This is a genomic window from Paenibacillus sp. OK003, assembly GCF_900109515.1.
GTDB lineage: Bacteria > Bacillota > Bacilli > Paenibacillales > Paenibacillaceae > Paenibacillus > Paenibacillus marchantiae.
This window is the reverse complement of record NZ_FOBD01000008.1, coordinates 115,344-173,014: the sequence shown is the minus strand read 5'-3', so window position 1 is coordinate 173,014 and position 57,671 is coordinate 115,344. Positions and strand designations below refer to the sequence as shown.

The 57,671-nt window shown below is 48.9% G+C and carries 54 protein-coding genes and 1 riboswitch (2 of these 55 cut by a window edge); of the genes, 44 read left to right on the top strand and 10 right to left on the bottom strand.

Annotated elements, in window-relative coordinates; genetic code table 11:
• A protein-coding gene (locus BMW94_RS14370; RefSeq protein ID WP_090999340.1) for a cache domain-containing sensor histidine kinase crosses the window boundary here: on the bottom strand, window positions 1–1,694 show its 5' portion. It extends 133 nt beyond the left edge of the window; only the first 1,694 of its 1,827 coding nucleotides appear in the window; the start codon lies at window positions 1,692–1,694; the stop codon falls past the left edge of the window.
• 143 nt (window positions 1,695–1,837) lie between these two features.
• Here BMW94_RS14370 and BMW94_RS14365 point away from each other — a divergent pair, with 143 nt between their 5' ends.
• The 20 genes from BMW94_RS14365 (at window position 1,838) to BMW94_RS14270 (ending at window position 26,867) form a co-directional block, all read left to right on the top strand.
• Window positions 1,838–2,719: a carbohydrate ABC transporter permease gene (locus BMW94_RS14365; protein ID WP_063567994.1), complete on the top strand. Its 882-nt coding sequence runs from the start codon at window positions 1,838–1,840 to the stop codon at window positions 2,717–2,719.
• Window positions 2,720–3,556: a carbohydrate ABC transporter permease gene (locus BMW94_RS14360; protein ID WP_053779743.1), complete on the top strand. Its 837-nt coding sequence runs from the start codon at window positions 2,720–2,722 to the stop codon at window positions 3,554–3,556. It abuts the gene before it with no gap.
• A 733-nt stretch (window positions 3,557–4,289) separates the two neighbouring features.
• Window positions 4,290–5,588 carry an ABC transporter substrate-binding protein gene (locus BMW94_RS14355; protein ID WP_090999338.1) on the top strand — a complete coding sequence of 433 codons (1,299 nt, stop codon included), beginning with the start codon at window positions 4,290–4,292 and terminating at the stop codon, window positions 5,586–5,588.
• A 466-nt stretch (window positions 5,589–6,054) separates the two neighbouring features.
• Entirely contained in the window at window positions 6,055–6,417 is a 363-nt protein-coding gene (locus BMW94_RS14350) for a hypothetical protein (protein WP_175480695.1), read from the top strand.
• Window positions 6,418–6,657: 240 nt separating this feature from the next.
• Complete coding sequence (locus BMW94_RS14345; protein WP_090999335.1) at window positions 6,658–7,608, top strand: DUF1177 domain-containing protein; 951 nt, start codon at window positions 6,658–6,660, stop codon at window positions 7,606–7,608.
• Window positions 7,609–7,704: 96 nt separating this feature from the next.
• The gene (locus BMW94_RS14340) at window positions 7,705–8,376 is read left to right on the top strand and encodes an AroM family protein (protein ID WP_090999333.1); all 672 of its coding nucleotides are present in this window, start codon (window positions 7,705–7,707) and stop codon (window positions 8,374–8,376) included.
• Window positions 8,377–8,395: 19 nt separating this feature from the next.
• Entirely contained in the window at window positions 8,396–9,346 is a 951-nt protein-coding gene (locus BMW94_RS14335) for an aminopeptidase (protein WP_090999331.1), read from the top strand.
• Between the two features lie 229 nt (window positions 9,347–9,575).
• A complete protein-coding gene (locus BMW94_RS14330) occupies window positions 9,576–10,208 on the top strand; it encodes an aspartate/glutamate racemase family protein (protein ID WP_090904204.1) in 633 nt (210 codons plus the stop codon).
• A 400-nt stretch (window positions 10,209–10,608) separates the two neighbouring features.
• Window positions 10,609–12,141: a PucR family transcriptional regulator gene (locus BMW94_RS14325; protein ID WP_090999329.1), complete on the top strand. Its 1,533-nt coding sequence runs from the start codon at window positions 10,609–10,611 to the stop codon at window positions 12,139–12,141.
• A 312-nt stretch (window positions 12,142–12,453) separates the two neighbouring features.
• Window positions 12,454–13,464 (top strand): ABC transporter permease, encoded by a 1,011-nt coding sequence (locus tag BMW94_RS14320; protein ID WP_175480694.1) that lies wholly within the window; start codon window positions 12,454–12,456, stop codon window positions 13,462–13,464.
• Window positions 13,465–13,515: 51 nt separating this feature from the next.
• Window positions 13,516–14,391 (top strand): ABC transporter permease, encoded by an 876-nt coding sequence (locus tag BMW94_RS14315; protein ID WP_064642935.1) that lies wholly within the window; start codon window positions 13,516–13,518, stop codon window positions 14,389–14,391.
• A 263-nt stretch (window positions 14,392–14,654) separates the two neighbouring features.
• Entirely contained in the window at window positions 14,655–16,238 is a 1,584-nt protein-coding gene (locus tag BMW94_RS14310; protein ID WP_090999327.1) for an ABC transporter substrate-binding protein, read from the top strand.
• Window positions 16,239–16,333: 95 nt separating this feature from the next.
• Window positions 16,334–17,671: a M20 family metallopeptidase gene (locus tag BMW94_RS14305; protein WP_254790238.1), complete on the top strand. Its 1,338-nt coding sequence runs from the start codon at window positions 16,334–16,336 to the stop codon at window positions 17,669–17,671.
• 60 nt (window positions 17,672–17,731) lie between these two features.
• Window positions 17,732–18,709 carry an ABC transporter ATP-binding protein gene (locus tag BMW94_RS14300; protein WP_072734891.1) on the top strand — a complete coding sequence of 326 codons (978 nt, stop codon included), beginning with the start codon at window positions 17,732–17,734 and terminating at the stop codon, window positions 18,707–18,709.
• Complete coding sequence (locus tag BMW94_RS14295) at window positions 18,706–19,668, top strand: ABC transporter ATP-binding protein (RefSeq protein WP_090999325.1); 963 nt, start codon at window positions 18,706–18,708, stop codon at window positions 19,666–19,668. The genes BMW94_RS14300 and BMW94_RS14295 overlap by 4 nt, the downstream gene beginning before the upstream one ends.
• A gap of 256 nt (window positions 19,669–19,924) precedes the next feature.
• Window positions 19,925–20,377, top strand: a complete 453-nt coding sequence (locus BMW94_RS14290) for a chemotaxis protein CheW (protein ID WP_090999323.1) — start codon at window positions 19,925–19,927, stop codon at window positions 20,375–20,377.
• 284 nt (window positions 20,378–20,661) lie between these two features.
• Complete coding sequence (locus BMW94_RS14285) at window positions 20,662–23,865, top strand: DEAD/DEAH box helicase (RefSeq protein WP_090999321.1); 3,204 nt, start codon at window positions 20,662–20,664, stop codon at window positions 23,863–23,865.
• 246 nt (window positions 23,866–24,111) lie between these two features.
• Window positions 24,112–24,933, top strand: a complete 822-nt coding sequence (locus BMW94_RS14280) for a hypothetical protein (RefSeq protein ID WP_090999320.1) — start codon at window positions 24,112–24,114, stop codon at window positions 24,931–24,933.
• A 317-nt stretch (window positions 24,934–25,250) separates the two neighbouring features.
• The gene (locus BMW94_RS14275; RefSeq protein ID WP_090999317.1) at window positions 25,251–26,222 is read left to right on the top strand and encodes a M15 family metallopeptidase; all 972 of its coding nucleotides are present in this window, start codon (window positions 25,251–25,253) and stop codon (window positions 26,220–26,222) included.
• 222 nt (window positions 26,223–26,444) lie between these two features.
• Complete coding sequence (locus tag BMW94_RS14270; protein WP_090999316.1) at window positions 26,445–26,867, top strand: RidA family protein; 423 nt, start codon at window positions 26,445–26,447, stop codon at window positions 26,865–26,867.
• A gap of 163 nt (window positions 26,868–27,030) precedes the next feature.
• Here BMW94_RS14270 and BMW94_RS14265 read toward each other — a convergent pair whose 3' ends face one another.
• The gene (locus tag BMW94_RS14265; RefSeq protein ID WP_175480693.1) at window positions 27,031–28,104 is read right to left on the bottom strand and encodes a copper amine oxidase N-terminal domain-containing protein; all 1,074 of its coding nucleotides are present in this window, start codon (window positions 28,102–28,104) and stop codon (window positions 27,031–27,033) included.
• A gap of 283 nt (window positions 28,105–28,387) precedes the next feature.
• Between BMW94_RS14265 and BMW94_RS14260 the strand changes: the two genes are divergently transcribed.
• Window positions 28,388–28,864 (top strand): GNAT family N-acetyltransferase, encoded by a 477-nt coding sequence (locus BMW94_RS14260; protein ID WP_090999312.1) that lies wholly within the window; start codon window positions 28,388–28,390, stop codon window positions 28,862–28,864.
• A 38-nt stretch (window positions 28,865–28,902) separates the two neighbouring features.
• On the top strand, window positions 28,903–29,973 hold the full coding sequence (locus BMW94_RS14255) for a Gfo/Idh/MocA family protein (protein ID WP_090999310.1): 1,071 nt from the start codon (window positions 28,903–28,905) through the stop codon (window positions 29,971–29,973).
• Between the two features lie 115 nt (window positions 29,974–30,088).
• Here the strand turns inward: BMW94_RS14255 and BMW94_RS14250 are convergent, their stop codons facing one another.
• From BMW94_RS14250 to BMW94_RS14240, 3 genes are all read right to left on the bottom strand, one after another.
• Window positions 30,089–31,129 carry a zinc-binding alcohol dehydrogenase family protein gene (locus BMW94_RS14250; RefSeq protein ID WP_254790237.1) on the bottom strand — a complete coding sequence of 347 codons (1,041 nt, stop codon included), beginning with the start codon at window positions 31,127–31,129 and terminating at the stop codon, window positions 30,089–30,091.
• 216 nt (window positions 31,130–31,345) lie between these two features.
• Window positions 31,346–31,714 carry a hypothetical protein gene (locus BMW94_RS14245; RefSeq protein WP_090999309.1) on the bottom strand — a complete coding sequence of 123 codons (369 nt, stop codon included), beginning with the start codon at window positions 31,712–31,714 and terminating at the stop codon, window positions 31,346–31,348.
• A 116-nt stretch (window positions 31,715–31,830) separates the two neighbouring features.
• Window positions 31,831–34,509, bottom strand: coding sequence for a UvrD-helicase domain-containing protein (locus tag BMW94_RS14240; RefSeq protein ID WP_090999307.1), 2,679 nt, complete (start codon window positions 34,507–34,509; stop codon window positions 31,831–31,833).
• 346 nt (window positions 34,510–34,855) lie between these two features.
• Between BMW94_RS14240 and BMW94_RS14235 the strand changes: the two genes are divergently transcribed.
• Both BMW94_RS14235 and BMW94_RS14230 read left to right on the top strand, forming a co-directional pair.
• Window positions 34,856–35,647, top strand: coding sequence for a zinc ribbon domain-containing protein (locus tag BMW94_RS14235; protein WP_090999305.1), 792 nt, complete (start codon window positions 34,856–34,858; stop codon window positions 35,645–35,647).
• Between the two features lie 73 nt (window positions 35,648–35,720).
• Window positions 35,721–36,512, top strand: coding sequence for a TrmB family transcriptional regulator (locus tag BMW94_RS14230; RefSeq protein ID WP_090999303.1), 792 nt, complete (start codon window positions 35,721–35,723; stop codon window positions 36,510–36,512).
• A 170-nt stretch (window positions 36,513–36,682) separates the two neighbouring features.
• On the opposite strand, the gene BMW94_RS14225 is transcribed toward BMW94_RS14230, so the two are convergent.
• Window positions 36,683–37,390 (bottom strand): NUDIX hydrolase, encoded by a 708-nt coding sequence (locus BMW94_RS14225; protein WP_090999301.1) that lies wholly within the window; start codon window positions 37,388–37,390, stop codon window positions 36,683–36,685.
• A gap of 79 nt (window positions 37,391–37,469) precedes the next feature.
• On the opposite strand from BMW94_RS14225, the gene BMW94_RS14220 reads away from it, so the two are divergent.
• Window positions 37,470–37,772, top strand: a complete 303-nt coding sequence (locus tag BMW94_RS14220; RefSeq protein WP_063567890.1) for a hypothetical protein — start codon at window positions 37,470–37,472, stop codon at window positions 37,770–37,772.
• 289 nt (window positions 37,773–38,061) lie between these two features.
• Here BMW94_RS14220 and mscL read toward each other — a convergent pair whose 3' ends face one another.
• Window positions 38,062–38,556 carry a large conductance mechanosensitive channel protein MscL gene (gene mscL, locus BMW94_RS14215; protein ID WP_090999299.1) on the bottom strand — a complete coding sequence of 165 codons (495 nt, stop codon included), beginning with the start codon at window positions 38,554–38,556 and terminating at the stop codon, window positions 38,062–38,064.
• 269 nt (window positions 38,557–38,825) lie between these two features.
• A riboswitch (purine riboswitch) is annotated at window positions 38,826–38,925 on the top strand.
• Between the two features lie 298 nt (window positions 38,926–39,223).
• Here mscL and BMW94_RS14210 point away from each other — a divergent pair.
• Together BMW94_RS14210 and BMW94_RS14205 are read left to right on the top strand one after the other, a co-directional pair.
• The gene (locus BMW94_RS14210; RefSeq protein WP_090999297.1) at window positions 39,224–39,811 is read left to right on the top strand and encodes a xanthine phosphoribosyltransferase; all 588 of its coding nucleotides are present in this window, start codon (window positions 39,224–39,226) and stop codon (window positions 39,809–39,811) included.
• Window position 39,812: 1 nt separating this feature from the next.
• The gene (locus BMW94_RS14205; protein WP_090999296.1) at window positions 39,813–41,174 is read left to right on the top strand and encodes a nucleobase:cation symporter-2 family protein; all 1,362 of its coding nucleotides are present in this window, start codon (window positions 39,813–39,815) and stop codon (window positions 41,172–41,174) included.
• A 304-nt stretch (window positions 41,175–41,478) separates the two neighbouring features.
• On the opposite strand, the gene BMW94_RS14200 is transcribed toward BMW94_RS14205, so the two are convergent.
• Window positions 41,479–41,817, bottom strand: a complete 339-nt coding sequence (locus BMW94_RS14200) for a DUF4870 domain-containing protein (protein WP_090999294.1) — start codon at window positions 41,815–41,817, stop codon at window positions 41,479–41,481.
• Window positions 41,818–41,971: 154 nt separating this feature from the next.
• Window positions 41,972–42,253, bottom strand: coding sequence for a transposase (locus tag BMW94_RS14195; protein WP_090999292.1), 282 nt, complete (start codon window positions 42,251–42,253; stop codon window positions 41,972–41,974).
• A 398-nt stretch (window positions 42,254–42,651) separates the two neighbouring features.
• Between BMW94_RS14195 and BMW94_RS14190 the strand changes: the two genes are divergently transcribed.
• The 9 genes from BMW94_RS14190 (at window position 42,652) to BMW94_RS14150 (ending at window position 50,353) form a co-directional block, all read left to right on the top strand.
• Window positions 42,652–42,840: a hypothetical protein gene (locus BMW94_RS14190; protein ID WP_017690840.1), complete on the top strand. Its 189-nt coding sequence runs from the start codon at window positions 42,652–42,654 to the stop codon at window positions 42,838–42,840.
• Window positions 42,841–43,074: 234 nt separating this feature from the next.
• Window positions 43,075–43,836 carry a type I methionyl aminopeptidase gene (gene map / locus BMW94_RS14185; RefSeq protein ID WP_090999290.1) on the top strand — a complete coding sequence of 254 codons (762 nt, stop codon included), beginning with the start codon at window positions 43,075–43,077 and terminating at the stop codon, window positions 43,834–43,836.
• A gap of 582 nt (window positions 43,837–44,418) precedes the next feature.
• The gene (gene coxB / locus BMW94_RS14180) at window positions 44,419–45,471 is read left to right on the top strand and encodes a cytochrome c oxidase subunit II (protein WP_090999288.1); all 1,053 of its coding nucleotides are present in this window, start codon (window positions 44,419–44,421) and stop codon (window positions 45,469–45,471) included.
• Between the two features lie 32 nt (window positions 45,472–45,503).
• Window positions 45,504–47,393 (top strand): cytochrome c oxidase subunit I, encoded by a 1,890-nt coding sequence (ctaD, locus tag BMW94_RS14175; protein WP_090999286.1) that lies wholly within the window; start codon window positions 45,504–45,506, stop codon window positions 47,391–47,393.
• Window positions 47,390–48,016: a cytochrome (ubi)quinol oxidase subunit III gene (locus BMW94_RS14170; RefSeq protein ID WP_090999284.1), complete on the top strand. Its 627-nt coding sequence runs from the start codon at window positions 47,390–47,392 to the stop codon at window positions 48,014–48,016. The genes ctaD and BMW94_RS14170 overlap by 4 nt, the downstream gene beginning before the upstream one ends.
• 3 nt (window positions 48,017–48,019) lie before the next feature.
• Window positions 48,020–48,340, top strand: coding sequence for a cytochrome C oxidase subunit IV family protein (locus BMW94_RS14165; protein WP_076290536.1), 321 nt, complete (start codon window positions 48,020–48,022; stop codon window positions 48,338–48,340).
• Between the two features lie 105 nt (window positions 48,341–48,445).
• Window positions 48,446–49,369 (top strand): cytochrome c oxidase assembly factor CtaG, encoded by a 924-nt coding sequence (gene ctaG / locus BMW94_RS14160; RefSeq protein ID WP_090999282.1) that lies wholly within the window; start codon window positions 48,446–48,448, stop codon window positions 49,367–49,369.
• Window positions 49,370–49,405: 36 nt separating this feature from the next.
• Complete coding sequence (locus tag BMW94_RS14155) at window positions 49,406–49,870, top strand: DUF420 domain-containing protein (RefSeq protein WP_090999280.1); 465 nt, start codon at window positions 49,406–49,408, stop codon at window positions 49,868–49,870.
• 111 nt (window positions 49,871–49,981) lie between these two features.
• Window positions 49,982–50,353 carry a hypothetical protein gene (locus BMW94_RS14150; RefSeq protein WP_090999278.1) on the top strand — a complete coding sequence of 124 codons (372 nt, stop codon included), beginning with the start codon at window positions 49,982–49,984 and terminating at the stop codon, window positions 50,351–50,353.
• A gap of 108 nt (window positions 50,354–50,461) precedes the next feature.
• On the opposite strand, the gene BMW94_RS14145 is transcribed toward BMW94_RS14150, so the two are convergent.
• Window positions 50,462–50,773 (bottom strand): hypothetical protein, encoded by a 312-nt coding sequence (locus tag BMW94_RS14145; RefSeq protein ID WP_090999276.1) that lies wholly within the window; start codon window positions 50,771–50,773, stop codon window positions 50,462–50,464.
• A 239-nt stretch (window positions 50,774–51,012) separates the two neighbouring features.
• Here BMW94_RS14145 and BMW94_RS14140 point away from each other — a divergent pair, with 239 nt between their 5' ends.
• The 8 genes from BMW94_RS14140 to BMW94_RS14105 all read left to right on the top strand — a co-directional run.
• Window positions 51,013–51,726 carry a hypothetical protein gene (locus tag BMW94_RS14140; RefSeq protein ID WP_175480692.1) on the top strand — a complete coding sequence of 238 codons (714 nt, stop codon included), beginning with the start codon at window positions 51,013–51,015 and terminating at the stop codon, window positions 51,724–51,726.
• A 92-nt stretch (window positions 51,727–51,818) separates the two neighbouring features.
• Window positions 51,819–52,208 carry a GntR family transcriptional regulator gene (locus BMW94_RS14135; protein ID WP_090999610.1) on the top strand — a complete coding sequence of 130 codons (390 nt, stop codon included), beginning with the start codon at window positions 51,819–51,821 and terminating at the stop codon, window positions 52,206–52,208.
• Between the two features lie 15 nt (window positions 52,209–52,223).
• Window positions 52,224–53,120, top strand: coding sequence for an ATP-binding cassette domain-containing protein (locus tag BMW94_RS14130; RefSeq protein WP_090999272.1), 897 nt, complete (start codon window positions 52,224–52,226; stop codon window positions 53,118–53,120).
• 20 nt (window positions 53,121–53,140) lie between these two features.
• Window positions 53,141–54,043: an ABC transporter ATP-binding protein gene (locus BMW94_RS14125; RefSeq protein WP_090999608.1), complete on the top strand. Its 903-nt coding sequence runs from the start codon at window positions 53,141–53,143 to the stop codon at window positions 54,041–54,043.
• On the top strand, window positions 54,036–55,334 hold the full coding sequence (locus BMW94_RS14120; protein WP_090999270.1) for an ABC transporter permease: 1,299 nt from the start codon (window positions 54,036–54,038) through the stop codon (window positions 55,332–55,334). The genes BMW94_RS14125 and BMW94_RS14120 overlap by 8 nt, the downstream gene beginning before the upstream one ends.
• A 169-nt stretch (window positions 55,335–55,503) precedes the next feature.
• Window positions 55,504–56,709: a TraB/GumN family protein gene (locus tag BMW94_RS14115; protein ID WP_090999268.1), complete on the top strand. Its 1,206-nt coding sequence runs from the start codon at window positions 55,504–55,506 to the stop codon at window positions 56,707–56,709.
• A 160-nt stretch (window positions 56,710–56,869) separates the two neighbouring features.
• Window positions 56,870–57,226, top strand: a complete 357-nt coding sequence (locus tag BMW94_RS14110) for a FlxA-like family protein (protein WP_090953963.1) — start codon at window positions 56,870–56,872, stop codon at window positions 57,224–57,226.
• 234 nt (window positions 57,227–57,460) lie between these two features.
• Window positions 57,461–57,671 carry the beginning of a class I SAM-dependent methyltransferase gene (locus tag BMW94_RS14105; protein ID WP_090999266.1) on the top strand. It continues 524 nt past the right edge of the window, so only the first 211 of its 735 coding nucleotides appear in the window; it begins with the start codon at window positions 57,461–57,463; its stop codon lies off the right edge, out of view.

Here is a 57,671-nt window from a genome sequence, read left to right as displayed (position 1 = left end):
TCAGTCTCGTCCGGTTCCTGAGAGGAATCGGAAGATATGGATGCCGGACGCAACCAACGCTGAATCTCGGACAACTTGTCTTCCAGAATGCACGGTCCGTTATTTTCCAACCGAATCTGAATCCAATCGTCAGGCGTTCGCTGACTGGATATGCGTATCCTGCCTTTGCCAGGCTGAACATCCGCTCCATGCTTGAAGTAATTCTCAATTAAAGGCTGCAAGGTCATCCTCGGCATTTCGGCGCGCAGGGTATCTTCCGCAAAATCCAGTTCAACCTCCAGGCGGTCACCAAACCGCTCTTTTTGCAGTTCCAGATAGAGCCGTGCATGCTCGGCTTCTTCTTGCAAAGTGACTCGGGTCTGGTCACGCATGCTGTAGCGCAGCATTTTGGATAGGGAAGAGAGCAGCACATACACCCGTTGTCCCTGCTGTTGAAGCGCCAGTGTACCGATGGATTGCAACGTATTATACAGAAAATGGGGATGAATCTGGGCTTGCAGCGCTTTAAGCTGATTTGTTTTATTCGCAATTTCAAGGCGATATTCCCGCAAAATCAAGTTGTTCACCGTATCCATCATATCCCGGAAATGACGGGCCAGCACACCGATCTCATCCTGACTCGTTAACCGGATATCCACATGCAGGCGTCCTGCCTGAATCTGGTTCATATAACGCATTAATTGCTTGAGTGGTCCGGTGATCCGGATCGAGATGAACAAGGTTGCCACAATGACCAATAACAGCGCAGCAATAGCAATCATGGCATTATTCCACGTTAGAGTGGTGGCACTCGCGTACAGCGTTTCATTCGGAATCTGTTTTACAATGGTCCAGTCTGCAAATTGGCTTCCTAACTGCTGGTATACATACATGGAATGATCCTGTTCAAAATGACCTGAAGCGGTCTGTGCTGTCCCTTCACCAGAACGTGCGGAGTTCAGCTCAGTCGCTGCTTCCTGCCGTAATGCATCCGTTCCGCTGACTTCCGACTTTCCCTCGTAAATAATCTGGTTTTGATTGTCGATAACATAGATCTGTTCCTTTGTCGGATCATACAGTCTGCTGCAAATTTCGGCAATGGTATCCATGTTCAGATCGATGGCAAGCACACCCAATCGTTCTGTTGATGGCACATCCTTGATCACGCGATGAAGGGTAATCACTGTTCTTGGAGGATCATCCGCTGATGCTGCCTTGAAGCCATAGGAATGACTAAGGTGCGCCGATTCGACCCAGATATCCGGGCTTTTAGCGTCCGATTTTCCATGAAGCGAGTCAGAGTAGGCCTGTTTGCGTTCTTCCCGCTTCGGGAAAGGATTCGCAATTAATGTCGATTGATTGGCAGCAAAGGAGTGCAGATACAGCTGGAATACATCGGGCACAGCCGAACGTATCGTCTGTAAGGTGGTGTATACCTCTGCAACTGCACGATAGTCGCCGGGGATTTTCGCCAGATTTCGTAGGAAATTTGGATCGTTGTACACAGCAAGCGAAGCTCTTGCCACGTTATCCACGTAATTGTTGAGATTGGTGGACGCCTGAAAGATCAGGCGTTTGTTCTCTGCGACGGCCTGCTCACGCAGGGCGGTCTTGGTCTGGATAAACGTCATGCTGATGGATGCCAGCAGCGGAATCGTCGTGGCAATGAGCATAAAAGCGATTAGCTTGGTGCGAATGCTGTAGTATTTTGACATCGTGACACCCCTTCTGGTTGCAGGTTAAGAGAGGACAATATTTTACACCCAACTGTTCACGAGGGTCGGTGTTTCCCTGTGCGAGAATGGGGTTTAATAGAACAAGAGACCAATTTCATCCATCTATAGAAGGGGAGAACGATATGAAGCATCGCAAATCTTCACAGCTGTTACAGCAGCTTGTGTTCGTGGGTCCCTCCATCGTCTTTTTTATTCTCATTATCGTGGTCCCTTTCCTGCTTGGCATGGTATATTCCTTTACCGACTGGAACGGGGTGTCGGCGAACATTCATTGGGTAGGATTCGACAATTTCAAGCAAATTTTTGCGAATGATCCCAAGTTTCTATCTGCGTTTTGGTTTACGGTTCGCTTCACCGTGGTTGGTGTAATCTTGACCAATGTTATCGGGTTTTTCCTGGCGTATTTCCTAACCAAGCCGCTCAAGACGAGAAACTTTCTGCGCACGATCTTTTTTATGCCTAACGTGATCGGTGGATTGTTGCTCGGCTTTATCTGGCAGTTCATATTTGTGAAAGGGTTTTCAGCAGTAGGCGACGTAACCGGATGGTCCTTCTTCAACCTCCCATGGTTGGGAGACGAGCCGACCGCCTTCTGGGGTATCGTCATTGTATTTGTCTGGCAGACCGCAGGGTATCTGATGGTTATCTACATCTCATCCTTGACCAACGTATCACCCGATCTGCTGGAAGCTGCCGAAATTGATGGTGCCAGCCGCTGGCAGGTACTGCGCAGCATTATTTTCCCGCTCATTATGCCGGGAGTTACAATCTGTCTGTTCCTTGCCATCTCCTGGTCATTCAAAATGTTCGATCTCAATCTGTCGCTGACCAAAGGCGGACCGTTTGGATCAACAGAATCGGTAGCACTGAATATTTACAATGAGGCTTTTGTGAATAATCGGTATGGCATCGGTACAGCCAAAGCACTTGTGTTCTTCGTCATCGTTGCCATCATCACCATGATTCAGGTGCGTGTCACGAAGAGCAAGGAGGTGGAGGCATAGATGGAAACGTCAAAAAATTACCGCTTCAGTACCATTGTAACCGAGATTGTTATGGTGCTCATTGGATTATTGTTCCTGGTTCCGTTTTACTTCCTGTTTGTCAATTCGGTCAAAACATTCGGTGACCTGCTTACCAATTCGGCCGCATGGCCGGAGGTATTCCAATGGGGCAACTATGCGAACGCCTGGGAGAAAATTAAATTCCCGTCAGCGCTGATGAACTCGCTCATCGTCACCGTAGTCAGCAATCTGCTGCTGGTGTTGATCAGCTCCATGGCCGCCTACCGAATGGTACGCAGCGATACACGCTTCAACCGAATTTTGTTTGGCATGTTTATTGCCGCCATGGTGATTCCGTTTCAGTCTATCATGATTCCACTCGTTACCGTAACCAGTAATCTTGGACTGATCGACAGCCTCTTCGGGCTCATCATCTGTTATCTCGGTTTTGGCGCACCGATGTCCATCTTCCTGTTCCACGGATTCGTCAAATCGGTTCCGCTCGAAATTGAAGAGGCGGCGCGAGTGGATGGAAGCTCCGCCTACGGCGTGTTCTTCCGGATTGTATTCCCGCTCATGAAGCCGATGTATGTAACCGTCATCATCCTGAATACACTTTGGATCTGGAATGACTATCTGCTGCCATCCCTGATTCTGCAAAGCTCCAATTTGCGTACCATTCCGATTGCGACCTTTGCGCTCTTCGGACAATATACGAAGCAATGGGATCTTGCTCTGCCTGCACTGGTGCTTGGCATCATGCCAATTATCATCTTCTTCCTGCTGATGCAGAAATATATCATTCAGGGGATTACCGCTGGATCCGTTAAAGGGTAAGTGCGAGGGCGGACCACTCCGGGATCATGTGGGGGAGTGCGAGGGAAGTCCACTCCGGGATCATGTGCGCTTTCGGTCGCTGTTGCTCCTCGGTGGCCTGAATGAATGAAGGCAAAGAAGCCACCGAGTTTCAAAGGCGAGCGCTTCGCTCCTCCAGCGCATCATGATCCCTCCGCTCCAACCTCGCACGGAGGTGTGCGAAGGGAGTCAGGCCCGCAAAGCATGGGCATGACTCCTGAAGAGAAAGTGATTAATAAAGAAAAGATGTAAAGCCAGAAGCGGTAAGATCCTGGGGGTACATGATAAAAACGCGGGTCACAGTTCTAACGAACTCACCGCATCTTAAGAGGCGAATAATTGAGGCATGCAAAGTTTAATGAACCTCAGTAACGCTAGTCTGGTACAAAACGGCGTCAGAACCTTAAAAATCGACCCAATCGACGAAATAACGCTTCCAGGATTCGTTAGAATGCAAACCATAGCAAATAGGAGCGAATAGAGTGCTCTGGGTTCGTTAAACTGTAAGAACGTTCAGAAAGAAGTTTAACCTTCATTGCCATACTTATGGCTTATGAGACATCACTTCAGGGGAAGAACCAGGTAACTTAGCAAGGTGTAGGGGAAACACCGATGCGGGAACGGTTGTGAAACAATCGCCGCCTGCATCCTGGTGGCCTGAATAAAAAATGGAACGAAACTGTTATACTGAAACTACTATAGGGAGAGTGTATGTATGAAAAGAATGACCAAGTTGACGTTGCTTATGCTAATTGCTTTTTCTGTAATGCTCGCAGGTTGTGGCAACGGAGATAAGAGTGGAAGTCCTGTCAAAACAGACACCCAAGGTGGTGGAGAGGCTGCTGCCGGGGACAAAACGATTAAAATCTTTCAATTCAAAGTCGAAATTGCGGAAGCGCTTAACCGTCTCAAAGCGGAATATGAGTCCTCCCATCCCGGAATTAAGCTGGACATTCAGACCGTGGGCGGTGGCAGTGACTACGGCGCTGCATTGAAAGCCAAGTTCGCTGCTGGCGAGCAACCGGACATTTTCAACGTTGGTGGTTATCGTGAGCTGGACACATGGCTCGAATACCTGGAGGATCTGTCAGGTGAAGCATGGGCAAAAGATGTGCTTGAAGTTGCCAAAGAGCCGATGACCAAAGACGGCAAACTGTATGGACAGCCGCTGGCACTGGAAGGCTATGGCTTCATTTATAACAAAGACCTCTTCCAAAAAGCAGGCATCACTGAAATTCCAACGACACTGGAACAATTGGATCAGGCTGCACAAAAGCTTCAGGCCGCAGGCATTACCCCGTTCTCCAATGGATATCAGGAATGGTGGGTACTCGGCAATCATAACGTAAACGTGGCATTTGCGAATCAGGCAGATCCGGTGAAATTTATTCAAGGTCTTAACGAAGGTACGGAGAAAATTCCTGGCAATCAGGTGTTCACGGACTGGATGAACCTGCTCGACTTGACGCTGAAATACAGCAACAAAAACCCGCTGACAACCGACTACAACACACAGGTAACCCTGTTTGCCACTGGAGAAGCAGCGATGATGCAGCAAGGGAACTGGACGCAGGTACAAATTGATGGCATCGATCCTAATCTGAATCTCGGCATTCTGCCGATGCCAATTACGAATGAACCGAACGACAAATTGTTTGTTGGCGTACCGAACTACTGGGTTGTGAACAAGAATTCGCAAGTGAAACCGGAAGCGAAAGAGTTTCTGGAATGGCTCGTGACATCTGACATCGGGAAACAGTATATGACCAAAGAATTCAAGTTTATCCCGGCGTTCAGTTCCATTCAGGCATCTGAAGAGGATCTGGGTGATCTCGCAACCGATATCATGAAGTACAGCCAGGAAAACAAAACATTAAGCTGGAACTTTAACCGTTTCCCTGAAGGCGTTCCACAAGAATTCGGTAGTACGATTCAGGCTTATGTAGCAGGTAAATCGGACAAAAAAGCTCTGCTTGACGCATTGCAGCAAAACTGGGATAGTCTGAAAAAATAATCACGCGGATTAGCTATCCGTATAAGTAAAATAGTGCTGTCTCATCCTTGAATGGTTATCCACATACTAGTATCCACAGGCTAATGGAGCCATTCGCCACTGATTTGATTCGCTGGACAGTGTATATTATCTAATTCATATTTCGAGTATATCGAGCCTCGAACAGGTCAGCCAGAATTTCATTCTGGTTGGCCTGTTTTATTGTAAGTGGACGCCATCATCATTGCCCAATGGAAGAACAAATGGCGAACCCGCTCTTGAAATGTGGATAACCCCATCATATATAGAGGCTCAATAACCTATTTAACACAGAGTTAATACTATATGTGGATATCCTGTGTGTACAACGTTCTAAATGTGGACAAGTCCAAGAAATATTTGGGCAAAGATCATCTTTTGTTAACAACATAAGCAGCGCCTGATATCAAGGCTCCCGAGAAGAATGCTGCAAGGACTGTTATCTCGGATGCCTCCACAGCAAGTGGCTGGGCAGTTAAAAAGAGCAGAGGCTGCGGGGATCAATCCAACCGTGCTGGAAGGTTATGCGAGGAGAGCTTCTTCTGGTATGAAGTCTCCCCGCATCGCAGGAGCGAATGCTGATTTGCTCCACTGGATACAGTCCCATCCAAATGATAAAGTGTCACAGACAAGTGCAGATGCGCAGCGCACAATTATGGTTTGGGGGACGAACGATAAGGGATACGCACGCCCCGAAAATATCCATTCCTCCGTTCAACGTGTGGAACTTCCCTACGGACACCAATTTCCCCTGTTTCAAGCGGAAGAAACAGCTTCGCTGCTTGTGGAATGGCAAATGAAGAGAGGGTAAGCGAAGAAATGAAGTGTGCATTCCCGAGATTACAAAATATTCAGGTCACTCGATAATAAAATGTTAAATTATATTACACATACAGTTAGATAAACGGAATGAAAACGTTATTTTCACTCCCATTTATACTTGTCGCACAATAAAACGATGCTCATTTTGGCAAGGCAGTACATTGTGACCCTCTTCTGAACTGCGATAGACTTGATTTCAAGATCAACAGCTAAGAGGAGGATGTGTACGATGCCACTTCAAAAAACGTTATTGGCACTGGACGCGCTGGACAGCGCTTATGTAAATGGTGAAAGTGTAAAGCAACTATTTGTTCAATATCCACAGGTTTCAGTTGAAGTGCTGACCGTACAAGGGGAAAAGGGAAGCACGGATTTTGTTAAAATCATCATCCCTGGTACACAAGGCAAGTTGTCAGGAGGGCAGGCCCCGACCATGGGGATTGTCGGACGACTGGGTGGAATCGGTGCGCGTCCTACACGCATCGGACTCGTCTCGGATGCCGATGGTGCCGTTGCTGCTGTGGCAGCAGGATTGAAGCTCGCCGATATGCAGACTAAGGGTGATTCGCTCAAAGGGGATGTCATTGTAACTACGCATATCTGTCCGGATGCCCCGACTCTTCCGCATGAACCGGTGGATTTTATGGACTCTCCGGTCGACATTTTGCAGATGAACGAACATGAGGTTCTGCCAGAGATGGAAGCTATTTTGTCCATTGATACAACCAAAGGAAACCGGGTGATTAACCATAAAGGCATCGCCATTTCGCCAACGGTAAAAGAGGGATATATTTTACGGGTGAGCGATGATTTGCTCCGAATTATGGAGATGACCACAGGGCAGCTGCCTGTGACCTTCCCGATTACGACGCAGGATATTACGCCATATGGCAATGATTTATACCATATCAATTCCATTTTGCAGCCAGCTGTGGCTACACATGCACCTGTTGTAGGCGTAGCCGTAACCGCTCAATCCGCAGTTCCGGGATGCGGCACAGGAGCGAGCCATGAGGTTGATATTGCAAGCGCAGTTCGTTTGGTCGTGGAGACAGCCAAGGAATTCACGAATGGCACCTGTTCTTTCTACAATGTGGAGGAATATAACCTGATTACTCGTCTGTATGGATCAATGAAAATACTTCAGACCCCAGGGATCCAGGCAGCTCCGTCTGCATAGTTTAGTCGAGAAGTTCACGGTTGAAGCGGCAGGTGAAAATAATGCTGTGGACATACGTGGCTTCCACAGCCGATCTGATATGTAGGAGGCGATAACATGACCAAGCAGCTTGGCATGATTACGATTGGACAAGCTCCACGAACCGATGTTGCGCCTGTCTTAGAAAAGTATCTGGAGGGGCGGGCGGAACTCCTTCAGGTCGGGGTGCTGGACGGACTGTCGGCAACTCAGATCGCTGCGCTGGCCCCGGAACCGGGTGAATATGTGCTCACTTCCCGTCTGCAGGATGGCAGTGCAGCTATCGTATCCCGTGAAAAAATCAGACCGATGCTGAATCAAAAGATTCGTAAATTCGAAGCCATGGGTGTCCCCAATATTCTGCTGCTGTGCACAGGTTCATTTCCGGGTCTGCGTTCAGCCAAGGTACACCTTATTGAGCCTGACCGTATTATTCCTCGAGCGGTACAGGCGATGGCCGATGGCCGACGTCTGGGGCTTATCGGACCATTGCCAGAGCAAGCGGGGCAGCTTGATTTAAAGTTTTCCTCCCTGGTCCAGCCTGCGTTTGCCGCTGCTTCTCCCTATACATCCGGCGAGGCTGAGTTTCGACAGGCGACGGAATCATTAAAGGGGCGGGTTGAACTCATTTTACTGGATTGCATGGGGTATGATGAGCGCCACCGTCAATGGGTTGCCAATGCCAGCGCAGGAATCCCGGTCATTTTGTCGAATGCTCTAATGGGTAAGCTAGTAGCGGAAATGGTCTGACACAGGAGGAGACGAACCAATGAATCAGCAACGAATTGACGTCAGTAAAAATGTTTTGGTGGAATGCCTTGGACTTCGCAGTGGTGAGACACTGGCTGTCGTAGCGGATGATGCCAAGAGAGAACTGGCCGAATCCATATATGAGGCAGGCAAGGCACTGGGAGCAGATGCGGTGCTTATGGTGATGAAGGAACGGAGCAAATCCGGTGAAGAGCCGCCTGCGCCGATTGCCGAAGCGATGAAGCGTGCAGATGTCGCGGTATGCGTAACGCGTTATTCACTAACCCATACGCAGGCTCGTAAACAGGCGGCAGCTGCTGGAACCCGGGTAGCTACGATGCCGGGCATGACGGACGATATGTTCATGAACGGTGCCATTACCGCAGAATATCCCAAAGTGAAGGCATTGACAGATAAGGTTACGGCCATGCTGAATGCGGGGAGAAGTATCCGTATCGAAAAAGATGGACACCAGCTGTCGTTCTCCATTCAGGGACGTAATGGCGTGCCAAGCACAGGCATGTACCTCAATCCAGGTGAATCCGGCAATTTGCCCTCCGGTGAAGCGTACATCGCCCCCGTTGAAGGCATCGGAGAAGGTGAGATCCTGGTGGATGGCTCAATTGCAGGAATAGGTGCGATCAGTGAACCTGTTCTACTGACAGTTAGAGAAGGGCGCCTTGTTACAGCAACTGGCGTTGAAGGAGATAAGCTGTTATCCATGCTGGGTGAAGGTGATGGTCGGATTCTTGGTGAATTCGGCATTGGCACCAATGACAAGGCCCGAATTACAGGTGTTGTCCTGGAGGACGAGAAAGTCTACGGTACGATTCATGTTGCTTTTGGAAGTAATAATACCTTTGGTGGCACAGTTGCAGCAGGTGTTCACATTGATGCCGTTGTGCAGAAGCCGGATGTATACATTGATGATGTGTTGATTATGCGTCAGGGAGAACTGCTCGATCAATAATAGAGCAGAATATTCAAGGGATAACCTTGTAGATCAAAAAAAAGTGAATGAGAGCGTATGCACAACATATCCAAAGTGGGGACCAATGCGTAAATTACGCGGTAGTTTTAGCGACAAATACACAACATATTCACAATATATAAAGAGATATCCACATAACTGGGGGTAACTATCAACAGTTTGTGGGTAACATATGCACAAGATATCCACAGCCTGGGGAGGAATGCTGATGTTGGGTCTTATCAGAGTGATTACGCTTCATCATGAAGAAGATATCCACAGACACGGGGCATTGATTGAAGGACGTTATGGCATTCAGGTTCGGAGTCGCTGCATTCCCGATCAACCGCTGGGGGTATATGATCAGGCCACAGAGCTTGAATCGATTCCCAAAATTGTGGATCTGGCACGAAAACTGGAACAGGAAGGCTGTACCTCCATCGGTATCAGTTGTGCAGCCGATCCGGCTCTCGCAGAAATGCGTGCCGCTGTTGACATCCCAGTCTATGGTGCTGGATCATGTGCAGCACATCTTGCGCTCACTTCAGCGGCGCGTGTAGGTGTATTGACCATCCTTGAGGAAGTGCCTCATCTAATTCGAGGAATACTAGGTGATGCCTATATTGGGATGGAGCGTCCCGAAGGTGTAGTAACTACGCTGGATCTCAACACGCCACAGGGGCGAATCGCGGCTATGGAAGCCGCCAGAAGACTGAAGGCGGAGGGCGCCGAGTCCATTGTTCTTGCGTGTACAGGTTTTGCAACGATGGGATTCGCCTTGGAAGTGGAAAAAGAACTGCATATCCGGGCGCTTGACCCGATCTATTCATTGGGAGCAGCTGTGTCTGCGTTGAATGTCTGATCTATGGAATGCCGGATGTGGGTATTGGATGGTTCTAAAGTTTGGTTCATTTGATGTTGACGCCGATGCAATGTGTATAACTGCATCGGCGTTATTTGTGTTGGATAAAGTGTTATCGGGGCTTATGGAATAGCATGGTGCTGGTCTGCAAGGAGTGTGGGTATATCTCTTCCTGTTTTCTAATGTGACGCGATAAAGTGATAAATTTATTTTTTGTACAATCAACTGCTACTAACAACGTGTTATTATTACTTTAATTTATGAAATGAATATATAATATACGCATATCACAGAAATTCCCGTTTTTTTTGATCAGATAGTCTGGTAAACTATCCAAAAAAATTAGATACAGTATGCAAAAAAAAAGATTTGCAAATCTGGCTCAGGGTGGTCGATAGGTTTGAAAACGACAGGTATAACATTGAAAGAACTGTTGAATATTCCTATACTCAGCAAGGCCAAAGTCATTAGTGGGCACCAGGGATTGGATCGGGTTGTGCGGTTCGTGGATATTATGGAAGTGCCGGATCTGCAGGGATGGTTGCGAGAAGGCATGCTTATGCTGACGACTGCCTATTCAATTCGTGATAATCCCGGCTTGCTCGGAGAACTAATCTACACACTTAATGAAGCAGGGGCGGCTGCTCTGGCTATCAAGCCTGCGCGTTTTCTCAAAGAAATCCCGAAAGAAGCCGTTGCAGCTAGTAATCACTGCGGCCTGCCCATCATTGAAATTCCTCCTGAAATACCCTACATGGATATTACGCAACCTGTTATGGAATTGGTCCTTGATCGACAGGCCGCACTTCTCCGCAGGTCAGAAGAAGTATATCGGACACTGATGACCATGGTACTTGAAAACAGCGGAATACAGGCGGTGGGGGACAATGTGGCCGAGCTGCTTCAGGCACCCGTGGGTGTTATCGACAATGCTGGTCAGATGATTGTGTCTTCACCGCCGGATTATGAATGGAAAGAAGCTGTGGACCCACTCGTATGGGAGATAAATCTGGATCGGCGGAAGGTTGCCCGACTGCTCGTGGACAAGGACTCCCTGGATGAGATGGAACAAGTCGGCATTGAGCAAGCCAGATTAGTATTATCCCTGGAATTGATGAGAAACAAGGTGGCGGAAGATACCGAATTGCGTCTGCGGGGCAACTTCATTGACGAACTGCTGACACCACCTCTGCTGCTGCCACATGAAGCCGAATCGAGAGGTCGCAAGCTGGGCATGAATCCGGAGCATTTATGGGAAGTAGCCGTGATGGAAGGGGAGACGGCTCCGGATGAAGATATCTTGACCGAATTGCTTGGTCAGGAGGCCAGAAAACGGAGGGTAGCACCTCATATTGAGTTTCGGACCAACAGGGCAGTGCTCTTCTTGCCAACACCGGAGTCCCGGGATACGACATGGATGGATGACGTTCAATCCTGGTCTGATACGATCGGGCTATGGCTTGAAGATCCGGCTAACAAGCTTGGACAATTCAGGACAGGCGTAGGCACCCAGGTTCCACTTTGGAATATGCATCAAAGCTATGGCGAGGCCAGAAATGCCCTGCTGGTATCCTCCCGTTTGTCGGGTGGGCGTACAACCCGGTTTGAGGATGTAGAGGTATATCACTTGCTGAGCGAAACGGCGAATGATCCAGGTTTTTCGGCATTGTTTGAGCGGAAGCTGGGGAAATTGCGTGCTTATGATGACGAACACAGCGGAGATTTGCTGCGGACGTTTTTTTATTATCTGGAGAGCCGGGGCAGCCTGATCGAGACAGCAAATCGCCTCTATATTCACCGGAATTCCGTGAAATACCGACTGGAGCGAATACGGGACATTACAGGCTTCGACCTGAATCACCCGCGTGAACAATTTGTCTGTCATCTGTGTCTTGTGTATTACTACATGAAGCAGGATAAACAAGAGGTGTAGGTCCTGCCAATCGGATACTTGCTTCTACAGCAAAATCAACAATGCATGATATGGTAGATATAGGTCGAAAAATAGCGAACTATGTCTTAATGTGTAATTTAACATGACATAAATAGGAGACATTAGTGCACAATCGACAAACGGTTGTGCTTTTTTTTAGCTAAAAGGGACGTAGTTCGACGCTCGGATTCTAGGTAAAATAAGCACAATTACAAAGAAGAGACGGATAAACAGACAAGTTTTCAAGACTGGGCCGTCCACAGAGAACCGTAAAACAGCAAGTGAGACATCAGAGTTAAAGGGGTTGATCGATTGTTTGCTTACACGCTCCGAAGGCTGCTGCAGATGATTCCGGCGCTGATCGGCATTGTGGTGATTACCTTCATCCTGTCCCGCGTTCTTCCGGGAGATCCCGCCATTGTCATGGCTGGCGAACAGGCCACGGATGATGTCATTGCCAAAATCCGAATGGACATGGGATTGGACAAGCCATTATTTGTACAGTTTTTTAGTTACGTGGGACAGTTGCTTCAAGGGAATCTGGGATTCGCCTACCATACCGGTCATACGGTGCTGAGTGACTTCGCTACCCGCTTTCCGGCAACCATTGAGCTAACGTTGGCCAGTGTGATTATAGCCATCTGTGTTGCCATTCCGGTAGGCATTATCGCTGCAACTCGAAAAGAGTCCTTTATCGACCACATCTCCAGGGTGTTCTCACTGATTGGAGCATGTGTACCGATTTTCTGGCTGGGCCTGCTGTTTATTTACCTCTTCTATTCCATCCTCGGCTGGGCTCCGGCTCCAATGGGACGCATCAGCGGAGACCTCAACCCACCGACGCATATCACCGGATTGTATGTCGTAGACAGTCTGATGACCGGAGATATGGTTGCACTCAAAAGCAGTCTTGCACATTTGCTGCTCCCGGCCATCTGCCTGAGCACAGGGACAATGGCGATTGTGGCGCGTATGACCAGGTCCAGCATGCTGGAAGTCATCGGACAGGATTATGTGCGTACCGCACGAGCCAAGGGCTTGAGCGAAACTGCGGTTGTTGGCAAACACTCCCTGATCAATGCGCTGATTCCCACGTTGACCGTTCTTGGCCTTCAGTTTGGCGGATTACTCGGTGGTGCGGTCATCACGGAAACCATCTTTTCCTGGCCTGGCGTCGGCGGTTATGTCACAGATTCGATTCTGGCTGCTGATTATGCACCAATTCAGGCCTTCACACTGGTAAGTGCCATTCTGTTCAGCTTTATAAATCTGGCGGTGGATCTGGTCTATGGATTGATTGATCCACGAATCCGTTATGAATAGGGTCGCCGCGAAAGGAGGAGTACCGCTGTGAGTACTGCCGCACCGACTTCCATGGGAACCAAACCAACACCAGCGGTTGTTCCCAAACCCAAAACCTTTCTGAGATTGTTGCTTCGCAATCGGCTCGCTGCCATTGGTCTGGCCTTTATCGTGATGTGGACTGTCATCGCAGCGATTGCTCCCTGGATTGCCCCGTATGATCCGTACGTGACGAATACGGCTGTGAAGCTGGAATCCCCGTCAGGTGGTCACTGGTTTGGTACGGATAACTATGGCCGGGACATTCTGAGTCGTGTTCTGTATGGCGCCAGAATCAGCATCTGGACAGGCTTGATTGCCGTCAGCATTTCGTTTGTGATCGGAGTTCCGCTGGGTGGAATTGCTGCTTACTACGGTGGACGTACTGGCAATATTATCATGCGGGTGATGGATGTATTGCTTGCATTTCCTTCGCTGGTACTCTCCATGGCCATTGCGGCTTCCATCGGCAACGGACTGACGAGTGCCATGATTGCTGTAGGGATTGTAGGCATTCCCGAATTTGCCAGATTGATGTATGGGCAGACCGTATCCCTGCGCGAAAAGGAATACGTGGAAGCCAGCAGAGCCATTGGAGTGAGGGACAGAGTGATTCTGTTTCGCCACATTTTGCCGAATGCTTTGGCACCGCTGTTGGTACAAGCCACGCTCGGTATGGGCTTTGCTATCCTGACGGCATCCAGTTTGAGCTTTCTCGGTCTTGGCGTCAAACCGCCTACAGCCGAATGGGGGGCCATGATCTCTGAAGGCCGGGAGTATATTATTTCCGGACAATGGTGGCTCGTGACATTCCCTGGACTGGCTATTGCCACATCTATTCTTGGCTTTAACCTGCTCGGAGATGGTTTCCGTGATGTGCTGGACCCAAGGTTGCGTTCGGGAAAATAGGGGTTAGTGTCATCGGTCCCTATAGAACCGATTCATAGATAGCTGGATGGTGGAACCAACTTGCGGGGAATGCCTGAAATAAAGGCAGGCAAGGTTCCATCACCGGCAGTAGGCAGATTGAATGCTGCTGCGGTTGGTATCAGGAATATCAGTTAGTTACTTTCCGGGGTACTGGTCCACACATTTACTTTGTCTAATAAAAGCTGCAACGTTTTACAGTTTCACATCATAAGACTGGTTCAAAAAAGGGGAGGAAACTAAACATGAAAAAGCTCAAATGGTTTTCTGCAATGATTGCTCTTACCGTTGTTCTTGGTGGCTGTGCCAGTAATGCCAACCAGCAGCCTGCGGCATCAGGCTCAGGAGAGGAAACAAAACCCGCGCCTACACTGACGGTTGCTTACTCTGAGGGTGGAACCACGATGGACCCGGCGGAGGCGAATGATCTGACCTCGGACACATTGGTACTGGCAACCTATGACCAGTTGGTAACCTATGGTGTCAAAACAGTGGATGGTGCTGACGTAGCCAACACGGAGGATATTCAGCCGATGCTCGCCGAGAGCTGGGAAGTGTCTGATGACAATACCATCTATACATTCAAAATCAAAAGCGGTCTGAAATTCCAAAGTGGAAATCCGGTCAATGCGGATGCGGTTGTGTACTCTTTTGACCGTGTGGCGAAGTCCAGCTCCGGCAGCTTTCTATACGGAATGGCCGACATCAAGAGCGTGACCGCCAAGGACGACTCCACCGTTGAGATCGTACTGAATAAAGCAAACCACATGTTCACCCAGATCATTGCCATGTATACCTTCTCCATTGTGGACCAGAAGCTGGTCGAGGAAAAAGGTGACGATTATCTGAAAACCAATGCTGCCGGATCAGGCCCGTTCACGCTTGAAAAATGGGACCCGGCCAGTGAAGCAGTCTTCCAGGCCAACAACGACTACTGGCAGGGTGCACCGAAGCTCAGCAAAGTCACGCTGAAATTCACGAAGGAAGCCTCCAACCGTGTTCTGCTGCTGAACAAGAGTGACGTGGACATGGCGATCGAGATTCCTCCCAAAGATGTTGCAGCTTTGCAGGAGAACAGTGATTTGACCATCAAGTCGAATGCGAGTAACCGCATTTTGTTCTTCGCGATGAACAACAATGTCAAACCGTTTGATAATGAAAAAGTGCGTCAGGCCATCAACTATGCGATCCCTTATGATCAATTGATTAACGATGTTATGTACGGTCAAGCCAAAGAGATGAAAAGTGCTGTAGCAAGTAACACACCGGGCTTTACGGATGCAGGCTATGTGTACGAGTACAATCTGGACAAAGCCAAGGCATTGTTGAAAGAAGCGGGTTATGCGGAAGGGTTCAGCTTTGACTTTACCCTCGGTTCCGGCTTTGACGACTGGGAGTATGATGCGGTTCTGATTCAAGCAGAGCTGGCCAAGATCGGTGTCAAAATGAACATTAACAAAGTCGCTCGTGCACAGTTCCTGGAACAGCAAAAAGAAGGGAATTTAGTCTCTTACATCTCCAAATGGACTTCATTTGTTAACGACCCTGGGTACCATCTGGGCTTCCTGCTCTATGGCAAAGGCTCTTCCAACTACATTCATTACAACAATGCGGAAGTTAACAAGCTGTGGGAAGAAGCAGGTGCCGAACCGGATCAGGCAAAACGCAACGAGCTATACATGAAGGCACAGGAGATTATTACGACAGAAGCGCCATGGGCGTATCTATACGAATACAACCGGGTTGTCGGCATGAATAACAAGGTCAGCGGATACGTGTATTACCCGGATGAGGTTCTGCGTTTCTACCCGCTTAGCAAAGAGCAGTAAACGAACGGACGATCTGGGGGACAGGCAATCATGCCTGTCTTCTGACGATTCGTACGGACCACAATACAGCCCATATTGAAAGGAGCCTGAACAGGATGGATTGGAAAAGGAAGGTACTTGATGCGATCGAGGAGGGCCAGGACGAACTACTGGAGCTCTGTTCACAATTGATTCGTTTTCCGACGGAGAACCCTCCAGGGGATTCGCGTGAGATTAGTGCTTTTATTATGGAATATCTGCATCAGGCCGGAATCGACACCAAAGTACATGCGGCAACGGAGACGATGTTTAACCTGATCTCCACGTTGAACGGAGAAGGGGCAGACAAGTCAGACAAACATCTGATTTTCTGTGGTCATACCGACGTTGTGCCAGCCGGGGATCTTTCCCGTTGGGATTTTGATCCGTTCTGCGGTGAAATCAAGGACGGATATATGCTGGGACGCGGGGCATCCGACATGAAAGGCGGACTTGCTGGCTTAATCTTTGCGACGGTTATTCTGGCGAAGCTGGGTGTACCTTTGCGTGGAGATCTGTCGCTGATGATTGTTCCGGATGAAGAAACAGGCGGTGACCTGGGGGTACCATGGGTTCTGGAACGTGGTCTTGCAACCGGTACGGCGGCAGTCATTGCAGAGCCGTCCAGCCCGCAGCATCCAACCATTGGACAAAAGGGAAGCTGCTGGTTTGAATTTACGGTGGAAGGAACACCGGGTCATGGCAGTCTTCAACCCATTGTAGGTGATAATGCAATTGTGAAGGCAGCTAAAGGCATTGAAGCATTGCAGCGGCTGTGGGACATCAAGCCAGACATCCCGGAAGAGGTGAAGGATATTATCCGCATCTCGCAGGAGTATGCGCGTGATCGGGAGAAGGCAGGTCTGGCCTATCAGGTGTTCGACCATGTCACGGTGAATATCGGTTCGATTCAGGGTGGAACCAAAGTGAATGTGGTAGCGGATCGGTGCACTGTTCAGGTGGACTCCCGTGTTCCATTTGGTGTGGATTACCGCGATGTATTGGACCGTGCTCGCTCGCTTCTGCTTGAAGCAGGAATAGAATCGGAGCTGAAGCCGTTTGGCTTCCAGGGCAACGCAAACTGGACTCCAGCGCATGAACCAATCGTGAGCCAATTGGTGGAGAGCATCAGTGAAGTGAGCGGTGAAGAGGCATATGGTGTGCTGCAATGGGCATCCAGCGATGCACGCCACTTCCGTAATCATCAGATTCCGGTATTGCAATATGGTCCGGCAGAGCTGTCCACAATTCATAATTTTAACGAAAAAGCACCCGTATGGCAGATTATCCAGTGCGCCAAAGTGTACGCGCTGAGCGCGCTTAAATATTTGGGCGTGGAAGGTATGAAAGATGAAACGTCATTGAAGAATTCGAAGAGTCCGGCTTCCGAAGAAGCCACGACGTCCAAGCGTTAATTTTTTTGAGAAGGAGCAAAGCTAAAGGCTCAGAACGTAATGGCATGGGAGGGGAACAACATGACTGAACTGCTCGAAGTTTCGGATTTGCGGACAGAGTTCATCACGGATGCAGGCGTGATCCGCGCCGTGGACGGGATCAGTCTTTCCATACGGCAGGGTGAAACGCTGGGTATTGTCGGAGAATCGGGATGCGGGAAAAGTATTACTTCGTTATCAATCATGCAGCTGCTCCCCAAAAAGATCGGCCGCGTGGCTTCAGGGGAGGTCCGTTTCCAGGGGAAAGACATGCTTAAGCTGTCCGGGCGAGAAATTCGCCGAATTCGGGGTAACCGAATGGCCATGATCTTTCAGGAGCCGATGACCTCGCTCAATCCGGTATTCAAAATCGGCAAACAAATCTCCGAAGCGGCGCGATACCATCTGAAGCTGGGCAAAAAAGAGGCTTGGGCACGGTCGGTTGATATGCTTCGCAAAGTCGGAATTCCCCGTCCTGACAAAATTGCAGAACAATACCCGCACCAGCTCTCAGGTGGCATGCGCCAGCGGGTGATGATCGCCATGGCGATGGTATGCAGCCCGCAGTTGCTCATCGCGGATGAACCAACAACAGCCCTGGATGTGACCATCCAGGCACAGATTCTGGACTTGATGCGTGACCTCCAGCGGACGGAGAATATGGCAATCATGATGATCACCCATGATCTCGGTGTTGTAGCTGAGATGTGTGATCGCGTCATGGTGATGTATGCCGGACAAGTGGTGGAAGAGACGGATGTCAAAACCCTTTTTGCCGATCCCAAGCATCCATATACTCGCGGTCTACTCGCTTCGCTGCCGCAGCTTGCAGGGGATCAGGATCGTCTTCAATCCATTCCAGGTCAGGTGCCGAATCCGGCCCATATGCCGTCCGGCTGTCGTTTTGCTCCTCGTTGTCCGGTGAAGGAAGCACGGTGCGAGACGATACAGCCCGAATTACTGGAGACAGCACCAAGCCACAGCTGCCGCTGTCTGCTGCAACAGGAGGGGATTATATGAGTGCGATATTGGAAGTCAGAAACCTCAAAAAGCATTATCCTATCCGCAAAGGCCTGTTCTCCAAACAGGTCGGTGCCGTCAAAGCCGTCGATGGTGTAACGTTGTCTGTGGAGCGCGGGGAAACACTCGCCGTGGTTGGAGAGTCCGGTTGCGGAAAATCCACCACGGGGCGTGCCATTCTGCGCCTGATTGAACCGACGGATGGCGAGGTGTTCTTCGAAGGCAAGGATTTACGGAAGCTTCCGCCAGAAGAGCTGCGCCGTTTCAGAACGGATATGCAGATGGTGTTCCAGGACCCGTACGCCTCACTTGATCCCCGCTGGACGGTACAGCGCACACTGGAGGAGCCGCTGCTCACCCACCATAATCTGAAAAAAAACGAGTTGAAAAGCCGAATCGAAGAACTGATGGAAGTGGTCGGATTATCCCCCTATCAGGCACACCGCTTTCCGCACGAGTTCTCGGGTGGACAACGGCAACGGATCGGGATTGCCCGTGCTCTCGCTTTGAATCCCAAATTCATTGTGTGTGACGAGCCAGTGTCAGCGCTGGATGTGTCCATTCAGGCACAGGTGCTGAACTTGATGCAGGATCTACAGGAACAATTCGGACTGACGTATATGTTCATCTCTCATGACCTGTCCGTCGTTAAGTTCATCAGTGATCGTGTGGCTGTCATGTATCTGGGCAAAGTGGTCGAGCTTGCACCCACCTCCGAACTGTTCACCGAAGCGCTGCATCCATATACCAAAGCATTGATGTCCGCTGTTCCGGTTCCTGATCCGAATGTGCAAAAGGAACGCATTGTCCTGGGCGGCGATGTGCCCAATCCGGAAAATCCGCCGTCCGGCTGCACGTTTCATACCCGTTGTCCGTATGTGAAGGACGAATGCCGCTCCGTGATCCCGGAGCTGCTTGAGATTTCACCAGGACGCCAGGTGGCGTGTCATTTGTATTAGAGTGATCTTTCGAACTGGAAAATACGTTCAAAAAATGCAAACAAAACTCCAGTTTACTTGGAGCTCTGTTTGCATTTTTCTTTTTTTATCTTCTCTGCTGCTCTTATTTCTGACGATAGAAACTACATATTGAGAAATGGGTAAAAATTTATCTCGCTTCAACCGATATAAACACAGAGAATGCAACATGAAATGTAATGATTCATGATCAAGATGACTATAAAAAGCTTCTTATGAAACTGAAGACAAGAAGGGTATGAAAACATTTATGGATGAGGAAGTTCAAGTTCAATATATTAATTTTTCGGTCGGAAATCAGATTTGTGCGCTTCGTATTGATGAAGTTCATGAAATTATCAAAATGCTCCCTGTAACCACCGTTCCTTTTGGCAGTCCTGAGATTAAGGGTTTCACGCCCTTGTACGGCAAAGTGGTCTCTGTTGTAAGTGTACGCGTCCTGCTCGGCATGCCTGACGAGGAGCCTACACCTTCCACGCGTATCATTGTTGTGCCGTACCACGACGCTTATGTACCGCTCGTCGTCGATTCCGTCGATTCCGTGGTGATGTATGATCGGTTCGAAGAGCCTACGGAAGAATATCGTCGTTACACAGCGGGAATATTCAAGGAAATCGCACACAATGCCGATCATGAGGCGGGTATTCTTAATTTGGATGTATTGCTCGGTAATTTAACCAAATCACAGTAAACGCAACGCTGAAATGTTATATACAAAACACATATCCGCTTGATTTGATAATGCTCCTTACCCCTTTTTGGGGACGAGGGGCATTTTTAGTGTGATCACCTTATCGTTGAATGCAATGACGTGGTGTGTTTCACCTTTTAACAGCCATACATAATATAGTATGAAGTGGTTTGAAGATGGTTTTTCGAAGTGATGTAGCACTTTTTATGCGTAAACGTTTTTAAATCCGAGCATTTTCGTATATGATGGAGAGTAACAATGCGAAGGGATGACGGGAGACTGTAATGATGCAATCGCTGTATGGAGTATGGCTTGGTGACGTATTTTTTTGTTTTTCCGGTGAAACATCGGAGCCACGTGTGGATGCGTGGAGCCACGTGGTACGGAAGCTGAATTTTGGCGACGGGGGTCGTCTGTTTCAGCCTGCCGCTCTGCGTCTTGCGGAGCTTCGTTGGCCCAATCCGATGCGTAATGCCGCGGAAGCGAAGGGTACGAAGCGACGCCAATTGCTCGGACGGACGTTGGAGGGGCTGGCAATCTCGCCCAAAGATACATTCAAGCTGCTGCTCCATTGGGACGACAGTATATTGAATGCGGCAGGAATTCAGGCCGGAGAAGAGATTCGCTACTGGGTAAAAGCAGCACAGTTTACACAGGAACTGCTGCTGCGTGGAGAATTTGCTCCATCCGCTGAGTTTGCGGCCAAGACGGGTGCGCGTCGGCGCACCGGACAGGAAACACTGACGGGCGTATGGCGTCCACGTTTGTTGCAGGAAGCGGATGTGGAACGATTCCGGGAATTGGCGGAATCCATGCCGCCGATCGGATTGTCTGCACCCGGAGCATACGCATCTTCTGAACCGGAATCACGGGAGGAAGCGGGAGCAGCTGTATTATTTTCATTTATGAGCGGAATGGTTCATGCGGTTGTCACGGGTGAGATGGAAAGCATGGACAGTGAGCTGTCTCGTTACCGTACGCCTTTCCGGCGTGGCTCTTCTCCGGTAGCAGAGCTGTGGTGGAATAGTCTGATCTCGATGTTCCGCCCGGTGACGGTGCAGGGACCTACGGAGGAAATGGCAGAACTCATTGTAACGCTGCAAGAAGCTGGCGGTACAGCGAAACCCGTGGTAGGCAGTGAAGAAACGGCTCCCACGGAAGGTGAGCTGAAGCTGGTACTGCGGCTGGAACCGCCCCTTGGTGATCATGAATCATTGTGGGGGATTACCTTCTGGGCGGACAGTGTGCAGGAATCTGGGCTGAGATTGCCTGCACGTACGATCTGGGCGCATCCTGAACGAGATCTGGACCGAGGCAAAGTACGTTATATATCAGCTGCAGAACAGCTCCTGATGGCGCTGGGGCATGCATCAGAACTGGCACCGGAGCTGGAAACGGCGCTTCTTCATGCACGACCGGAAGGAATGAAGCTGGAACAGCAAGCCTTTTTTGAATTTCTGACCTATGCTGTGCCTCGTCTGCAGAAGGCGGGAGTAACCGTGTTGATGCCTTCCCGCTGGAGCCGCGCAGGGAAACGCCGCGCTGGACTACGTCTGCAAATGCTCAATCGTGGAATAGAAAGACCGGTTGGAGCCCCGTCTGCACTGGGCATGGAGCAGTTGGTTGCCTTCAAGGCGGAACCGATGCTGGACGGCAAACCGGTTACGGCGGAGGAGCTGGCTGCCCTTGCAGAAGCAACGGTGCCTTATGTGATGTTCCGCGGCGAATGGATTGAAGTGGATACAAAAGAAATTCGCCAGGTTCTGCGTTATATGAAAAAAGAAGAAGAACAATATATGCCACTCTCCGAATGGCTGCATCTGGCAGCGGAAGAAGGCGAAGATACGGCATGGAAGGGACTTTCCGTCTTTGGGGCGGAATCCGAAGGGCTACTGTCCTTTTTGCTCGACGGACAGGTGCTCCGCAGTATTGAGCCTCGTCAGGTTCCGGCAGAGCTGCATGGCGAGTTGAGACCCTATCAAGAGCGGGGGTACCAATGGTTATCCGCCATGCGTGAGCTTGGGTTCGGAGTATGTCTTGCCGATGATATGGGACTGGGGAAAACAATTCAGGTTATTACCTGCCTGCTGGACTTGAAACATGAGGAACAGCAAGCCGCGGCGGAGGAAGCACGTGAGCACGAAGCGTTTATGGGGATGGAGGAAGAGTCAGCGAACGGTGTACAGCCGCATGTGCATGATGCGCATCTGCCTGCACTTATTGTGTGTCCTACCTCGCTGCTTGGGAACTGGCAGCGTGAGCTGAAGCGGTTTGCCCCGAATCTGTCGTTATATATTCACCATGGCGGACAACGGTTGCACGGCAATGCCTTCCAGGCAGAAGCGCAGTCCCATGATATTGTGCTGACGACCTATCATCTGGCTGGCCGGGATGGCCCGGATCTGGCTTCGTTGCACTGGTCTACCGTTGTGCTGGATGAGGCGCAATATATTAAAAATTACCGTACAAAGCAAGCGCAAAGCGTGATGCGTCTGTCTACGCCGCATCGCATTGCGATGACGGGTACGCCAGTGGAGAATCGACTAAGCGAGCTGTGGTCCATTTTCCAATTCCTCAATCCGGGGTATCTGGGTACGGCTTCTTCATTCCGCCAGCGCTATACCGGACTGGGCCCATCCGAAGAAAATGCAGCTTCTTTGCGTGAGCTTCATCGGCTTGTATCGCCCTTTATGCTGCGCAGACTGAAAAGTGATCCGGATATCCGCAAGGATCTGCCGGAGAAGCTGGAACTGAAATCCTATTGTTCCCTGACACCAGAGCAGACCGTTCTGTATCAGCGGGTGGTGGATGATCTGATGGGCGGATTGGATGGACGAAACGGTATCGCTCGTAAGGGAATAGTGTTGTCATCCCTGACCAAGCTGAAGCAAATCTGTGATCATCCGGTGCTGGCGGACAGCAGCCGGAAGGAACATGGCAAGGCTGAGGCATCCGGCAAAATGGAACGTCTTCTGGAATTGGTGGATGCAATCCGTGACAACGGGGAGTCGGCGCTGATTTTCACTCAGTATGTGGCGATGGGGGAACTGCTCGTATCCCGGCTTACACAAAGGTATGAGGAAGAACCGTATTTCCTGCATGGCGGTGTTTCGAAGTCGCAAAGGGATGATATGGTGGAAACCTTCCAAAAAGGGGAGGGTCCATCCTTGTTTGTCCTGTCTCTTCGTGCCGGAGGTGTGGGCCTGAATCTGACGCGTGCCAGTCACGTCGTTCACTACGACCGGTGGTGGAATCCTGCGGTGGAGAATCAGGCGACAGACCGGGTATTCCGGATTGGGCAGAATCGAAACGTACAGGTGCATAAGCTGATCTGTCAGGGAACCCTGGAGGAACGGATTGATGAGCTGATTGAGAGTAAAAAGGCACTTTCTGAGCAAGTGGTCGGTTCCGGTGAAAACTGGTTGACCGAGATGTCGGATGATGAACTGCGCGGTCTGATCTCGCTTCAGGGCGAGACATGGCTGTAAGTTGCTATATAAGTTCAACTAATGAATATTTACACTGGCACTCCGATGACAGAACAACCTTCCGATCGCTGTTATCCCCAGATTTCTTTAATTCCTTTATAAAAGGGGAAATCCGGGGATAAAGGCGAACGCTTTGCTTCTTCAGGTTATTTCTGTCCTCTCCGTTATTGTGTAAATGTTTAGTTAAACATATATAGATACACACTCACATACATGAAGAGTGTAATCATAGGAAGGGGGATTGTTGTGAGCGAAAAATGGAATGTAGAGCTGCATATGTCCCCCGGTGGATGGACAGCAGAAGTAAGTGCGGTGGTTGATGCAAGCAAAGAGGCATTAGCCGCCCCAGGCAAGAATGAATCAGCCGAAGACTTGTTCACGGTAACAGGCACGCTGCCACAGCTCAGTGAAGCTGAACGCGAGGCTGTGCTGGCACAGCTGCGCAAGCGTCCGCTCGCGCTGTACGCGCTGCTGCGCGGCGGCCCTGCCCCGGCGGAGCTCGCCGGGCTGCTGCCGCGGCATGCGCCAAGCGAGGCCGTGCCGGGCACGGCAGCCGCTGGCGGCTCGCTGAGCGCGGGCGGCGCAGCGGCGTGCACCTGCGGCCGCACGGGCTGCGCGCATGCCGCGGCCGCTGAGCGCGCCGTTGCCGCGCGCTTCGCGGCCGAGCCGCTGCTGCAGCTGGCGCACGCCGGCCTGCCGCGCGAAGCGCTGCTCGCCGGCGTGCTGGGATCATGGGCGGAGGAACTCGCCCATGATCCCAGCGGCCCCGGCCGCGCAGCCGAAACGGCCGGCCGCCCGCAGGCGCGGGGCGGCGAAGGCGGCGCAGCCGTCGGCGAGTGGATCGCCGAGGCAGCCGCGGACGGCGCCATGCACCAGCCGGGGCCTGGCTTCGGCGCCGTGAAGGTGCGGCTGGCGCAGCCGGGGAAACCCCCGGCAACGCCGGAACTGGCGGCGCTGCTGCCAGGCGTGCCTGCCACCGCAGGGCTGGCATTGATCCGCGAGCGCGTAGCTGCGCGGATGTGGGAGGCTGTCCAAAAGAAGAAGAAGGACAGCCCGGCAACCAAATGATGCACCATTGCGAGCGGGGGAGATCTCAGATCATCCCCCGCTTGTTTGTGATGTGCATCGGCATAATTCTTTTTATCCAAAATGGATATATACATTTCTAATTCGCTTCTATGGCGTTGAACCTTGGGATAGGGCTCTAAAAGTCCAAAAAACGACCGTACAAGCTGTACACCCGGCATATCTTTAGGATGACCTCCTCTCAAGGAGGTCTTTACCGGTGGAGCTTCGCTGCAATTTAAGGTATACTGTCGCAGGGGAAGACAAGCCCACATGCACGAATACTGCAATCATTATTACTATGCGATAGGAGTTTTTACATGAAATTACGTACAGGACGACAGCGCCAAGTTGCGGTTATGCTGTCCTCACTTATGATATGCGGAGCTTTGTTATCCGCTTGCCAGGACGGTTCGGGCTCAGAGGAGAACCAGAATCTGAACGCAGCAGGAAGCGCACAGCAAGAGTCGGACGGTACCACGGTTCATTTGACTGAGGATACTGGCAAGGATGGCAATAACACAGGTGGGGATGACAGCTCATCTTCGGACAATAACAATGATGATACGGATAGTGGTTCCGGCGATGCTTCAACTGGGGGAGAGGGTTCTTCTGACGCAGGCAATGGAGCCACAGCAGAGGATCCCCTAATGGAGAAACGCAGCATTAGCGCGCTGCAAACGACGATTGATGCACAAGCGGTAGTGACCAATTCAGAAGCGATGACAGTGATCGTTAACAAACAGCGCAGCTTGCCAGAAGGATATGAGCCGGATGATCTGGTTGAGCCTAACGTACCGTTTTCCTTCGACGGGCCGCATGAAAAGCGCCATATGCGCAAGGAAGCTGCTGAGGCGTTGGAGAAGCTGTTCGCCGGTGCCAAAGCGGACGACATTGAGCTTCGTGCGGTATCTGGATATCGTTCTTATCAGCGTCAGGTTTCAATCTATAACAACAATGTCAAAACCAAAGGTCAAGAATACACGGATCGTGTTAGCTCTGTGCCAGGCCACAGCGAACATCAGACCGGACTAGCGATTGACGTTTCCAGTCCAAGTGTAGGCAACGCCATAGAAGAGGTGTTTGGCACATCGAAAGAAGGCCAGTGGTTGGCTGAGCATGCAGCAGAATATGGGTTCATCATCCGTTATCCAAAAGGTGAGGAAGGGATAACCGGCTATGTGTACGAGCCATGGCATATTCGCTATGTCGGCACTGATCTGGCTCCTGATGTTGTGAAAAGTGGACTGACACTTGAAGAATACTTTGATGAGGCTAATATCAAGCTGTAAGCCTGGTGCTTCATCTTTTGATTGAAGACTAGGATCTCAATTTCATAGAGCCCCTGAATGATTCACCCTTGTCCAAGGCACGGGAGATCACTCCAGGGGCTTTTTGGTTTGAGCTAAATTCAGTTATATCCTATTTTATTTGCTTGTTCAGCAGGTCGGCAGGCTGATATAATTCATGTTTAATCAGGAGTCCAAATCACATGTAAAGCGAGGGGAAGCAGAATGAACAGACAGCAGGTGTTTACCGGTTCTCCATGGGAGCCACTTGTAGGATATTGCCGTGCCATTCGTGTTGGCAACCGCATTGAGGTTGCGGGTACTACAGCCATGCAGGATGGTGTTGTGGTTGGAGCAGGTGATCCATATGCACAGACGAGATTTATTTTGCAGACCATCGAAAATGCACTGAAAGAATTGGGGGCAGACATGTCTCATGTCGTGAGAACCCGCATGTTTGTTACTGACATTTCCCGGTGGGAAGAAGTGGGCAAGGCTCATGGTGAATTTTTTGGTCAGATCCAGCCTGTCGCTACGATGGTGGAGGTTAGTGCACTCATTGATCCTTTGCTGATGGTAGAGATTGAGGTAGAAGCGATTGTTGAAGCAGAAGCTGAAGTGGATGCCGAAATAACAATAACGGAATAGAGCTATTACGTACATATATATATAAATGCAGGATCGAGAAATAACCTTACCCCAACCTCCATGAAGGAGGATCGTGGGATAAGGTTATTTCTGCATTAATATAGTGTGGTCTAGATCTGCTGTGCTCTACGCATAAAGAAGGCTAGCCTTCTTTTCTGGCAGCTTATTTCGCTTCAGGTTGATCGGCTGGTGTTTCGATTACTACTTTCCAAGCCGTTCCGATTGGAGGCAGGCTGCGAGTCAGGACCGGGCTATAGAAACCAATCACTTTGGCCCCTTTGGTCAGTTCCTCTGGTTTGATCGTTTCCCCTTGATGATTCACCAGTTTTGTATCTTTGCTAATGTTAAGGATAACATGGTCAGGTGCTGTCTCTGTCAGACGGGAGCCGGAGATCTCGATCTGAGTACCATGATCTTCTGTTGTTTTTACATTTTCAATCGTGCCTGCTGTACCCAGAACTTCTTTGGGTTGTGCTTCGGATTCCGAAGCAGCAGTATCCAGTACAGTGACTTTGTAAGTAGGTGTTTGAGGCGGTAAACTGAGGGTTGCAATCTCTGAATGCTCAGCTTCCACGTTTATGCCAATGGTCAGATCAGTAAGCTTGATATCTTTGCCATCCGCGGATTTGAACACGGTATCTTCACCAACATTAAGGACGATACCATCTGTACCTGCACCGCCGATATGGATGGATTGATATTTGCCTTCACTGTTAATTCCCGTAATGACCCCACGCTCAGTAACGGTTTTCACATCCTCTTCACTGGAGATGGTTACTTGGTTACCTGTTGTATTCACTTGTGCGTGCAGTACTTTATCTGCAAAAGAAGCGGGTACAAACAGTGTGCCATTTGTGATCTCAGGCGCTGTTCCCAGCTTAAGCAGCATTTTATTAACTGAATACTGGTCTTTGCCTGTGGTAACGATTGTCCAGAGGGTACCCTTTGTCAGCTCAGCAGATTTGTTTTCCTTGTTCCATTTCAGTTCAATGCCAAGAGCTTCTGTGAGATCACGCAGCGCGATCATGGGTTCTTGACCATCCTTGTTCCAATATCCGTCAGCCATCGTTGCACCGTTCACAGATACTTTTACAGCTTCAGTTCCTTTGCTATCGGCTGATACGGAAGTTGAATTGATGGGCTGAATGCTGTCCAGGTTTGCTGCGTATGCCGCTCCCCCGCCCAGGGCCAAGGACAGGACCATCAGGGCGCTAACTTTTTTCATGTTGTTGTTCATCGTTGATTTCATCCCTTCTCATCTTGGTTATGACGCGGTAAACTCCTAGTAAGGCCACGTTCCAACCTTATAGACGGGACAACTTCGTCCAGTGTTGCACTTTGAGGTAAATAATGTGAGCAGCATGTTAGTCTATTATTTGAAAAACAGACCACATTGCCGGTTATAAGAAGCAGGATGCGGTTAAGGATCAATGAGTGGAGAACGTGTGATTCAGACTTTGAATTAACCCTGGATTACATGGGGGTGTGGTACGTCCAAATATGAGGAGGGGGGTAATCATATGAGTGATATGTTGGTTGCGCTTTACCATTTGCCAGAGCAAGAGAGTGGACTGAAGAAGTTGGAGGAGTCCTCCATTGTCATCCGAAGAGCCATCGCACCAGAGAAGCAGGTTGTGCTGGATTGGGTGAGATCCCATTTTAGCCAGCCCTGGGTGGATGAATGTGATGTAGCTTTTGCACGTCAACCCGTGACTTGTTATATTGCAATTGAGCATGGGAAAATGATCGGCTTCGCTTGTTATGAAGCAACGTGTCGTAATTTTTTTGGTCCAACGGGTGTTGGTCAGGAGGCACGGGGCAAAGGTGTTGGTACAGCACTGCTGCTGGCCTGTATGCACGCCATGAAGGCAGATGGTTACGCATACGCGATTATTGGATCGGCGGGACCCGTTGATTTCTATGCTCAGACTCTGGGGGCCGTGAAGATCGAAAATTCAACCCCAGGGATTTACAAAGGCATGCTCCGGGCAGACTAGACGATATTCATGTTCTGGAAAAGGAAGGGAGGAAGAAGATGACCACGAGCAAAATGCTGCATATTGGCATGATCGGCACAGGCTCCATCTCGGATCTTCATATGAGGTGTTATGCCAAGAACGAGAATGCCGTCATTTACGCCATCTGTGACTTGAACGAACAGCGTGCAGCCGCGGCTGCTGAGAAGTATGATGCACAAACAGTCTACACCGATTATCGCGAGATGCTGAAGGATCCGCATGTGGATGCCGTTAGTATCTGTACATGGAATAATACGCATGCCGAATTTGCGATCGCTGCCCTGGAGGCAGGTAAACATGTGCTGCTGGAAAAACCGGTAGCAACCAATGTGGAAGATGCGCTGCGGATTGAAGAGGCGGTGAAGAAAAGCGGATGTACCTTTATCGTGGGCTTTGTGCGTCGTTATGACAACAATATGCAGATGATGCGCAGTTTCATTGATGCGGGTGAGTTTGGTGAGTTGTACTATGCCAAAGCCTCTATCCTGCGTCGCTTGGGAAATCCTGGAGGATGGTTTGCGGACAAAAACCGTTCCGGCGGTGGCCCGCTCATTGATCTTGGCGTACATATTATCGACCAATGCTGGTACCTGATGGGCAAACCGAAACCTGTTTCGGTGAGTGGCAATACGTATCGAAAACTGGGCAATCGTGCCCATATCGAGCATCTTTCTTTTTACAAAGCCGCAGATTACAGTTCCGCTGTCAACAATGTGGAGGATATGGCGAATGCGCTGATCCGCTTCGAGAATGGGGCTTCTTTGGCGGTAGATGTGAGCTTTACCCTGCATGCACGTGGGGAAGAATCTTCAGTCCGATTGTACGGCGAGCGTGGTGGGTTTGAGCTGGAGCCCGAGACGCTAATTGTCACCGAGAAACACAATACGATTCTGAACATTGAACCTCAGACTGACTATAAAGGTCTAGATATTCACGGCGCCTTCCAGAACCAGATTGATCACTTTGTGGATTGCTGTCTGAATGGTACCGAGCCCATTAGTCCCATTGCGGATGGTGTGGCTTCGACAAGGATGTTATGCGGAATCTACGAGTCAGCCGAAAAGGGCCGGGAGATCCGTCTGGACTGATATAGAGATTGAATCTAACGTGGTGTTAAAGGGTGTTGTTTCTCCATCTTATCAATGGAGAGACAACACCCTTTGGTAGATTCATTGATCGTGATCAGACGAAACGGATGTACATTTAATTTTCAAACCCTTCCAACACGATTTTGCCAATCGCAGTGCCTGATTTGCTCTTTCGGTAGGCTTCCAGCAGGTTAGCTGCATTAATAGGTTTAATCCGCTCGGCCATCGTTGTATGAATCTTGCCCGCATCCACTAGATCTGCAATTTCATTAAGTAGAAGATGTTGTTCAATCATATCATCTGTCTGGAACATCGGACGGGTGAACATCATTTCCCAAACGAGTGTTACGCTTTTTGAGAATAACTTTTGAAGTTGGGCTGGTTTTTCGAAGGGTAGAATGGAGCAAATTTTTCCTTGCGGCAAAATAACTTCTGCCATCTCATCCATATGCTCATCTATATGATTTAGCACGAAAATATATTGTACACCAGCGAGTCCGAGATCTTTAAGTTGTGGTCCAAATGGTTGATGATGGTTGATCACATGGTCTGCTCCGTTTGATTTTACCCAAGAGACTGATTCGGGACGAGAGGCAGTTGCTATAACTTTAAGTCCAGCGAGCTTGGCTAATTGAGTAGCAATCGATCCGACGCCTCCCGCTGCCCCGATAATAAGCATACTTTTACCCTCATTATCCGATGCATTTCTGGAAATGCCCAAGCGTTCATAAAAAGCTTCTCCTGCCGTAAGGCTTGTCAGAGGTAAAGCTGCCGCCTGGGCGAAATCCAGATTTTTCGGCTTTTTGCCTACAATTCGTTCATCCACTAAATGAAACTCACTGTGTCCGCCTGGGCGCATGTTGCTCCCTGCATAATACACCTCGTCACCAACGTTGAACAAATGGCAATCGGAGCCAATGTCCACTACCACACCCGCTACATCACGACCAGGCACGGTCAGGGATAAATCGTCCGGATGTTTGGAAAGATGCGATCTCCAATCCGTCGGATTAACAGACACCGCCTTCACCTCAACGAGTAAATCCTGACCTGTAGGTTTGGGTTTCTCCACTTCTACCTCCTGAAATGGCGGTATGTCAGTCTCTGACCCAGGCTCGTAATATCCGAACGCTTTCATCATGATTGGATTTTCCATCGCTATAGTTATCCTCCTCGCAGAAATAAGTTTATATATATAAAAATATATATAAACATATATCATAATATCAAAAATAAACAGTAGTATCATTTTTGGTTTATAGTATTAATAATGATACTATTGGAGTTAAATTTATAAAAAAGACTCCCACCACTCCTGAAGCAGACAGGTCGTCTGGTTTCATCGGAGCGAGGAAGTCTTTGTGAAAAAAGTTCATTTATTCAGCGGTGAGTTCTCATACCCCGGATCATCATAATCTGTATCTTGCAGCCGCGAAAGTACGTTCATGCTTTCAATCGCCTGCCGGGTATCCGGAGTGCCATGGTCGTAAAGAAACGTGTACAGCAACGTCATGCCATCTGAGAATTGTTCTGTAGCCTCGTCATGATCCGCCGATTTGTAGGGTACCGGAGCTCGTTGCAATGTATAAGCATCTTCATCCTCCAGCACTTTCATCAGGTCTTTCAGCCGATTTAACTGTTCATCGTTCACCATGACTTCAAACGGAGTTGATTCGTTCTTGGTCTGTTCAATAAGATTATGGGTTACCGATACATAGTAATGCTTTTTGCCGTCCTGCATAATCCAACCTCCATTCTAAAATGGAAAAAAGACGCTTCTACTGTTAATAAACAGCAGGAAGCGTCCTGAAACGAATGGCACTCGTTTACCTATTTTATTCATTAGAGTATCCGGGTTTATCTTCCGAACCGCCCGGTCACGGGAACCTTCCGGGTGCTGGCCTCCATGGTGCCTGAACATAGCGGACAAGCCGGAGGACCAGAGGTCGCCTTTTTGGATGGCTTGGCAGAAGCACCATCCGGTTTTTGGCGCAGCCACGCTTTGCAGGTGGACGAGCTGCACTTCCAGATCGCTACGGTCTCCGTGCGTTCTGCACCTGAGGAATGCGACCCCGAACTGCTGGAGGACGAAGCGGTCTGACTTACACCTGTGGTGCTGAACGCCGTGTGATTGCGAATCACCCCGCTGCCGCGCCGCTCACTGAGACGATCCTCGTCTCGTTCATCGAGTACTTCAAAATCACGCTGATCACTTTGACGGATCGCGCTGCGCTGATCTGCACTTCGTAGATCTGCACCACGCTGAACTGGACTCACTGCATCCCGTCCCTGCGGCCGCGAACCTGAACGGGCGTATGCTGCATTTCCACTTCTAGTTCTACTCTCATTGCCGTTAGCTTTACCATTCGTGTTCCCGTTACCCTTCCAGAAGCTGCTACCGATGCCGTATGACGCGTGATTGCCAGTCGGGCTTTCCTCGCGGTTTTTGCGTTTGTCTGGTACCTCCATGCCGAAGGCCTCCAGCAGAAAGCGGGAAACGTCCGCCGGTTTTCCGTGATGACTGGCGGGAGAAGTGATGTATAAATACTGTTTGGCCCGTGTGATTGCGACATAGGCGAGACGTCGCTCCTCTTCCAGAGCCATGTCCAGTTCGGCATCGGTCTGCTGCACCGTAAGAGCAGCCTTCTGGTCTTCAGGGATATCCTGCCGCAGTGCCGTGCTGTGAGGCACGATTCCTTCGCTGGCCCCGATCCAGTATACACATGGGAATTCAAGTCCCTTGGCCCGGTGAATCGTCATCAGTTGGACTGCATCGCTGTCCTGAGAACGGCGCAGTGATTCCATCTCGCGGTGTCTGCGGGACAGTTCATCGGCGAATTGGATGAACTCTTCAACGGTTTCGAATTTTTTGGCCGCCGCTTCGAATTCGTCTAGTGTCTCCAGCATCGTTTCCTTATAGTGAGTAAAGATGCTGGGATCACCGCTTTCCATATACTTGTCGTAAAACTGGCGGCGCATCTCCTGGATCGCGATCACCGGTTTCAGCTTCGTCAGCGATTTGATCAGCTTGATGCGTTCCTTGACCTGTTCCTGCTGAAAAGGCTTCAGCTTGTCCCATTTGGCCAGATGGATGAGCGGATATTTCTTCGCCTGCTGCTCTTCACTGCGCTGAATCCACTCCAGTCCGGCATCGCGGGATACATAGAGAGGCCCAAGCGCACTCGGCAGAGCATCTGCAGCACGTGGATTCAGAGACAAGCGCATATGATCCATCAACGGTCGAATCAGTGACTGGTCATAGAAGACCGGGGAAGCGCCGTGTTGTACAAACGGCACATCTTTCAACACAAGCTGCTCAAATATAGCCCGACTGCTGCTGGCTGTCCGGTGCAGGATCGCGATATCCCGATACGTATGCAGACCTTCCTCAACTTGCTGACACAACTGGTTAACAACCCAAGCTGCTTCTTCCTCGGCATTGGAGGGGGTTGCGAACCGGGGCGCATCACCGCGATGTCCGGCTGCGCGCAGCCGCTTGTCACGTCTTCGTTTGTTCCGGGCGACCAATTCACTGCCCAGTCCCAGAATACGCGCATCGCTGCGGTAGTTGATATCCAGCGTCACGATGCGTGCACCGGGGTAAACTTTATCGAATTCCAAAATGGATTCCTGCCGTGCCCCATTAAACGTATAGATCGTCTGGTCATCGTCTCCCACAACCATCAGGTTGCGGTGGGCGGCAGCCAGCTTTTGTACAATTTCATATTGCAGACTGTTCGTATCCTGGAACTCATCGACCATGATGTACTGGAAACGCTGCTGAAGCGGCCCCAGTACAGCAGGATCACGAAGCAGAGCGGCGGCTCGCAGCAAAATATCATCAAAATCCATTTTGTTGCGATCCCGCTTCCATGCTTCATAACCAAGGAGAACACGTTTGGCATCCCGTTCCTCCTGTGATTTTTCAGGAAGATCGCTCGTCTCTGAGCCTTGCATTTTCCAAGCGGACAGCATGGCTAGCAGACTCTCAGGTTGAAACGCCTCACTCATGCCATTCTGGCGCAGGAGCATCTTGAGCACCGTATGCTGCGCACGGGACTCGCCAAAAATCTCCTCCTGCACGCCGTAATGACGCAGCAGCGTCAACGCGAACGAGTGGAATGTACGGGCCTGCACCGCTCGTGCGGCTGCGGGACGAATGCCAGGCAGCGATGCGATGCGGTCTTTCATCTCAGTGGCAGCTTTGTTTGTGAACGTCACCAGCAGGATGCTTCCCGCGTGAGCACCACCAACCTCCATCAGGTAGCCAGCTCGTGCAGCCAGTACGGTTGTTTTGCCGCAGCCAGCTCCTGCGAGAGTCAGCAGGGGTCCTTTGCCGTGGCGAACCGCTGAGATCTGGGGTCCGTTCAGACGGATGCCCACCTCTTCCAGAGAGCGGAAATAAGGCGCATCCCGTTCATCGCTGCCCACGAGCTGTCTACTGGTTTCCAGCGGAGCTGAGGGAGATTGTGGCAGGGATGCCGCCGGGGTAACCCCGAGCGGACGGGGGTAAAACGTTGAGTTCGGACTTAACATCATTCATCCACCTCTATATGCATTCAGGGATAGGACTATCCCGGCTTAAAAGTAATTCATTTGCCCTTTTCACAATCGCATTGTAAATTGGTATGATAGGGATAACCGCCCAAGTAGGCGGATCAGCAGGGCCAAAGCTTCATTATACCCGAACGTATGGTCCTGACGAAAGCCCCCGAATTCATCCAGCATCGGCAGAAAACGGGCATTCACGCGAGATTTCGCAACTTTTTGGCATGATATCGTATAAGTTATATACTATAAAAAATCAAATGAAAATGGGTTTTGGAACAAATGGGTGTTGAATCAAAAGGTTCAACTCTGACGGGACAGAGGAGGAGAAGTCATGAAACTGCTTCAGCGAATTAAGAACGGAGCAAACAAAGCAACAGAGCGTGCCCAGCACGCCGTTGAGATCGGAAAAATAAATAATCAGATTGTGGGCTTGCAGCAGGAACAGGAAGTCCATTTTACAGATATGGGTCGTATCTTCTATGAAGGTTATCGGGCAAAGGACATGACGCGTGCCGAAAAAGAGATGGTGGATCTATCGGGGCTGTGCGATGAATTGCAGGATGAGATTGATGGTCTGCGAAACAAGATTGCACAACTCAAAAATGAACGCTTATGCGAGTGTGGACACGTCGCTTCACTGGACGCCAACTTCTGTCCGAAATGCGGACGCAAGTTGGGTGAATTCAAACCCGCAGCAGCATCTGTAGGGGCGACAAACCCTGCGAGACAGGAAGCAGCCGTGGCCCAAAGCCAGGAGCGACCAATCTATGATGCGCCTGCTGAAGAGGAACTGGAGGAAGCTGAGCCGTATCACACGGTAATTCCGTCCATTGCGGACCTGGAGACCGAATCCGAGTATAACAGTACGGAGTTTACCCAAGAGGAAAAGGAAGCCTTCGATGCCGAGTGGGAACGCCGTCGGGATGAAGAAATGCAACGGGAGCGTGAGCGCCAGCAGGAGCTGGATGAGCGCATTAGGTACTGGAAAGAAAATAATCCGATTGTAGACACGGTGGACGTACAGACTGAAGTGCCACGAGAAATGGTGAATTGTCAGATTTGTGCAGCAGAGCTGCCTAAAGGTTCGAAATGGTGCCCACGCTGCGGAGCAGAACAGATCTGATCTGATGCAGTAGACGCGCTGCTGAATCATTGTGTGGCAGCGCTGGTTGCTTACAGCATGGGGGGACGGGAATATGGACCAACTGCTGCATCATTTGCGTCATCTGGGGTTTACCGAGATGGAATCTAAAATTATGGTGGAACTCGCTCGCCAAGGCTCGGCCTCGGGATATGAGGTTGCGAAAAGGCTGGGTGTGTCCCGTTCCAATGTATATGCCACCCTGCAACGGCTGGAACAGCGGGGATTCCTGCGTTGCAGCGCAGGAGAACCTGCGAAATACAGCGTCTTGAAGCCTGAGGAGATGACAAGCATGATCTCCGGTCAGATGCGCGCATCTCTTGAATATGTGCAGAGCAGTATGCCGCAGCATGAGCCGGAGAAGCCGGTCTTTTACAACATTGAAGGCGACAAAAATGTATTTGAAAACCTGAGCCGGGAACTGGCTGAAGCCAAACATGAGATTGTGGTGGACGTGTGGCGTGAGGAAGCAGAGCTGTTGCGTGCCGACTTGCAGCGTGCCGAAGACCGAGGCGTGCGCCTGTTATGGTCATGTGATGGTGGAGAGGGTATTATGGATCAGCCCGCTCCGTGGCCTGGTTTGCCTTCATTCGGCGCTGGGAATGGCCGGAAGTTCTCTTTAGTGGTCGATCGTCGTTGGTGTATGTTAGGGATGCGCGGAGAATCTTGCGCGACTCAGGCGATGGTGACAGAACATCCGGTTATGACTGGACTGCTGCTGAATCATTTTGCTCAGGAATTAGTGTTGTATGAGCTGGAGCAAGACATGGGCGATGAACTGGAGTCTCGTTACGGACCTCGATACCAACACCTCTCAGCACGTTATTGGTCTGTACCTTCAGAGTGAGTATGAACTCCAAAATACATGATTAAAGGAAGCAGGCGTTGCCATGAGGCAGACGCCTCTTCATGCTAGTTAACAGAAGCAGTGATGTTCATCACAGCAAATGCTCCCTGTTGAGCTAATGTAATAGGGTATGAATTCATGCTATTTTTGAGAAAATGAAGCTATGAACGTCACTTTATCATAGGCAAAATTCGTTCGTTTTTGGGCAAGTGAACTAACGCTTCAAGTACATCGATATAATATTCCGTACCGTGTGGCACGAACTCGGCTGCTCTAATTTCACGCATGTGACGTGCTTGAACGGGAAGAGGAACAGAGTTTCCATTTACCTGATCCACCTGATCGGACGCTGACTGCACGGCTTGCACTCCTGTGGCTTGAATTACATGGGTTTCACCACGGAACAAGGCAATCAGGTCATCCAAAGGTACTTCGTATAGGCTGTCGACTTCGCTTGCCTGCAAGGTATAGGCTTCGAGAGGCTGGTTCAAGCACAGCCCAAAGACGGAGCTGAATTCCCGATCGATAAAAGGTACACCGCGAACCTGCCCTTCAAGTTGCTGTCTTGCCGTCAAAAGGTAGGTCAGCGTTTCAAAAGGTGCTTGCACGCCCAGTTCTTCCTCAAGCTCACGACTGGCTTCATGCAGCTGTTCGCCGGCAGTGAGATGCCCTGCTGCTGTAATGTCGTAACATCCGGGGAAGGTATCCTTGATATCCCGTCTTCGCTGAAATAGAACCAACCGCTGTGAACCTTCGTCCCGCACGATCCAGCAGTGGAATGAACGGTGCCAGAATCCTTTGGCATGGACCACACTTCGAAGCTCTGTACCGATCCAATTTTGCTGATCGTCGTAAATATCGAAACGTTCTGGGGTCATGATACGTATCTCCTTATATATCAAGTTTTAAAGTTCTAAATTTCACAAAGTATGTTTTAAACGAAAGGGGAACCATCTTATGGAATGCATTGTACACTTTCAGGTCATTTATCCGCAACCTCAGGAACGTAAAAGTCTTAGAGGATTAATTATGGTAGGGCAAGGTCAGGAACCGGCGAATAGCCAGTTAACAACGATGTTCAAGGATATGGGATTCAACGTACGTCTGGAAGACGAGAGCCAATTGTTGTTTAAACCTGTGGATGCGTCGATGAATTTTGATTATATCCGGGTAACAGAGCTTGATACCGGGGAAGAGGTTTATAAGGAAGATCGGGATTTGAAGTCGATTTTGGAGCACTTGTTGCCGCGTAGATTCTAGATTGTAAGCATGTTAAGCATGTTAAGCGTAAGATAATAATAACAGTAGAGCAACATACCCTGCTTGTGAGATTAAGAAAGGCCCCACCTTTACGGTGAGACCTTTCATGTGGAAGCCGAATTGATTCCACCCGCCCCGTGCGGGATTGCAACAACACGGATGAAGAAGCATGACGGACAGATCAAGCAGGAGTTTTTTTACATAAGCCTTTATATATTAACAATTATCCACTACTGTTCTCTATATAGAGTTTGGGTACACTGTAGATGCACTTCAAGCATGGAAACAATTAAGCCGTTGCGCCGTTACCTTCAGCTTCCAGCTCTGAAGTACAGTGTGAACAGCGAGTAGCTGCAGCCGGAATTTCGGACAGACAGTATTTGCAAGCCTTGGTCGTTTTTTGCGGCTCGGGCTTTTTGTGCTCTTTGCTTTTGAGGTAATTGATCCCCTTCACCAGCATGAAAATACAGAAAGCGACGATGAGAAAATCAATCATCACGTTGATGAACTGCCCATATGCAATCACCGTAGCGCCAGCCTCATTGGCTTGAGCGAGAGTTGTGATCTCCTGTCCGCTGGCAGTACGCATATCCCGATCCAGATTAATGATTTTTTGACTGAAATTGATACCTCCAAGCAGTTTACCTACAGGTGGCATGATAATATCATTCACGAGGGATGTGACAATTTTCCCAAAAGCAGCCCCGATAATGACACCGACCGCCAGGTCGATGACGTTGCCACGTACAGCAAATTCTTTAAATTCCTTCAGTACGCCTTTCATGTCTGCAAATCTCCTTTACCCAATAAATTCATAATACAGGCGGCGTTTCCATCCATTCTCCGTTCGGACACGCGCTTCCGTTCTCATATTGTACATAAAAACACCGCAGCAATCATCCCTTTATTGCAAATTAAGACAAGTTTCCGCAACTTCCATGAAAATACTTCTTTATTTCACGGCGCCGATTCGGTATACTTCTAACATTATCAGTTCCGTTCACACTTTTACATTCAGGTTCGCGATCATACATTGTACCGAATCATGGAGCTTAAAAATTAAATATGCCGACTCGTATATGTGCAGGAATAGGCCTGCATGTTTCTACCCGATCACCGGAATGATCGGACTACGGGAAAGATCTGCAACGTTTTAAGGTATGGAGAGAGGATTCTCGGGCAGCGTGTCTGAAAAAGCATGTTCAGGCCCTTTCATATCCCTTCTTGGATAGGGAGTTTTGAGGTTTGCTCGGAGTTAACTTGTTACCAAGCTCGTCCATTACACTACACTTGCAGTATCCATACGGCTTGTCCAAATACGTACAAGTCCGTCTTTTCCCGTCTCCGGTTCTTCCGCAGCGTGTAAAAAGGCGGGCTTTTTGTTTTTTTACAGCGGGGATCAAGGTCATGCAGGCTTCTGTACGGGAGGGCGCCCAGGGGGAAGAATTACGATGCAATTGTTAAAAGACAAGGTAATACAGGAAGGCATTGTCCTGTCCGAGCAGGTACTCAAAGTGGATTCATTCCTGAACCACCAGATGGACCCGGTTCTGATGAAGGAAGTGGGCAAGGAGTTCATCCGCCGTTTTGAAGGGGAGAACATTACACGTGTACTGACGATTGAATCCTCAGGGATCGCACCAGGCATCATGACTGCGCTGGAACTCAACGTTCCGCTTATTTTTGCACGGAAGCAGAAGTCACTTACACTCACGAAAGACATTCTGGTTGAGAAAGTTTACTCCTTTACGAAGCAGGAGACCAATGAAATAACAGTTGCGAAGAAGTTCATGCAGCCTGGTGACCGTGTACTGATCATTGATGACTTTCTAGCCAATGGCGAGGCAGCATTTGGTCTGGCCCGCATTGTGGAGCAAGTAGGTGCTGAAGTAGTTGGGATTGGCATCGTGATTGAAAAGGCGTTCCAACCAGGAGGCCGCTTGCTGAAAGAAGCAGGATACCGTGTGGAATCACTGGTTCGCATTGGGGCGTTGTCAGACGGGAAAGTTACGTTTGCGGACGAGGAGGTCACGATCTAATATGGCACGCGAACGTATTTTTCAGCGGCATCGGCATCCGATCAAAACGTTCTCGCTAGGTCTCCAGCACGTACTGGCGATGTATGCAGGAGCTGTCGTTGTGCCGATTATTGTCAGCAAGGCCCTTGGTTTTACAACGGAGCAGTTAACCTATCTGATTGCGATTGACTTGCTCGCTTGTGGTATGGCAACACTGCTTCAGGTATGGGGCAATCGTTTCTTCGGAGTAGGGCTGCCCGTCATGCTTGGCTGTGCATTTCAGGCTGTATCACCGATGATTTTAATTGGGATGAAGAGCGGCGTGTCTGCCATATATGGTGCGATCATTGCATCAGGGATATTCGTTGTATTGTTCTCGGGCATTTTTGGCAAATTGATTCGGCTCTTTCCGCCAGTCGTCACCGGATCAGTGGTGACCATTATTGGTCTGACCCTGATTCCCGTTGCGTTCAACGATCTCGGCGGCGGTCAGGGTGCAGAGGACTTTGGTAGTGGTGTTCATCTTCTGCTTGGATTTGGCGTATTGGTGTTCATCATTCTGATGACACGGTTCACGACAGGCTTCGTTCGTTCCATCTCGGTGCTGATCGGCCTTCTCGTGGGCACAGTGGCAGCAGGGCTTATGGGTGAAGTGAACTTTGCCCCAATTCGCGAAGCGAGCTGGTTCCATGTCGTGCAGCCATTTTACTTTGGTACGCCGACGTTTGAGATTGTGCCGATTCTGACCATGATCCTGGTGGCGATTGTCAGCGTGGCTGAATCCACGGGTGTATTTATGGCTCTTGGCAAAATTTTGGATAAAGACCTGTCTTCCAAAGATCTGGCCCGTGGCTATCGTGCAGAAGGTTTGGCGATTGTGCTGGGTGGTATCTTCAACTCATTCCCGTACACGACCTATTCACAGAACGTAGGGCTTGTACAGATGACTCGTGTCAAAACGCGCGATGTTATCGTTGTAGCGGGTGGACTGCTTGTGGTCATCGGCTTTGTACCGAAGATTGCTGCATTGGCACAGCTTGTTCCAGGTTCTGTTCTTGGCGGGGCGATGGTTGCATTGTTCGGTATGGTAGTATCGTCTGGTATTCGTATTCTGGGCAGCCAGGTTGATCTGAACCGTCATGAGAACCTGTTCATCATTGCCTGCTCTGTAGGCATGGGGCTGGGTGTAACGGTTGTGCCTCAATTGTTCGCTGGTGCGCCGGACTGGGCACAGATTATGCTCGGTAACGGAATTATTGCAGGTAGCTTTACGGCGATCTTCATGAATTTGCTGTTTAATGGTCTGGGTACTCAAGCAACGGCTGCCAAAATGGCTGAACGTCAAGCGGATGTGATCTTAGGAGATAACGGCAAGTCGGCTTAAAAAGTAAAGAGAATGCTCGTTGTCATGGCCTCAACGCCTTCAACATGTATATTATGTTAACTTTAAATTCCTTATGTGATAAATAATAAATGCTATGAATATTAAAGTTAAACGGCTTGAACTATTCAGGGGATGAATCATCTATCCTGTGAATCATTATTGAAGGCATAATAAACGAAACACCGGAAACCTTGCTCGTTAGAGAGGAAATCCGGTGTTTTTTCTTTTACCGAAAACAAGATGGATTATTATGTAGACTCACGGGATGAATTACTTTGGGATGAAGCCGATAGACACGTTCATATTACAAATGCCGCATCTGTTTCTCTGCAAAATCTCCGACCCAGGGCAGCTTCAGCCATTTGCCTTGCAGACTGGTGACCACCATGAGAAGCCAGACCACCACGCCAAGCAGGGACAACAGCGATGCCAGCAGTGGCCCAAACAGGGGGAGAAATGCACACAACACATGACCAACCATAATGAGGCCAAATACCGTGACGGATTGAAGTGCATGAAACAGAACGAATCGGCTTCGTTTCTCTACAGCCAGAAAGACGATTCCGCCTACAAAAGTGAACAGATAACAGAGCATGCCGGCAATATTTTCATCCAGACCGCTTGTTGATTTCATGGGGGACATCCGGTCCAGCCTCCTTTGTCCTTTTTATATAGGTTATGAGGGAGGTGGACAGAACTGAACCCGATGGAACGAAATGTATCTATGCCAACTCAAAAGGACATGCTCCCAATACTGCTCTGGAACATGCCCCTTTTCTCGCGTCATTATATAAACTTTAACGATCGCCACGCTGAAAATGTCTGCGTGGATGTGTGGTCTTGCCAATCTTATCGGTGTCATTCTCTTTGGGAACCAAGCGCTCGTCGGTACGACCTTCGTGATGGTTGTCAAAAGCGAATTCCGTCAGCTCCCATTCCGTCTTGCCAAGGACGGGATCGGCCGGGAATTGTTGTCCGCGATGCAGATGTTCTTCTTGTCCAGCTTCGTTAGTATATATTCCGTCCACTTCCACCTTTTCATGCGAAAGGGGCAGCATTTCTTGATCTTTTTGATCCATAAAACAACGCCTCCTTAGATCCCAGTATTTTAACTGTATGGGTTGTCCGTGATAATATCCCCCGAATAGTTCAGTGTTATGCTGGATATATTAATTCCGTATAGAAGTATCGTATTTATAACATATGATTCGGAATTAAACTTTTTGGGCATAAAAACCGTTATAAATATTAGGTAAAATTGTCAAGTCGTAAGATACTTCCGAATATGCTACAATAAGATTATGATTCATTCTGGATCATATCGGGTATTTATAGTGTCAGGTACTTGCTTACAGCAAGGGTTCCCGACCTAAAGCTTGCTTTGAGCCGCGCACACAACTTCATGGATGGCATTTAAGACTTATTCGGCATTCTCTAAACGGAGCATTCACTTTCAACGTTTTGGGAGGGAATTACAATGGCAACGAAAGGTCACAATGAGGTCAAAGAAAGTTTGAGGGAAATGACTCGGATTTTCCGTCCTAAAGATCCAAAAAAATTCGTGAAGGAGTACGTGAGAAAATACCGGATTACGGGTGGATACGAGGAAGAATTGACTTCTGTGGTTGAGCATGAGCTTGTCAAGATGGATTCTTCCGTGTCCTGAAACACACACAACTCTGATTATACTGTTCCGATATGAATAGAACCGTCTCCCGGGCATTAAGCTCCGGCAGACGGTTTTTTTTGATTTAAAAATGATATGTATATATTTCCAATGGATAACCAGCTCACCCAAAAAGGAAATAGAATAGGCTGTAGAGCTTCGCTCCACTTTTTGGGGGCTTTGTTCCGTTTCTGCTGCATATACATGGAAGTACACATATGGCAGGAAGGATGAATGCATGTGGACCCTATTTTGAAAACGAAAGAAGAGATTGGCTACATGCGGGAAGCAGGACGAATCCTGCGAAGCTGTCACGAGCAGATTGAAAAGTGGCTGGCCCCCGGTGTAACGACAGGAGATATTGACGAACGGGTGGAGGCTTTTCTGGCTGAAAGAGGAGCTACACCTGAGCAAAAGGGGTACAAAGGTTATCCTTACGCTACATGCGCTTCAGTTAATGAAGTGGTTTGCCACGGCTTCCCTAATAACCGGAAACTGGCCGAAGGGGATGTGGTGACCATTGATATGGTGGTGAACAAAGACGGCTGGCTTGCCGATTCTGCATGGACGTACGGGATCGGTGAACAACGCAGGTCTATACGCAAGCTAATGAATCGAACGGAAAGAGCGCTTCATAAGGCGATAGCACAGGCAGTGCCAGGAAATACGCTGGGGGATATCGGAAACGCGATTGAACGGACAGCACGGCTGTATCGTTACGGGATTGTGAAGCCTCTTATTGGTCATGGGATCGGTCAATACATCCATGAACCTCCGAACGTCCTCCCTTACGGGAAACGCAGGACGGGCATGATGCTGACAGAGGGTATGGTCATTACGATTGAGCCCATATTTACAAAAGGCAGCTCTGGAGCGGTTGTATGGGATGAGGATGGCTGGACGGTGAGAACAGTGGATGGAAGCTGGGGCGTCCAGTATGAGCATACGGTAGCCATCACAAGTGATGGTCCTCTTATACTAACTGACGGGACTTAAACGTCTGTATCTATGGCAATATGGTAAGGGTGCTGCATAAAGGTGTCCGGGATGTACATTAGGTTCAGGCTCCATGCCGTTTGGTTCTAAAAGGAGGCGGTGTGGAGCTATACTGCTGCTTCCAGTAGTTGTAAGAGAGACAACCTGGTGCATGCTTTTCTTTTTTGCATAATACTGCATGTTTTCAATGTGAGAAAAATCGGCAAAAAAATCAATTTCATCACCGAAATTTGGCAAAAATTTTCAAAAGTAGAGAGTAATATTTTTAACTGAAATCGGTTACAAATCAAGTTGTGGTGCGGTTTTTTACATATAGTGAACAATTTGTGAACATGTGTCCAAAGATTGACAAAATCATACCCTCAACTTATATTTAATAAGTGATTGAACCATATAGAATGAATTGGAAGAATGCGCAGACATGCCCTTAGCAGGAAATGACGGGAGTGGTGGAAGCGTTATTTTTGTAAGCATTCTGTATGTCGGACAGGATTACGTGTATCGTGCTGAAATGGACTGAATTGAGTTTATTTCGGGCGACAACGGTAATCTACGAAAATGTTAAAAAAGTGGGGTAGATCAATGATGAAACAGTGGCAGGTTGCAAAGCGAATTCTCCCCTTGCTGGCGGTGTTCTCTTTGCTGCTATCCGCATGCGGGCGGGAAGACTTGTCGGTAATGAAACCTCAGGGTCCTGTGGCGCAAGGCCAATATGATCTGATGAAGCTGTCCATTGCGATTATGATCGTGGTGCTCATCATTGTATTTGCTATTGCTGCGTATGTGTTGATCCGGTTTCGCAGACGAGCCGGGCAGAATGATATGCCCGAACAGGTTGAAGGCAATTTCAAGCTGGAAGTAATATGGACAGCCATTCCGTTGCTGCTCGTAATCGTTCTGGCAGTACCGACGGTAAAAACGATTTTTGCCCAAGGCGAAGATCTGTCCAACGACAAAAATGCAGTTCAGGTCAAAGTCACCTCGCATCAGTACTGGTGGGAATTCACTTATCCTCAATATGACGTAACCACCGCTCAAGACCTCATCATCCCGACCGGAAAGAAAATCGCATTCGAATTAAAAACCGCTGACGTGCTTCACTCCTTCTGGGTGCCGTCACTTGCGGGTAAAATGGACACAAACCCGGATGGAACGCTTAACAAGTTCAGCTTCTCGGCGCCAAATGAAGGCGTTTACCGAGGCAAATGTGCTGAATTATGCGGCAGATCGCATGCCTTCATGGAATTCAAGGTAAAAGCGGTCAGCCAGGAATCCTTTGACAAATGGGTTAACGAAATGAAAGCTCCGGCGGTACTTCCTGAAGACACCCAATTGGCTGAGAAGTTCAAAACGAACTGTCTTTCTTGCCATGCAGTTGGGGATCAGGGCGGGCCCGTTGCGCCTAACCTTACAGGTATCGGCGGCAAGCAATCCGTGGCAGGTATTCTATTGAATCAGGGCGAAGGCCAGGAAGACGGTAATCCGGTGCTGGACAACATGAAAGAATGGCTCCATGATCCACAATCCGTGAAGCCGGGCAATACGATGCCTAATCCGAAAGACCTTGGACTCACTGATGAAGAAATCGACGGAATTGCCGAATATCTGGCCAACTACAAATTGGACTATGAATAGAACAGCAAGGACGAAGAAGGGGGTACACAACCTTGGCTCATGCTCATAGCGTCAAGCGGTATAGGGGCTTGATGGATTGGATCACCACCGTCGATCACAAAAAAATCGCCGTGCTCTATTTGATTGCGGGTGGATTTTTCTTCGGAATCGGCGGTATTGAAGCCATTTTGATTCGGATTCAGTTAATGAAACCGATGAATGATTTTGTGTCGGCACAGGTCTTCAACGAATTGATTACGATGCACGGAACAACGATGATTTTCCTTGGTGTTATGCCTATTATTTTTGCACTTATGAATGCTGTTGTACCTTTGCAGATTGGAGCCCGGGACGTTGCTTTCCCTTTTGTTAACGCACTGGGTTTCTGGACGTTCTTATTTGGCGGACTGCTCTTGAACCTGAGCTGGTTGATGGGAGGGGCACCGGATGCCGGCTGGACTTCGTATACGCCACTCTCTGGCAGCGAGTACAGCGGGACGCACGGTGTGGATTTCTACACGATAGGTCTCCAGATCGCCGGTCTAGGGACACTCATCGGGGGCATTAACTTTCTCGCCACGATCATTACAATGCGTGCGCCGGGAATGTCCTACATGCGGATGCCGATGTTTACCTGGACCACATTTATTACATCAGCCATTATCCTTTTTGCATTCCCTGCCATTACGGTAGGACTTGTATTGTTAACGTTTGACCGAATACTGGGGGCCAATTTCTTCGATGTTGCAGGTGGCGGTAACCCGGTACTCTGGCAGCATATCTTCTGGATCTTCGGGCACCCGGAAGTATACATTCTCATTTTGCCGGCTTTTGGTATTATCTCGGAGGTTATTCCAACCTTTGCACGTAAAAGATTGTTCGGTTACAGCTCCATGGTGTTTGCAACCATCCTGATCGCCTTCTTAGGATTCATGGTATGGGCGCATCACATGTTTACGACAGGTCTGGGAACAGTCGCCAATGCCTTGTTCTCCATCTCAACCATGTTGATTGCTGTACCAACAGGGATCAAGATATTTAACTGGCTCTTTACGATGTGGGGCGGTCAGATCCGTTTTACGGCAGCAAACCTGTTCGCTGTTGGATTCGTTCCAACCTTCGTTATGGGCGGGGTTACCGGTGTCATGCTGGCCTCTGCGCCTGCGGATTTCCAGTTCCATGATACGTACTTTGTTGTGGCTCACTTCCATTACGTTATCGTTGGCGGATTGGTGCTGGGATTATTCTCGGGACTACATTACTGGTGGCCGAAAATGTTCGGTCGCATGTTAAGCGAAACGCTCGGAAAGTGGACCTTCTGGACATTCATGATCGGTTTCCAACTAACGTTCTTTGTACAGCATTTCCTTGGTCTGATGGGGATGCAGCGCCGGATCGTTACATACTTGCCGAATCAGGATTTTGACCTGCTTAACCTGGTCAGTTCCGTCGGTGCATTCCTGATGGGTGTTGGGGTTATCATGTTCCTCGTGAACATCGTGATCACAACGAGAAAACCAGTTGATGCACCGAATGATCCGTGGGAAGATGGCCGTACGTTGGAGTGGTCAATCCCATCTCCACCGCCGGAATACAACTTTAAGCAGACGCCTCTGGTACGTGGAATCGATGCGTATTGGAAGGAAAAGATGGCTGGACATACGGAGATGACACCGGCCGAACCTGTTGGTTCGATCCATATGCCATCAGCGACTCCGCTGCCATTTGTTATGTCCGTCGGTATATTCATTGCCGGACTTGGTCTCATGTTCAGCAAGGATGATTTTGGCAATGCGTTTATGAACGGATTGTTTAACCATTATATTGTGGTCATTATTGGCCTTCTGATTACATTTGGTGCGATGGCGCTGCGGTCACTCTACGATGATCATGGCTGGCATATTGAACCGGAGGATCAGGATGAGAAGGGGGTTAGAACATGACAACTCCACATGCCGAACCGGTAAACGGCAATTTGCCGCATGAGCCGGAGAAAGCAACGCTGGAAGGACGCAACAAGCTTGTAGGCTTCTGGTTGTTCCTTGGCGGCGAGACCGTATTGTTCGGGACCCTCTTCGCAACCTTTTTGGCCCTCCGTGGCCAAACGAATGACGGACCGACGGCGAATGAATTGTTCCATCTGCCACTCGTGGCTGCAGCAACCTTTATTCTCTTAGTCAGCAGTTTAACAAGTGTATTTGCCATCCAGGCTATGCATAAGGGGAAGCGCAATGCTCTTGCTCTCTGGCTTGGCATTACCGTTGTACTGGGTCTTGGATTCCTCGGTCTGGAAATCTACGAGTTCTATGAATATGTGAAACATAAAGAGTTCGGCATGACTACAAGTGCATTCAGTTCAGCGTTCTACACGCTGGTCGGGTTCCACGGAGCTCACGTTGCATTCGGTATTATGTGGATCGGGCTCATTATCGGGCAACTGTTCAGAAAAGGATTAACGGTCGTAACTGCACCTAAAGTATACGTCTCCGCAATGTATTGGCACTTTATTGACGTGGTCTGGGTGTTTATCTTTACGGTCGTGTACCTGCTCGGAAAGGTGGGGTAACACATGTCGGTACAGGATAAGAGTGATCAGCAGCCTGTGAAGCATCGTCACCGGGCGGAAGGGCCACAGAAACACGTCGTTGTTTTTATTTTCTCCATCGTCCTGACGCTCATTGCGTTCGCGGCTGCCGCCGCGGGAGGAGTCAATACGACCTTTACCATTATTATATTGGTGGTTATGGCGATCCTTCAGGTGTTTGTACAGCTCGGTTACTGGATGCACTTGAAGGATAAAGGGCATTTGATGCCGATCCTGTTCATGTGCTTCGGATTTTTCGTAGCTTTTACGTGCATCATTATGGCACTCTATTGGGTTTGGTGGTAAAAGAGATGGCGGCGGCGCAGGTCGCCGTCTTTTCCCCTTTTAGGCGGATCAATCCGTCAATGGATTCAGGCAACAACCAAATCAGGTCACGGGGAGGTTTCCCGTATGCTCGGGTTGCAATATTTTAGTTTTAACGATTTATGGAGTCCACTTATTATGGCATTGTTTCTGCTCATTGCTGCAGCTTATCTAGTGCTCGTTGGTCCATTCAGTGAGCGGATCAAGGGGGCAGATCAAGTCACGGCTGCACAGAAAATGATGTTTATTACTGGGCTTACCGTGTTGTATCTTGCACAAGCGGGGCCATTCAATCTGCTGGGTCATGTAATGTTCAGCTTCCATATGGTGAGTATGGCTCTGTCCTATCTGGTAGCGCCACCGCTACTGATGAAGGGATTGCCCCTTTGGGTATGGCGTGGAATCATCCGGTGGCTGCCAACACGGCAGTTATCTTTTTTGGCTCATCCAATCGTGGCGGCTGTGCTGTTTAACGGATTGTTCTCGATATATCATCTACCCGTAGTACATGATTACGTGATGTTAAATTTTACGGTTCACCGTTTGTATTACATTGTACTTTTCATTACTTCCATGCTGATGTGGTGGACGCTGCTCAATCCGTTGCCGGAAGGCAGACAAGCGTCGGGGCTGTCTAAGATTGGTTTTATTTTTCTGAACATGGTGCTTCTGACACCAGCCTGTGGACTGATTATTTTTGCTTCCGAACCGTTGTATGCGACCTACAGTAATCCTGCCGTATGGGCTGAGGCGATGCGGTATTGTGTATCCGGGGATTCCACGGCATTGCTGCGATCGTTCGGTGGACCGGCGTTCTTCAACTTTCTGTCCTCTGCCAAGGAGGATCAGCAGGTGGGCGGTATTTTGATGAAATTCATACAGGAAGGCATCTTCGTCTCCATGCTGGCGTATGTCTTTTTCCAATGGTACCGCAAGGAAAAACGGGAAGATGATGATGATCCGTACCCTGTAGAGAATACGGGAGAACCGCTTAATACTGCAGCGAAATAACACAAGTTTTGTTTGGACAAGAGGGGGAAACACACGATGGATATGTATTTTCTGCTACCCACGATCAGTACTTCTTTCATTGTGATTAGCGCGGTGCTGGTTGGAATTGGCTGGGTGCTAATTATCCGTGGCAAACGGGAGGCGCACCAAACCGCGATGATTGCAGGGGCCATTGCTGCCCTTCTGTTCTTTGTCATTTATATGTCTCGTACCATCTTTGTCGGGAATACGGCTTGGGGTGGGGACCCGGAGATGGAGATCTTCTATCGAATATTTCTGATCTTTCATATTATCCTTGCCACGGTGGCAGCGGTTTTCGGGATTTCCACTTTGGTGCTTGGGTTCAAAAAGAAATTCAAGACACATCGCCGCTGGGGGCGATTCACATCCATGATCTGGTTTAGCAGTGCGATCACAGGCGTTATTGTATACGTTCTGCTGTACCTGCTGTATCCTGGTGGACATACTCGCCCGGTATGGGAAATCATTCTGGGTGTTTAATGCAATGAATTGAATTCTTTGAAAATATGAAACTGGATGAATCCATCCGTTGATTGGTCCAAGCTTCCTCTCGCATTCATTCATAGAATGAACTCGAGAGGGGGAAAACAAATGAAAAAAACAGTCCATGTAAGTCAAACGTATCCACGCCTTACGGTGTATTCAGAAGAGGATTATCGCGGAAGAAGCAGGGTATATCGTGGTAACACGGGTCTCCGTAATCTGGACAACATCCTGGGCGGGGTGGAGAGCCTGCGTTTCTTCTCGACAAGTTCGAATGCAACGTTGGTTGTGTTTACGCGACCTAACTTTCAAGGCGGATTCCGTGTCTATCGCGGGAACACCAATTTGAGAGATTTGGATGATCTGATCCGTGGCAATGATGTGGAATCTTTGATTTCCACCAATCAACGGCTTACTTTGGACGAAATTCGTGCGATTCGCAGTAATCGCAGCCTGCCAAGTGGCTACAACCTCGTTTAAGGATTAGACCTCTTCTGTATTTCAGGTGCCGTGAAAAAGGAAAGAGCTGTTCCGAATTGTGTTCGCACAATATCGGATACAGCTCTTTTTTGGTTTGAGGAGTTAAATTCAATCGCCACCGCCACTGTCTCCACCACTGTCGTTGCTGCTTCCGCTATCGCTGCTGTGATGGTGATTCGATCCTGAAAAAGAATCACTGTCATGATGCTTGTGATCATGAGAATGTTTGGAATGATGAGAGTAGGAGTCATCATTGGTAATGACCGGGTATGTCGGAGAAGAGTCGGTGTAGCCGCTGTTACGCCTCACACGATGTCTGCCTTTTTTGGCAGAATGCCGTTTGGGTTCATCACGAACAATGAGCCAGACAACCACGATAAGGAAGAGGAGCACAAACCCGATCTCCACCAGCCAATCCATAAGTGAATCAATCCTTTCTATGTAGCACTGTAGTATCTCTATAAATTGAACAAATGAAATTACAATGAATCATTGTAATTTCAGAATCAAGTTTTATTTTATCGTAACTCTAACATGAATCCCATCCATTCTTCCTGATTCAGGAAAATAAGGAGTTGACGGGAATAGGGAGTGGTCTGTATACTGTGTATATTGATATATACAGTGAGCACAGTCGAGATGGAAAGGCAGGCAATGATATGAACGAATGGAAGCAGGCTTGGTGGCTGACCCGCAGCGAGATGAATAAGGATAAGCTCCAATGGCTTTGGACTGCCATTTTTATGATATACACTGGTGGCGTGAGTGGTGTGCTGTTATTAGGACAACAAAATATAGATTTCATTAATCCTGTTGTAGATACTTTCTTTTTGATCATGGTGCCATTTCAGGGGTTTCTGTTCAGCAGACGATCTTTCCGTTACATACAGGAGGATTCCTATACACAGATGTTGGCCTACTATCGTAGACTTCCCATTCCAAACGAAACAGTGATGTGGTCGAGACTTCAGCAGTCTCTGATGGCGTTTACGTATAATGGTATCTTTTTCTATGGATCACTGTATGTGGTTGGGTTGCACGAGGAAGGGTTCCGGTGGGATCAGTACCTGGCCTTTGGCCTAACTTGTACAGGTTACGGACTTCTCATGACAGGCTTATATATTTACGGAGAGTTTCTGAACAGTGGCAAAAAATATTTGCTTCTCAGTTCGCTGTTTTTGCCGCTTACGATCATCATATCCTTGCTGATCCGGATGTCGGGCAATTACGGATTTTCGATTGTAATTGATATGAGTAAATCATGGGGGCTGCTTTCCCCGATGATGTGGGTTGCTTTGGTGGCTGGCATAGCGGGATTATGGCTTTTCAGTCGATTGACGCTGAAGAAACTTTCCACTCGGGATTTGAGTTAACGGTATGAGGGATGAACGCAAAAATGAATACAGGATGAAACCGGCACGGACAGGTAACAGACTGGAGTGTACCGGAGGGCGAGGTGCAAGATGTGAAAATACCCATTCAAATTAATGAAAATAGTGCTGAACCTTTATATCACCAAATTGAAAATCAGTTAAGATCGTTAATTGTTACGGGTCAGTTGGAGGAGGGAACACATTTGCCGTCCATTCGCGAATTCGCCGGATCACTGAATTGCAGTGTTATAACGGTCAGACGGGTCTATCAGGATCTGGAGAATGAAGGGCTGCTTCGTACGAAGCAGGGGACAGGTACATTTGTGGCCCAGGTAGAAGCAGGGGACAGAGAAAATTATAGATTGAAGGCCGCGCAGGAAGCGATGCAGGCAGCGGTGCAGTCTGGAAAATCGGTAGGATGTACGGAAGAAGAACTGGAGATTCTGTTCCGGGAAGTCCTGAAGGCTGTTTACTCGAAGTGAGGGAGTGATTCATACATGGAACCCATCGCAGTTCAGTTGAATGGCGTATCCAAAATGCGAAAACGCAGAGTTGTTGGCCCGATCGATCTGACCATCCCGGAAGGGTATGTAGTTGCAATTCTCGGTCATAACGGTTCAGGTAAAAGCACACTTCTTAACATGCTACAACAAGTGGTGCTGCCAGATGCAGGGCAGATTATATGGTTTGGGATGGAACATGAGGGGCCTCTTCCCATTGAACTGAGACAACAGATCGGTTTTGTGGCTGACAACGCTGGGCTCGAAGAGAACCGGATTACTGCACAGGAAGCAGCTAATTTTCGGGCCTACTGGTACCCGCGTTGGGATATGAAGTTGTTCGACCAACTGATTCACGATATGGAAGTCCCTGTCGATGTGAAGCTGAACAAGATGTCCAAGGGAGAACGGCGGAAATTTGAGATTGCTGCTGCAATTGCAGCTCGCCCAAGACTATTGCTTTTGGATGAGCCTTCATCAGGATTGGACCCCTTTGCATGGAAAGTGATGGTCGAGCAGTTCCGTACCTTCATGGCTGAGGGAGACACCACGATTCTGATTGCTACACATATTGCGGATGAAGTCAAAAGGCTTGCAGATTACATCGTGTTGATGCACCGGGGTCAGTCGCTGGGGATGGCCGAGAAAGATATGGTGCTCGATCAGTGGAAAGAAGTCTGGTATGAAGGAGACTTAAGGCCGGAGAGTATTCCCGGTGTTGTGGAATCTTCTTTGGAAGAGAGGGGTCTGGTTCGCATCATTACAACCCGGGTCAGCGAAGCGCAGGAAAGGCTGGAGCTGGCAAATAACCGGGTTTTGAAAATCCGTAACTTGGAATTGGATGAAGTCTTGGCATTCTGGATTGCCGGGTACGCACCCGTACAATGGAAATAACCGAAGGGAGACGATAAATGATGAACCGATTGGAATTGAAGCAGGTCGTCAAGCAATACGCAGACAAAACAGCAGTTAATGGTGTGACGCTTAATGTGAAAGAAGGGGAGATTTACGGTCTGCTTGGAGCCAACGGTGCTGGTAAAACAACAACGATGCGTATGGTGCTTGGGCTGATCCACCCAGATGGCGGAAATATCCAGTACAACGGTAAACCCTATAGCACAGAATTGCAGCAGATTATGGGATATCTTCCGGAAGAGCGCGGTTTGTACCCAAAGGTAAAGGTCAGTGAACAGATCAACTATCTGGCCCGTCTGCGCGGCATGAATGGAAAGGATGCGGATCAGAGCCTGAAGTATTGGTTGGACCGATTCGAAGTGCCCGAGTATTACGATAAAAAGATTGAGGAATTATCCAAAGGGAATCAACAGAAAATGGGTTTTATTGCCGCAGTGGTGCACAGACCGCAAATTCTGATTCTGGATGAAGCCTTCAGCGGACTCGATCCGGTGAACGTGGAATTGCTGAAATCGACGGTGAAGGAGTTGCGTGACGAAGGCACAGCCATTCTGTTCTCGACACACCGTATGGAGCACGTTGAAGAATTATGCCGTCAGATAACAATCCTGCATCGCTCCAATACGGTTGTGCAAGGAGAGATCAGGGAGATCAAGAGCCGTTATCCGCGTGAGCATGTATTCCTGAGCACAACGGGAAGTGTCAACGGGCTGGAACAGCTGCCGGGTGTGAAAAAGGTAGAGCACAATGAGCGTGGATATCTGATCCATATTGGACAGATGGAAGCAGCTCAGGAAATTCTGAGAGCAGCCATGGCTCAGACGACCGTTGAACATTTTGAAATTAAGGAACCAACGCTTAACCAAATCTTTATTCGTGAGGTAGGTGAGTCGAATGAATAAAATGGGGACGATTACCGGATTTACGTTCAAAAACAAAGTAAAAACGAAGTCTTTCATGGTTACGACCATTGTACTTGCACTTTTAATTACGATTGGACTCAATATTCCATATTTTATTACCTTATTTAATGGTGGTCCCATCGGTGGAGGCGCAGGTGGAAGTAAGACTGTGAATATCGGTCTGCTGAGCACGGGACAAACGGAGGTAGCTGAGAAGCTGGAGACATACTCCTCCGCACAAGGCAACCAGACGTATCATTTTGTTAACGACGCGAGTAAAGATGAAGCGGCCCTCAAAGCCGATGTGGAGTCGGAGCTTTTGGATGGGTACCTGAAGTTTGAACCTGCTGCTGGGCAAGATTTCCCACAGCCGGTCTTATACTCAAGTGAAGATATCTCCCCGCAGGTTATAGCACCCATTGAAGCTGCGCTGCAAATTGTGAAGCTGGATGTGGTGGTGAAGGATACACTCACGCCGGAGCAAAAACAGCTCATCAGCACACCGGTAAAACTGACAGAGCAAAGCCTGGATTCTGGCCAAAGTGGAGCTGCTGCGGAGTCGGAAGGTACCATGAGTGGCATCAACTACATTGTGGTATACCTGCTCATTATCCTGTTGTTCACATCAACGATGATGACAGGTAATATGATTGCTTCCGAGATTACCGCCGAGAAGAGCTCGCGTATTATGGAGATTTTGATTACGAGTGTATCTCCGCTCAGTCAGATGTTTGGTAAAATCATCGGTATTTTCATAGTAGGTTTGCTGCAAATCGGTATTTTCGGTGCAGTAGTTGCTGGCAATATGCTGTTACCGCATAACCGCGATGTATTGAGTGATTTCAACATGAACCTGAGTGATGTGAACGTCGCTGTCATTGTATATGGACTGATCTTCTACATTCTGGGTTACTTCCTGTATGCGGTGATGTTTGCGGCCATTGGTTCCATGGTGAGTCGGACAGAAGAACTGGGTCAAGCCGTGCTGCCGATTACGATGTTGTCCCTGGTTTCCTTCTATATCGCGATCTTCAGTATCGCTACACCGAACATCCTGTTGTTGAAAATAGCAAGCTTCATTCCGTTCACATCGCCAACGGCAATTCTGGTACGGATTGGGGCAGGCGTAGCGCCTACCTGGCAGATCTGGACGTCCCTGGCCATTCTCGTGGTATCGATTATGATCTTCGGCTGGCTCGCAGCGAAAATCTATCGTACAGGTGTGCTGATGTATGGTAAACGCCCAACGTTCAAGGAATTGTTCAAAGCGATGAAGGCGTATAAAATTTGATTCAAATTTACGGAACGACGAACAACAACGGTGGTTGTGAGGTGTCATAATTAGTGGTGGGGATTGTGTGCTATAGGCAAAAGAAAGTGACTACACAATCCCTGCTTGTATTCAGTTCATTTATGAAATGCGTGCACTTCATTCTTATTTCTAAGGAGAAATATTTGACATGAAAAATTGGAGGAAATCGCTCTTATCGCTCATCATTTCTGCAGGCTTGCTGGCAACAGCTGTTCCGGTTATGGCTGCTCCACAGCAGACGGGACTGAAGGTCAATGATCAGAACGTAGACTATACAATCAACTCACCTATCGTGGATCAAGGCACAACTATGGTCCCGCTGAAAACAACACTTCAAGCGATGAATATCAAGCTGAAAGATGTTGAGAATGGTACACTTCATCTGATCGTGGATGGTAAGGAGATCACGCTAAAGAGCAAAACAAAGCTGATTAACGGCGTGACGTATGCTCCGATCCGGGTTGTTGGTGAAGCGGCGGGCTACGAAGTTTGTTGGGATCAGAAATCCCGTACCGTGCTTCTGGTATCCAAAGCAACGGGGGAAGGCGCCCGTGGTTTTATGTGGGAAGTCGAACATGATGGAAATACGGTGTATCTGGTAGGTTCCATGCATATTGCAGATGATAGCTTCTACCCGTTGCGTCAGGAATTTGAGGAAGCTTTTGCAGAGGCCGATTATCTCGGTGTGGAGATTGATATCAGCAAAGCAGCCGATGAGGCGCAGCAGAAGCTGATTATGGATAAGGGGATGTACCAGGACGGAACAACACTGAAGGATCATGTGTCCAAGGAAACGTATGCCAAGCTCGGGGGCATTTTGAAGCAAAGTGGCTTGGAAGCCAATGCTCTCGATGCATTCAAACCATGGGTGGCGGAAACGACCATCAGCAGTTTGAAATCCGTGAAGGCTGGTTACGAGGCATCTGCGGGTATCGATCTGTATTTCATACAGAAAGCCGTTGAACGAAAATTGCCTGTGCTGGAGCTGGAATCCTATGAATCTCAGTTAGGCATGTTCGATCATTTCTCCAAGGAACTGCAAGAGAAAAATCTGAACGCTGTGCTCGATAATTTCGGTGTGCTTGATGATAGTGTCGACCAGATGGCTGAAATGTGGAAAACCGGGGATGACCAGGGATTGCTTGAATTCACCAACAGCATGGTTGTCGATCCAGAGTATAACAAAGCAATGCTTATTGATCGGAATATCGGGATGGCAGACCAAATCGATGGCTACCTGAAATCCGACAAGAAAGAGGAGTATTTCATCGTAGTTGGCGCAGGGCACTTCCTGGGTAAGGATGGGGTCATCCAGTTGCTGAAGGATAAAGGTTATAACGTAGTGCGTAAATAAATGCGCTGACCTTAAAAGCTCCTTCTCTCTTTTGGTTAGTAATTCACTGTTCAGATGAAGTCTTGACCAAGCCAATCATTCAGCAACCTTTCAGTTGAATTTAACGTTCCTTTGGCTTGGATGGGATATAGTGGAACCAAGAAAGAGGAGGAGATCAACGATGAATATTTCTTCAGCAGCAAGTTCCACGACATCCTACATATCCACGTCTTCATCCAGTTCGAACAGCACAAGTGAGTTGGAAAAACAAAAGACGAAGCTTGAGGCCGAATTGGAGAAGGTACAATCCAGCAAGGACGATGATAAAACCAAGGAGACCAAAACGAAGCAGCTGCAACAGCAAATCAAGCAAATCGAAGCTCAAATCTCGCAGCAAAGCTCCCAGAGCAGCGGTACAACCGGAACCAAAGAAGCGCCGCCGGCCAAACCACCAACCAATGGCATGCAAGCAGCGTCCCCGCAAGAAATTGCAAATGCAACAACGGACAGCAATGGCCGGTTTGATATTCGGGTATAAGATATTGAAATAAAACCTAATATAATGACATATTAAAAGAACGAGCTAACCGATGAGTTATAGCTGATTAGCTCAACCAAAAGACCTGCCTGATCTTTAAAGATCAAGCAGGTCTTTTGGTTGTTCACATGTTTTATTACAAATACCTTACCTACAGACAACTTTTCCAAAAGATGACCGTTTATATGGTAGAGTTAATGGAGCATCTTTTATGACAGGGGAGGTAATCTCTTTATGAAGCAAAACAAATATGATGAAGCCGAATTTTTCGGCAATTACAGTCAGATGGCTCGATCAACCCAAGGGTTGGAGGCTGCTGGCGAGTGGCATGAACTGCAAACGATGCTGCCTGAATTAAAGGGCAAGAACGTACTGGATTTGGGGTGCGGCTTTGGTTGGCACTGTCGATATGCACGTGAGCAACAGGCTAGTTCTGTGGTTGGCG

Coding starts and splice junctions, on each gene's coding strand:
- BMW94_RS14365 (WP_063567994.1), top strand. CDS start 1,838: ATGAAGCATCGCAAATCTTCACAGCTGTTACAGCAGCTTGTGTTCGTG.
- BMW94_RS14360 (WP_053779743.1), top strand. CDS start 2,720: ATGGAAACGTCAAAAAATTACCGCTTCAGTACCATTGTAACCGAGATT.
- BMW94_RS14355 (WP_090999338.1), top strand. CDS start 4,290: ATGAAAAGAATGACCAAGTTGACGTTGCTTATGCTAATTGCTTTTTCT.
- BMW94_RS14350 (WP_175480695.1), top strand. CDS start 6,055: ATGCCTCCACAGCAAGTGGCTGGGCAGTTAAAAAGAGCAGAGGCTGCG.
- BMW94_RS14345 (WP_090999335.1), top strand. CDS start 6,658: ATGCCACTTCAAAAAACGTTATTGGCACTGGACGCGCTGGACAGCGCT.
- BMW94_RS14340 (WP_090999333.1), top strand. CDS start 7,705: ATGACCAAGCAGCTTGGCATGATTACGATTGGACAAGCTCCACGAACC.
- BMW94_RS14335 (WP_090999331.1), top strand. CDS start 8,396: ATGAATCAGCAACGAATTGACGTCAGTAAAAATGTTTTGGTGGAATGC.
- BMW94_RS14330 (WP_090904204.1), top strand. CDS start 9,576: ATGTTGGGTCTTATCAGAGTGATTACGCTTCATCATGAAGAAGATATC.
- BMW94_RS14315 (WP_064642935.1), top strand. CDS start 13,516: ATGGGAACCAAACCAACACCAGCGGTTGTTCCCAAACCCAAAACCTTT.
- BMW94_RS14310 (WP_090999327.1), top strand. CDS start 14,655: ATGAAAAAGCTCAAATGGTTTTCTGCAATGATTGCTCTTACCGTTGTT.
- BMW94_RS14305 (WP_254790238.1), top strand. CDS start 16,334: ATGGATTGGAAAAGGAAGGTACTTGATGCGATCGAGGAGGGCCAGGAC.
- BMW94_RS14300 (WP_072734891.1), top strand. CDS start 17,732: ATGACTGAACTGCTCGAAGTTTCGGATTTGCGGACAGAGTTCATCACG.
- BMW94_RS14295 (WP_090999325.1), top strand. CDS start 18,706: ATGAGTGCGATATTGGAAGTCAGAAACCTCAAAAAGCATTATCCTATC.
- BMW94_RS14290 (WP_090999323.1), top strand. CDS start 19,925: ATGAAAACATTTATGGATGAGGAAGTTCAAGTTCAATATATTAATTTT.
- BMW94_RS14285 (WP_090999321.1), top strand. CDS start 20,662: ATGATGCAATCGCTGTATGGAGTATGGCTTGGTGACGTATTTTTTTGT.
- BMW94_RS14275 (WP_090999317.1), top strand. CDS start 25,251: ATGAAATTACGTACAGGACGACAGCGCCAAGTTGCGGTTATGCTGTCC.
- BMW94_RS14270 (WP_090999316.1), top strand. CDS start 26,445: ATGAACAGACAGCAGGTGTTTACCGGTTCTCCATGGGAGCCACTTGTA.
- BMW94_RS14265 (WP_175480693.1), bottom strand. CDS start 28,104: ATGAACAACAACATGAAAAAAGTTAGCGCCCTGATGGTCCTGTCCTTG.
- BMW94_RS14260 (WP_090999312.1), top strand. CDS start 28,388: ATGAGTGATATGTTGGTTGCGCTTTACCATTTGCCAGAGCAAGAGAGT.
- BMW94_RS14255 (WP_090999310.1), top strand. CDS start 28,903: ATGACCACGAGCAAAATGCTGCATATTGGCATGATCGGCACAGGCTCC.
- BMW94_RS14250 (WP_254790237.1), bottom strand. CDS start 31,129: ATGGAAAATCCAATCATGATGAAAGCGTTCGGATATTACGAGCCTGGG.
- BMW94_RS14245 (WP_090999309.1), bottom strand. CDS start 31,714: ATGCAGGACGGCAAAAAGCATTACTATGTATCGGTAACCCATAATCTT.
- BMW94_RS14240 (WP_090999307.1), bottom strand. CDS start 34,509: ATGTTAAGTCCGAACTCAACGTTTTACCCCCGTCCGCTCGGGGTTACC.
- BMW94_RS14235 (WP_090999305.1), top strand. CDS start 34,856: ATGAAACTGCTTCAGCGAATTAAGAACGGAGCAAACAAAGCAACAGAG.
- BMW94_RS14230 (WP_090999303.1), top strand. CDS start 35,721: ATGGACCAACTGCTGCATCATTTGCGTCATCTGGGGTTTACCGAGATG.
- BMW94_RS14225 (WP_090999301.1), bottom strand. CDS start 37,390: ATGACCCCAGAACGTTTCGATATTTACGACGATCAGCAAAATTGGATC.
- BMW94_RS14220 (WP_063567890.1), top strand. CDS start 37,470: ATGGAATGCATTGTACACTTTCAGGTCATTTATCCGCAACCTCAGGAA.
- mscL (WP_090999299.1), bottom strand. CDS start 38,556: ATGAAAGGCGTACTGAAGGAATTTAAAGAATTTGCTGTACGTGGCAAC.
- BMW94_RS14210 (WP_090999297.1), top strand. CDS start 39,224: ATGCAATTGTTAAAAGACAAGGTAATACAGGAAGGCATTGTCCTGTCC.
- BMW94_RS14205 (WP_090999296.1), top strand. CDS start 39,813: ATGGCACGCGAACGTATTTTTCAGCGGCATCGGCATCCGATCAAAACG.
- BMW94_RS14200 (WP_090999294.1), bottom strand. CDS start 41,817: ATGTCCCCCATGAAATCAACAAGCGGTCTGGATGAAAATATTGCCGGC.
- BMW94_RS14195 (WP_090999292.1), bottom strand. CDS start 42,253: ATGGATCAAAAAGATCAAGAAATGCTGCCCCTTTCGCATGAAAAGGTG.
- BMW94_RS14190 (WP_017690840.1), top strand. CDS start 42,652: ATGGCAACGAAAGGTCACAATGAGGTCAAAGAAAGTTTGAGGGAAATG.
- map (WP_090999290.1), top strand. CDS start 43,075: ATGCATGTGGACCCTATTTTGAAAACGAAAGAAGAGATTGGCTACATG.
- coxB (WP_090999288.1), top strand. CDS start 44,419: ATGATGAAACAGTGGCAGGTTGCAAAGCGAATTCTCCCCTTGCTGGCG.
- BMW94_RS14170 (WP_090999284.1), top strand. CDS start 47,390: ATGACAACTCCACATGCCGAACCGGTAAACGGCAATTTGCCGCATGAG.
- BMW94_RS14165 (WP_076290536.1), top strand. CDS start 48,020: ATGTCGGTACAGGATAAGAGTGATCAGCAGCCTGTGAAGCATCGTCAC.
- ctaG (WP_090999282.1), top strand. CDS start 48,446: ATGCTCGGGTTGCAATATTTTAGTTTTAACGATTTATGGAGTCCACTT.
- BMW94_RS14155 (WP_090999280.1), top strand. CDS start 49,406: ATGGATATGTATTTTCTGCTACCCACGATCAGTACTTCTTTCATTGTG.
- BMW94_RS14150 (WP_090999278.1), top strand. CDS start 49,982: ATGAAAAAAACAGTCCATGTAAGTCAAACGTATCCACGCCTTACGGTG.
- BMW94_RS14145 (WP_090999276.1), bottom strand. CDS start 50,773: ATGGATTGGCTGGTGGAGATCGGGTTTGTGCTCCTCTTCCTTATCGTG.
- BMW94_RS14140 (WP_175480692.1), top strand. CDS start 51,013: ATGAACGAATGGAAGCAGGCTTGGTGGCTGACCCGCAGCGAGATGAAT.
- BMW94_RS14130 (WP_090999272.1), top strand. CDS start 52,224: ATGGAACCCATCGCAGTTCAGTTGAATGGCGTATCCAAAATGCGAAAA.
- BMW94_RS14125 (WP_090999608.1), top strand. CDS start 53,141: ATGAACCGATTGGAATTGAAGCAGGTCGTCAAGCAATACGCAGACAAA.
- BMW94_RS14120 (WP_090999270.1), top strand. CDS start 54,036: ATGAATAAAATGGGGACGATTACCGGATTTACGTTCAAAAACAAAGTA.
- BMW94_RS14115 (WP_090999268.1), top strand. CDS start 55,504: ATGAAAAATTGGAGGAAATCGCTCTTATCGCTCATCATTTCTGCAGGC.
- BMW94_RS14110 (WP_090953963.1), top strand. CDS start 56,870: ATGAATATTTCTTCAGCAGCAAGTTCCACGACATCCTACATATCCACG.